Annotated in this window: 37 protein-coding genes and 2 pseudogenes; 9 read left to right on the forward strand and 30 right to left on the reverse strand. The window is 68.3% G+C overall.

Annotated elements, in window-relative coordinates; genetic code table 11:
* The first annotated feature begins 1094 nt into the window (after nt 1-1094).
* The 3 genes from CQY20_RS22425 (at nt 1095) to CQY20_RS35985 (ending at nt 4204) form a co-directional block, all read left to right on the forward strand.
* Nucleotides 1095-2123, forward strand: coding sequence for a hypothetical protein (locus CQY20_RS22425; protein WP_234816362.1), 1029 nt, complete (start codon nt 1095-1097; stop codon nt 2121-2123).
* A 3-nt stretch (nt 2124-2126) separates the two neighbouring features.
* Complete coding sequence (locus CQY20_RS22430; protein WP_097942285.1) at nt 2127-3905, forward strand: hypothetical protein; 1779 nt, start codon at nt 2127-2129, stop codon at nt 3903-3905.
* Nucleotides 3906-4078: 173 nt separating this feature from the next.
* Nucleotides 4079-4204, forward strand: a complete 126-nt coding sequence (locus CQY20_RS35985; protein WP_272938827.1) for a hypothetical protein — start codon at nt 4079-4081, stop codon at nt 4202-4204.
* A gap of 133 nt (nt 4205-4337) precedes the next feature.
* On the opposite strand, the gene CQY20_RS22435 is transcribed toward CQY20_RS35985, so the two are convergent.
* Entirely contained in the window at nt 4338-4790 is a 453-nt protein-coding gene (locus tag CQY20_RS22435; RefSeq protein WP_097942286.1) for a pyridoxamine 5'-phosphate oxidase family protein, read from the reverse strand.
* Between the two features lie 2 nt (nt 4791-4792).
* Nucleotides 4793-6202, reverse strand: coding sequence for a WS/DGAT/MGAT family O-acyltransferase (locus CQY20_RS22440; RefSeq protein WP_097942287.1), 1410 nt, complete (start codon nt 6200-6202; stop codon nt 4793-4795).
* Between the two features lie 190 nt (nt 6203-6392).
* On the opposite strand from CQY20_RS22440, the gene CQY20_RS22445 reads away from it, so the two are divergent.
* Nucleotides 6393-6971, forward strand: a complete 579-nt coding sequence (locus CQY20_RS22445) for a TMEM175 family protein (protein ID WP_163701044.1) — start codon at nt 6393-6395, stop codon at nt 6969-6971.
* 4 nt (nt 6972-6975) lie between these two features.
* On the opposite strand, the gene narI is transcribed toward CQY20_RS22445, so the two are convergent.
* The 5 genes from narI to CQY20_RS22470 are packed head-to-tail and all read right to left on the reverse strand — an operon-like array spanning nt 6976 to nt 14908.
* Entirely contained in the window at nt 6976-7701 is a 726-nt protein-coding gene (gene narI, locus CQY20_RS22450) for a respiratory nitrate reductase subunit gamma (RefSeq protein WP_097942288.1), read from the reverse strand.
* Nucleotide 7702: 1 nt separating this feature from the next.
* Nucleotides 7703-8344 (reverse strand): nitrate reductase molybdenum cofactor assembly chaperone, encoded by a 642-nt coding sequence (gene narJ / locus CQY20_RS22455; RefSeq protein ID WP_097942289.1) that lies wholly within the window; start codon nt 8342-8344, stop codon nt 7703-7705.
* Nucleotides 8341-9993, reverse strand: coding sequence for a nitrate reductase subunit beta (gene narH, locus CQY20_RS22460; RefSeq protein ID WP_097942290.1), 1653 nt, complete (start codon nt 9991-9993; stop codon nt 8341-8343). The genes narJ and narH overlap by 4 nt, the downstream gene beginning before the upstream one ends.
* Complete coding sequence (locus CQY20_RS22465) at nt 9990-13691, reverse strand: nitrate reductase subunit alpha (RefSeq protein WP_097942291.1); 3702 nt, start codon at nt 13689-13691, stop codon at nt 9990-9992. Before CQY20_RS22465 ends, narH begins: the two co-directional genes overlap by 4 nt.
* Complete coding sequence (locus tag CQY20_RS22470; protein ID WP_097942292.1) at nt 13688-14908, reverse strand: nitrate/nitrite transporter; 1221 nt, start codon at nt 14906-14908, stop codon at nt 13688-13690. The genes CQY20_RS22465 and CQY20_RS22470 overlap by 4 nt, the downstream gene beginning before the upstream one ends.
* Here CQY20_RS22470 and CQY20_RS35605 point away from each other — a divergent pair.
* Entirely contained in the window at nt 14847-15299 is a 453-nt protein-coding gene (locus CQY20_RS35605) for a hypothetical protein (RefSeq protein ID WP_234816363.1), read from the forward strand. The two genes, CQY20_RS22470 and CQY20_RS35605, sit on opposite strands and share 62 nt — an antisense overlap.
* Nucleotides 15300-15379: 80 nt before the next feature.
* Here CQY20_RS35605 and CQY20_RS22480 read toward each other — a convergent pair whose 3' ends face one another.
* Both CQY20_RS22480 and CQY20_RS22485 read right to left on the reverse strand, forming a co-directional pair.
* On the reverse strand, nt 15380-16225 hold the full coding sequence (locus CQY20_RS22480) for a hypothetical protein (protein ID WP_097942294.1): 846 nt from the start codon (nt 16223-16225) through the stop codon (nt 15380-15382).
* A gap of 24 nt (nt 16226-16249) precedes the next feature.
* Complete coding sequence (locus tag CQY20_RS22485) at nt 16250-16834, reverse strand: TetR/AcrR family transcriptional regulator (protein ID WP_097942295.1); 585 nt, start codon at nt 16832-16834, stop codon at nt 16250-16252.
* A gap of 63 nt (nt 16835-16897) precedes the next feature.
* On the opposite strand from CQY20_RS22485, the gene CQY20_RS22490 reads away from it, so the two are divergent.
* From CQY20_RS22490 to CQY20_RS22500, 3 genes are read left to right on the forward strand one after another with little or no spacing between them, the layout of a single operon-like run.
* Complete coding sequence (locus CQY20_RS22490) at nt 16898-19231, forward strand: molybdopterin-dependent oxidoreductase (RefSeq protein WP_097942296.1); 2334 nt, start codon at nt 16898-16900, stop codon at nt 19229-19231.
* Nucleotides 19232-19244: 13 nt separating this feature from the next.
* Nucleotides 19245-19745, forward strand: coding sequence for a pyridoxamine 5'-phosphate oxidase family protein (locus CQY20_RS22495; RefSeq protein WP_097942297.1), 501 nt, complete (start codon nt 19245-19247; stop codon nt 19743-19745).
* Between the two features lie 4 nt (nt 19746-19749).
* Complete coding sequence (locus CQY20_RS22500; protein WP_097942298.1) at nt 19750-20229, forward strand: nitroreductase family deazaflavin-dependent oxidoreductase; 480 nt, start codon at nt 19750-19752, stop codon at nt 20227-20229.
* A gap of 4 nt (nt 20230-20233) precedes the next feature.
* On the opposite strand, the gene CQY20_RS22505 is transcribed toward CQY20_RS22500, so the two are convergent.
* The 6 genes and pseudogenes from CQY20_RS22505 to CQY20_RS22530 form a co-directional block, all read right to left on the reverse strand.
* Complete coding sequence (locus tag CQY20_RS22505; protein WP_097942299.1) at nt 20234-21049, reverse strand: thioesterase family protein; 816 nt, start codon at nt 21047-21049, stop codon at nt 20234-20236.
* Between the two features lie 27 nt (nt 21050-21076).
* Complete coding sequence (locus CQY20_RS22510) at nt 21077-21379, reverse strand: GNAT family N-acetyltransferase (RefSeq protein WP_097942300.1); 303 nt, start codon at nt 21377-21379, stop codon at nt 21077-21079.
* The gene (locus tag CQY20_RS22515) at nt 21376-22347 is read right to left on the reverse strand and encodes a pirin family protein (RefSeq protein ID WP_097942301.1); all 972 of its coding nucleotides are present in this window, start codon (nt 22345-22347) and stop codon (nt 21376-21378) included. Before CQY20_RS22515 ends, CQY20_RS22510 begins: the two co-directional genes overlap by 4 nt.
* A 16-nt stretch (nt 22348-22363) precedes the next feature.
* Nucleotides 22364-22777, reverse strand: coding sequence for an EVE domain-containing protein (locus CQY20_RS22520; protein WP_097942302.1), 414 nt, complete (start codon nt 22775-22777; stop codon nt 22364-22366).
* Nucleotides 22778-22840: 63 nt separating this feature from the next.
* Nucleotides 22841-23281: a DUF5313 domain-containing protein gene (locus tag CQY20_RS22525; protein ID WP_097942303.1), complete on the reverse strand. Its 441-nt coding sequence runs from the start codon at nt 23279-23281 to the stop codon at nt 22841-22843.
* Nucleotides 23278-23774, reverse strand: a pseudogene (locus CQY20_RS22530) (MarR family winged helix-turn-helix transcriptional regulator). The gene CQY20_RS22525 and the pseudogene CQY20_RS22530 overlap by 4 nt, the downstream one beginning before the upstream one ends.
* 79 nt (nt 23775-23853) lie before the next feature.
* On the opposite strand from CQY20_RS22530, the gene CQY20_RS22535 reads away from it, so the two are divergent.
* Nucleotides 23854-25422 (forward strand): acyl-CoA carboxylase subunit beta, encoded by a 1569-nt coding sequence (locus CQY20_RS22535; protein WP_097942304.1) that lies wholly within the window; start codon nt 23854-23856, stop codon nt 25420-25422.
* Nucleotides 25423-25699: 277 nt separating this feature from the next.
* Here CQY20_RS22535 and eccA read toward each other — a convergent pair whose 3' ends face one another.
* The 15 genes and pseudogenes from eccA to CQY20_RS22605 form a co-directional block, all read right to left on the reverse strand.
* Nucleotides 25700-27451: a type VII secretion AAA-ATPase EccA gene (gene eccA, locus CQY20_RS22540; RefSeq protein WP_097942305.1), complete on the reverse strand. Its 1752-nt coding sequence runs from the start codon at nt 27449-27451 to the stop codon at nt 25700-25702.
* A gap of 16 nt (nt 27452-27467) precedes the next feature.
* A complete protein-coding gene (gene eccE / locus CQY20_RS22545) occupies nt 27468-29111 on the reverse strand; it encodes a type VII secretion protein EccE (RefSeq protein WP_097942306.1) in 1644 nt (547 codons plus the stop codon).
* Nucleotides 29108-30751 carry a type VII secretion-associated serine protease mycosin gene (gene mycP, locus CQY20_RS22550; RefSeq protein ID WP_097942307.1) on the reverse strand — a complete coding sequence of 548 codons (1644 nt, stop codon included), beginning with the start codon at nt 30749-30751 and terminating at the stop codon, nt 29108-29110. The genes eccE and mycP overlap by 4 nt, the downstream gene beginning before the upstream one ends.
* Nucleotides 30751-32274: a type VII secretion integral membrane protein EccD gene (gene eccD, locus CQY20_RS22555; protein ID WP_097942308.1), complete on the reverse strand. Its 1524-nt coding sequence runs from the start codon at nt 32272-32274 to the stop codon at nt 30751-30753. Before eccD ends, mycP begins: the two co-directional genes overlap by 1 nt.
* Nucleotides 32271-33785, reverse strand: a complete 1515-nt coding sequence (locus CQY20_RS22560) for a MinD/ParA family ATP-binding protein (RefSeq protein WP_097942309.1) — start codon at nt 33783-33785, stop codon at nt 32271-32273. The genes eccD and CQY20_RS22560 overlap by 4 nt, the downstream gene beginning before the upstream one ends.
* Before the next feature lie 28 nt (nt 33786-33813).
* A complete protein-coding gene (gene eccB / locus CQY20_RS22565) occupies nt 33814-35301 on the reverse strand; it encodes a type VII secretion protein EccB (protein ID WP_097942310.1) in 1488 nt (495 codons plus the stop codon).
* Between the two features lie 105 nt (nt 35302-35406).
* A complete protein-coding gene (locus CQY20_RS22570) occupies nt 35407-36288 on the reverse strand; it encodes an ESX secretion-associated protein EspG (RefSeq protein WP_097942311.1) in 882 nt (293 codons plus the stop codon).
* Nucleotides 36289-36372: 84 nt separating this feature from the next.
* Nucleotides 36373-36669 (reverse strand): WXG100 family type VII secretion target, encoded by a 297-nt coding sequence (locus CQY20_RS22575; protein WP_097942312.1) that lies wholly within the window; start codon nt 36667-36669, stop codon nt 36373-36375.
* A gap of 18 nt (nt 36670-36687) precedes the next feature.
* Entirely contained in the window at nt 36688-37002 is a 315-nt protein-coding gene (locus CQY20_RS22580) for a WXG100 family type VII secretion target (RefSeq protein WP_097942313.1), read from the reverse strand.
* A gap of 89 nt (nt 37003-37091) precedes the next feature.
* The gene (locus tag CQY20_RS22585) at nt 37092-38330 is read right to left on the reverse strand and encodes a PPE domain-containing protein (protein ID WP_097942314.1); all 1239 of its coding nucleotides are present in this window, start codon (nt 38328-38330) and stop codon (nt 37092-37094) included.
* 6 nt (nt 38331-38336) lie between these two features.
* Nucleotides 38337-38645: a PE domain-containing protein gene (locus tag CQY20_RS22590; RefSeq protein ID WP_133119113.1), complete on the reverse strand. Its 309-nt coding sequence runs from the start codon at nt 38643-38645 to the stop codon at nt 38337-38339.
* Nucleotides 38646-38738: 93 nt separating this feature from the next.
* Complete coding sequence (gene eccCb, locus CQY20_RS22595) at nt 38739-41705, reverse strand: type VII secretion protein EccCb (protein WP_234816364.1); 2967 nt, start codon at nt 41703-41705, stop codon at nt 38739-38741.
* Nucleotides 41702-42922: a hypothetical protein gene (locus CQY20_RS35610; protein ID WP_234816365.1), complete on the reverse strand. Its 1221-nt coding sequence runs from the start codon at nt 42920-42922 to the stop codon at nt 41702-41704. The genes eccCb and CQY20_RS35610 overlap by 4 nt, the downstream gene beginning before the upstream one ends.
* Nucleotides 42923-42978: 56 nt before the next feature.
* A complete protein-coding gene (locus tag CQY20_RS22600; protein ID WP_097942316.1) occupies nt 42979-43278 on the reverse strand; it encodes a hypothetical protein in 300 nt (99 codons plus the stop codon).
* A pseudogene (locus CQY20_RS22605) lies at nt 43275-43577 on the reverse strand (PPE domain-containing protein); the annotation flags it as partial. The pseudogene CQY20_RS22605 and the gene CQY20_RS22600, both read right to left, overlap by 4 nt.

Here is a 43577-nt window from a genome sequence, read left to right on the forward strand (position 1 = left end):
GGGCAATGCTCCGCGACCACGCCGTCTACCAGCCCACAACTACTGCTGCGGCCGCTTGACAACGTCATTGAGAATCTCCTTGACCCTTCGAGCTCAGTGTTGCGACGTGCCGCCAGGACGACTCTGCCTTTTCGACGATTTTGTTTCGCCGACGGGGTCACGGACACGCTCCTTGGTCCCGTTGGTTAATCTTGAGCCGCCGGTGTCGATGTGAATGTGAATCCGACCAGGTCTCCGTCCAACGGTATAGCCGGGTGCGCCGCGGTTTTCCGCGGAAAACCAATGTCGCACAATCTGACTGACCGAAAGTGTGATCTGCGACACAGTTTGATGACATCGATGGGATCTGAAGTTCCAAGTCCCGCTTGTGTTGTGGTGGCCGGTGTTGCATTTCGTAACTGACACCTTCCGGCTCCACTGCACGTCAGGCTGCTGCGGGCTTTCCTGTGATGGGAACCTTTCCACCAGAGGGAAATTGGCGCGTGCCACGGCTGCTCCGGACTGGATAGATGCCTAGACACGCGCAGATCCCGGCTACCGCAACTGCCTCAAGTAACGGTTTAGCTTCAGGCCATGCCGGTGCTCTACCGGCAATTGACCGGAGGCGGGCAATGGATAGACCTCAAACCAGGTTGCGGGAGCGGATCCGGGTCGAGCTGCGACTGCCACCTCATGTCGCCGAGATGATCTACGAGAGTGCCCAGCACTGGGATGTCTCTTTGTCCGAGGCCGGTTCACGCCTAATCCAGATTGGCCACGATGGCCGCGGTATCGACGCTACGGACCTGCCCAGCTAGACCGCGCGTGGCCTGACTAGCGCCTGCCATCCAGCTGAGCACCCACAAAGTGAGGAGGAAGAACTACCCGAAACTGTTGATATAAGGCACTTTTCGTCGGAGATCCCTCAAGAAACGGGAAAAGCCGGGCGGCAACCCGGCTCTCCGTCCGCCGCAAATCGCGGCGACCTCGTTCTCTCGGAACCTCGGCAGATCCCTTTAAGGAGGAACTTTGTTCATTTCATCGTGTTCGCATACGCATGTCAACGGGTGTACCGGTGTGTCGCGGAGCGTGTGCTGATGGGCCGCCACGGAGCCATGGCCTCCTCCGCCGAAGACCCGAAGCCGGCGAAGCCAGCCGGCACCGCCCGCCATGGAGCTGACAGTCAACGTCATGTGCTTGCGCCGTTTCACCACGACGTCGACGAAGAGCGTTATCGAGTTTTGACGGACCTCGCGATTAGGGGCGTTGATCCGCGCTACGTTGGACCCGCACTGGAATCGGCCAAACGCCTGTGGTGTCGTCTCCGCGGTTTTGCGCTGTCCACCGACCGAATTTCGGCTGCGCATCTCGCGCGGTATCTGGCATTTGAGGCCGAACGGGTCGGCACTTTCGATTACCGAACTGCGTTGCGCCGGGCCAACGTCGACCGGTATCTCATGGATGTTGCGATGAGGCGGACCAACCGGTCCATGCGCACCATCAGATGGATCCTGTATGACGCCGGCCGACTTGTGCACCCCCGGGAGTACCCCGAGGCACGCACCCTGCCGGCCCCGCGGACAAAGAGAATCGCCGCGGCATCGGCACAGGACATTCGTGATTGGTACGCCCTGGCTCCGACGCTGCCTCAATGGCTTCGACGACGCCTTATGCTCCTGCTGGACCTCTGTTACGGGGCCGGCGCGCGCCCGCCCGACTTCAAAGTCCTGCGGGGCACCTCCATCACAAGTGAGACCATCGACGGCCGAGAACTCGCCATCGTGCGACTGCGCAACACAGCTGGCGGAACCAGGCTCGTCCCGGTCACCGATTCAGACATTTCCCGCCGCCTCTTGGATCTTGCGCACAGCAAAGGATCTGACTACCTGTTGCCGGCGGCGAAGGGACAAGTGGAACGCAACGCGACCGACCGCATCGGTGAGCAACTCCGCGCTCGCAGTCACGGAAACATCAACGCCGCCGCGCTGCGCAACCGGTGGATCCTCGATCTCGCCGAACGCGTCCCAGCAGCACTGCTTCTGCAACTCGCCGACGTGGTCGACGTCCAAGTCCTCGCAGACCAACGGGATCAACTACCCACCTACGGCCTTCATCGTGCGATCGCGCTCATGACGGAAAGCTGAACCGTGATCACCGACTTCGAGAACTCATACCGACTGTCAGACAACCTCTTTCGTGAAGCGAAAGTCATCATCGAACGATCGAAGGCGGCCGAGATGATCGACGACTTCCATGACCAGCACCGCGGCACCGGCGGACAGAACTGCAACGGCATTGCTTACACCATCTCCGCCGTCCTGGTCGCCGCCCTGGGACTGCTGATGCTCGGGCGAACCCCGACCTACAAAGCCATCCAGCAAGCCATCGGCGACCTCACCTCGCGACAACTCGCCGAAGTCGGCATGGCTGGACAAGACACCTCCCGCATCTTCGCCGACCGCGCCGAGCAACGCCGCGAGCGAACACGCTTCGTCGCCTGGCTCAACCGCCGCCTCGCCCCACTCGATCCCAGCCCCGACCAACCCGCACGACGAATCACCAACGCCGAACACCGACGCATCATCGCCCACCGCAGCACCGAACAACGCGCAGCCAGCCTGGAAGCCGCCGAACGCTTGCGCACGGTCATTAACCGCATCGTCTTCGGGTCCATCATCGATCCGAAGCCTCAAGACGCCGTCGGTGACATCGTGGCCGAGGAGACGATCTTCGATCTCGCCGGTCCCTCAGCAGGGCTGGGGATCAGATCCGACAAACACCGCGCGGCCGCATACTTCGGCAGCTACTACTCCCGCGACAAACACTCCACCACTGTGCACCAAGACGCCAGCGGCGGCGGAAAGCGAGGCTTCGGCATCGGACTGACCGCCGTCATACGCATCGGACCACCCGACCAACTTCATGCCGTGGCCCCCGTCATCATCGGGATGGACGTCCATCCACCCACCTCTGGCAGCACCGACGGGCTCGCCGTCGCCATCACTCACGCCAAACGAAACGGCCTCGACACTCGACGAGCGGGACGAGCACGCCTGCCCCGCCTCACAGTCGACATGGGCTACAACCCGAAGAAGGGCTTCGCACGCCTCATGCTCGACCAGCAGTACACCGCCGTCGTGCGGTACCCCCAGCACTGGACACTCACCGACACCTCGGCCAACCCACCCGGCACCACCGCAGACACGCCGCCGGGACCCATCCAGTTCGCCGGCTCGTTCTACTGCCCGGCCGCCGCCGAACTGCTTGCCCAGCACCACATGCCCAAGACCCGAGACCTGCTCAAAGATGATGGGTGGGAGGCCCACGACCGCCGCCTGGCCGGTGTCCTGCCCTTCCTGATGGGGCTGAACTCCCGACCGAGACTTAGCCGACCACGCGGACGCCCACCCCTGGGGGTCGAACCACGGTTCGACGTCAAGGTGGAGCAAGTCTGCCCGGCGGTGCAGCTGCGGGTCCGATGCCCACTCAAACCGGCTTCAATGACGCGTGCAGCCTTCGGCGCCCCGACGGCGACGCCGACTTGGCACGCAGGCGACCGGCAATGCTGCGCCCAGTCGATCGTCACCGTCACCCTGACACCCAGTCAGCTCAGCAAGGCGCAATGGGGACCGGTCGGCGGGAGTTGGGAACACACGCTGTACTTCGAGGCAGCCCGCGCTCGAACGGAGCAGACCTTTAGCATCCTGAAGTCGGCCCACGTCACCAAGCTGGTCGATCTCAAGTGGGGGCCCCGACGCGAACCCATGGTCAAGCTTCTGTTGGCGCTCGCCGTGGCCAGCACCAATCACCGCATCCAGAAGACCTACCGGTCACGCCGGGCCCGCGAAGAATCCATCGACGTCCGTTGGCGCCAACTTCGCCACCACCTCGGACACGAACCCGCAAAGACACCGCCCCTGACCTGACGAGATTCAACCGAAGCGGGCCGTGCGAACATCGCGTCGGCCCGCTGCGGCATGTCCGAGGCGCCAGATAAATCCCGGCCAAAAATTACCTGTCAAGGGAAGGTCGCCGACAGCGCCGTCTCCCGCGGCAGATCCGCGACCCTGCATCGGCGCGGAACTCGCACAAGGAGCCGGTGGCTGGCCTCATCAGCCCGCACCGCAGTGTCATCCAGTACGCGCTGCGTGCGCCGGATAAATCGCTGGAGATTCCGCAGAAAACCGCTGGAACCGATTTCGCAAAGGGCACTCTGAACAGCTGAAACGTACCGCACACCAATGAGCGTCCTTTAGCGCTCTGTACTGGCGCTGTAGTGCGCCAACCCGTTGACTTTGCGCCTACGGCGCACACCTCTCGTTCTTCTTCGCCAAGGGCGCAATGTCAATCCCGGGCGGTCAGGACTGCACGGTGCTGTCCGCGACGCCGTGATACTGCGGGACTCCGCGCTCCCGGAAGCGGCGGCCGGTGATCCTCTCGGTGCGGATCCGCACGAAGTGGTCGCGACGCCCTTCGACCCACGGCTCGACGAACGTTCCGGCCACTTCGACCAGGTGGTCGATGTCGGTGACCGGCTCGGCATGCCCGATGACCACGACACTCCAGCCGTTACGCAGGTCGGGGTCGAGCTCGTCGGCCTCGAACGCCACCACCTGATTGCGCGTCGCGGCGGCCAGCTTCGGTCCACCGGCCACGCGGATCACCACGTCGTCGTGCCACAGTCGGAAGTTCACCGGCTGCACGGCGGGCAGCGCGTCTTCGGTGAAGACCAGGCGACCGACCCGCACCGTGGCCAGCAGATCGAGGCACTGTCGGCGATTGAGCTCGTCGAGCGGTTGGCCTTTGGTCATCGTCATCCTCCCTGTACCAGTGCCAGAGTGCCGACCGGAGTAGAACGCCAATGGCCCGACGCCAATCCGGTCAAACGGGTGATTGCCCGGCGGATGCCGCCGGCTATTTCCTCGACGTCAGGTGCGGCGTCGTAGTCGCCGATGATGCCGAAAGCCAGGTGATCGGCGTAGCTCAGGATCGCGATGCCGGTCCGCAGTTGCAGCGCCAGCGGCGGAACCGGCAGCAGTCGCACGACCTCCCGCCCCGCGATGCGTATCCGCCTGCGGGGTCCGGGCACGTTCGTCGCCAGCGTGACGATTCCGCGCTGCGGCAGCCGGGTCAGCGCCCGCACGGTCCACGCGGTGAGGGGGAAGGGCAGAGCGTTGGCGGCCGCGAGCAGCACGTTGCCCGCCTGCCGCTGGCCGCTGCCTTTGGCCTTGGTGAGCCGGGCGTGCACCTTCTTCAACTGCTCGACCGGGTCGGCCTTGTCGACGGGGAGGTACGGCAGCATCACCGATACGCGGTTGTCGGTCTTCCCGGTCGCATCGCTCGACCGCACCGACACCGGCACCAGCGTCCGCAGTGAGTTCGGTGCCAGGCTCTCGCCGCGTTGCAATAGCATCGTTCGGTAGCTGTCCGTAATGGCCGCTAGCGCAACGTCATTGACGGTCACCCCGAATCGGGCGCCGATCCGTTCGACGTCGGACAACGAGACCTCGACGGCGGCGAAGCGCCGCATGTCGGTCACCGGGCCGGTCAACGACGACGCGGCAGCGGGACGCAGCAGGCCATCGACCAGTTCGAGTGCACCCTGGACGACTTGTGTCGCAGCCGACGTCACCCCCCGAGACGTCCGCCACGCCAAGCTCACCCAGTCGATCGGGTTGAGGGGGAGCGCCGGCAGCCGCGACGCAGAACGCCTCGGCCGGGCCGGGTGGATTCCGGTGCCGAATATCTCGCCGCCGCGGTCGTCGGCCAGCTGAGTGAGCAGCCTTGTCGCGGCGACCCCGTCGGCGATGCAGTGGTGGACTTTCATCAAGATCGCCCAACGGTGATGCACGAGCCCGTCGACGACCCAGCATTCCCAGAGCGGGCGTTCGCGATCCAGCCGGCGCTCCATCACCTCGGCAACCCAGCGGAACAGCGCCTCGTCGTCGCCTGGCCTCGGCAGGGCCGCGCGCCGCACATGATGAAAGACGTCGAACGCGTCGTCGTCCGCCCACCGTGGAGCACCGAGGTCGAGCGGCTGGGTGTGCAGCACCTGCCTGAACCGCGGCACCGCACGGATGCGGTCGGCCAGGTCGGCGGCCAGCGAGTCGAAGTCGGGCATCGGCCCGGCCAGCACCGCGACGGCACCGATGGCAAGGCTGACGTGCGGGTCGGAGTCTTCGGCCTCGAGGAATCCCGCATCCAGCGTCGTCAACTGCTCCATGTCTCCACTCTTCGTGGTCAATGACCGCCGCAGTAGAGACATAGGTCCCTTTTTCTTTGCGGGGTCCCTTTTTCTTTGTGTGGCCCGGCAGATTCGGCCTGCTCGTTCGGCGGCGGTGGAAAGATCGCGTGCGTGGCGGCGGCGAGGCCCGAGTCGGCACGGTCTTTCGGACTCCGGACGACCCGAATGGATGTTCAGCGACGGCGTATTCGCGATCGCTATCACGCTGCTGGTGCTCGACATCGGTGTGCCCGACGGGTCGGGCGACGATCTGCTGGGTGCGGTGGCCGACGAGTGGCCGTCGTATCTGGCCTACCTGGTGAGCTTCTCGACGATCGGCGCGGTGTGGCTGGTGCACTCGGTGATCACCGAGTGCCTCGACCGCGCGACGCCCGCCTTGATCCGGGTGAATCTGCTGCTGCTGATGGTCGTCTCGGCGCTGCCGTTCCCGACGCGGCTGCTGGCCGACTACATCGGCGACGTCGATTCGCGGCGGGTGGCGGCGACGATCTACGGCCTGAACCTGCTTCTGGTGGCGCTGGTGGTGTCGGTCTTGTGGCGATATGCCGTGCGGCAGAGGCTGATTCGGCCAGATGTGGCCGACGAGGATGTCCGCCTTATCACGAAGAGGCTGACGCCGGGGCTGGCCGGCTACCTGGTGTTGATCGCGACGGGGTTGTTCCTTCCGCTGGTGGCGGTGTTCGGCTACCTGGCGATCGCGGTGTATTTCATCGTGCCGTTCGGCGCGCTGAGGCGGGCGCGAACGTGACGCCTCACCAGCCGCGGCGGCGCGGGTGCGAGCCGACCAGTTCCTTGCTGTCGTCGCGGCTGCGGTAGACGATGTAGGGCCGGAACAGATAGGCCACCGGCGCGCTGAATACGTGCACGAGGCGGGTGAAGGGCCACAGGCAGAACAGCACGAGCGCGATCGTGACGTGGATGTGGAACCACGCCGGCGCCTGCGCCATCAGATCGCCGCGCGGCTGCAGTATCCAGATCGACCGGAACCACGGCGACACGGTCTGGCGGTAGTCGTGCTCCGCGCCCACCGGTGTGGCGCCGATCAGCGTGCACGCCAGGCCCGCGAGGATCGCCATCACAAGCACGGCGTACATCACCTTGTCGTTGAGCGTGGTCGCCATGAACACCGGCCCGGTGGTGCGGCGGCGGTACACCAGCAGCGCGATGCCTGCCAGTGTGGTGACTCCGGCGATCCCGCCGAGCACCAGCGCCTGAACGTGGTAGGCGTGTTCGCTCAAGCCCATTGCGTTGGTCCAGGATTCCGGGATCACCAGGCCGATGATGTGGCCGACGATGACGACCAGAATGCCGAAGTGGAACATCGGGCTGCCGATTCTCAGCAGCCGTGACTCGTACAGCTGCGACGACCGCGTCGTCCAGCCGAACTTGTCGTAGCGGTATCGCCACCAGGTGCCCAGCGCCAGCACGACCAGCGCCACGTAAGGCGCCACGTCCCAGTAGATCTCCAAGCCGGTCATCTCAACCTCCGTGTGCGCGCCGCGGCGGCACGGTCAGTGTGAACGGTTGTAAGCCGACGGCTTCGGCCGGCGGACCGCTGGCCAGCAGACGCCGTACGCGTGATGCGTCGGTGTCAGTGCCGGCAGGCAGCGTCGCCAGCACCGCGGCGACGGCATGCGCATACGGCGAATCCGCGTCGGCGAGTGCCTTGTGAAGCACGTCGATCGGTACCCGGTGCTCAACCAGCAGGCGACGACCGAGCGCCGGGTCGACGGTGGCGGCGAACTCCAGCACCACCGGCAGATGGTCGGGTGCTTCGCCGGCGGGAGGCGCGGTCCCGGCGGCGCGGTAGGCCCGGACGAACGCCAGCATCGCCGCCCCGCGGTTGCGGGTGTCGCCTGCGGTCCAGTACGTCAGATACATGGTGGTGGCTCGCCGCATGTCGAAGGTATCGACGTAGTTCTGCGTGGCTCGCAGCGGGTCCAGCCGGCGCACAGCGGCCAGCGTTGCTGAAAGGTCCTCGGCTGCTGGCGCTTTCACGTGCGACAGCAATTCCGCGGCGGTGTCCAGCCGGTCGGCGTGCGGATAACTCAGCAGCAGCGACGCGCACTGCCACACCAGCCTGTCCTGCAGGTCGGGCCGGGTGCGCGAGCGCAGCCTCATCGACCGTCTCCGTTCTGCGGGAACATGCCCGCGGGGGTGCCGCGGCCGTCCCAGTTGAGCAGGTTGACCCGCGACGGGTGCGATTCGTTGGCGGCCATCCCGCCGTGCGTCTGGCGTTGCCGCAGCGCATGGAAGGTCTCCACTGCCACCGGCACAGGGCCGCCGCTGGCCTCACCGAACGGTCCGGACTCGTACATGCCGGGGCCGCCGTCGAAATCCAACGAGCAACCGGGCTCCTCCACGTCGTGCGGGGCGACGTTGTAGGCCGTCGGAATGACATAGCGCTCTTCGTATTTCGCCAACGCCAGCAGCCGGTACATCTCGTAGATCTGCTCTTCGGTCATGCCGACCGCTTCCGGGATGTGCGGTTGGGTTTCGCGGCCCAGGTTGATGTCGCGCATGTAGGAGCGCATCGCGGCAAGCCGGCGCAGAACCGCTTCCACAACGGCGGTGTCGCCTGCGGTGAACAGTTCGGCGAGGTACTGGATCGGGATGCGCAGCGCCTCCAGCGCGCCGAACAGGTTGCTCAGGTCTTCGCCGTCGTGCCCGTCGCGGCTGACCGCGTCGACCACCGGGGACAGCGGCGGGATGTACCAGACCATCGGCACGGTGCGGAATTCCGGATGCAGCGGCAGCGCCACCCGGTAGGTGTTGATCAGCGCGTACACCGGGGAGCGCTGCGCGGCCTCGATCCACTCGTCGGAGATGCCTTCGGCGCGGGCACCCGCAATCACCTGCGGATCGGTCGGGTCGAGCAGGATCTGCCGGTGCGCCTCGTACAGGTCGGTGTCGTCCGGCACCGACGCGGCCTCGAGCACCCGGTCGACGTCGTAGAACACCAGGCCGAGGTAGCGCAGCCGCCCGACGCAGGTTTCCGAGCACACCGTCGGCATGCCCACCTCGATGCGCGGATAGCACAGCGTGCACTTCTCGGCCTTGCCGGTCTTGTGGTTGAAGTACACCTTCTTGTAGGGGCAGCCGGACACGCACATCCGCCAGCCGCGGCACCGGTCCTGGTCGACCAGCACGATGCCGTCCTCGGTGCGCTTGTACATCGCGCCCGACGGGCATGACGCCACGCACGACGGGTTGAGGCAGTGCTCGCAGATCCGCGGCAGGTAGAACATGAACGTCTGCTCGAGTTCCAGGCGGACCTGCTCGTTGACCTTCTTCAACACGGGGTCGCCGGGCACGATCTCCGGCGAGCCGCCCAGGTCGTCGTCCCAGTTCGCCGACCACGACACCTTCATCGGCTCGCCGCTGATCAGGCTGCGCGGCGGCGCCACCGGCATGTGCTCGCCGAGCGGGGCGGAGGTGAGGTTCTCGTAGTCGTAGGTCCACGGCTCGTAGTAGTCGTCGATGCTGGGCAGCATCGGGTTGGCGAAGATCCGCAGCAGCTTGTGCAGGCGACCGCCGTCGCGCAGCCGCAGCCGTCCCTTGCGATCGCGAATCCAGCCGCCGTGCCACCGCTCCTGGTCCTCGTAGGTGCGCGGATAGCCCTGCCCGGGACGGGTTTCCACGTTGTTGAACCACACGTACTCGGTGCCGGCCCGGTTGGTCCACGCCTGCTTGCAGGTCACCGAACAGGTGTGGCAGCCGATGCACTTGTCGAGGTTCATCACCATCGCCATCTGGGCCATGACCTTCACTGGTAGGTCACCTCCTGGCTGCGGCGGCGCACCACCGTCACCTCGTCGCGCTGATTGCCGGTCGGTCCGAGATAGTTGAAGGCGAACGCGTTCTGCGCGTATCCACCGGCCAGATGGCTGGGCTTGATCAACAGCCGGGTCAGCGTGTTGTGGATGCCGCCACGCAGGCCCGTGGTCTCCGACAGCGGCACGTCGATGGTGCGCTCCTGGACGTGGTAGACGAACACCACGCCCTCGGGCATCCGGTGCGACACGATCGCCCGGCACACCAGCACGCCGTTGCGGTTGACCGCCTCGACCCAATCATTGTCGCGGACATCGATTTTCGCCGCGTCGGCCGGACTCATCCACATCGTCGGGCCGCCCCGCGACAGCGACAGCATCAGCAGGTTGTCCTGATACTCGGAGTGAATCGACCACTTCGAGTGCGGCGTCAGGTAGCGCACCGTCAGCCCGATCCCGTCGCGGGCGTCACCGACCTGCGGTTCACCGAACAGCCGCTGCATGTCCAGCGGCGGACGGTACGTCGGCAGCTGCTCGCCGAGTTCCTCCAGCCAGTCGTGGTCGAGGTAGAAGTGCATGCGGCCGGTCAACGTGTGAAAAGGCTTGAGTTCCTCGATGTTCACTGTGAACGGCGCATAGCGGCGCCCGCCGGTCTCGCTGCCCGACCACTCCGGGCTGGTGATCACCGGCACGGGCCGGGCTGCGGCGTCGGCGTAGGTGATGCGGCGCTCCTCGCTGCCTTCGGCCAGGTGCACCAGGTGGCGGCCGGTGCGTTTCTCCAATTCCCGAAAGCCCTCGACGGCGAGGCGGCCGTTGGAGGTGCCCGACAGCGCCAGGATCACGTCGGCCATCCGCTCGTCGGTGGTGATGGCCGGGCGGCCTTGCGCCGGACCGGATTTCGCCACCCCGAATTTGGCGGCGAGCTCGCCCACCTCACGTTCAGGATGGGTGGTGACGGCCTTCGTCGTCACGCCGAGTTGCTCGACCAGCGGGCCGAGCGTTGCCCATTTGTCGGCGATCGCGGTGTAGTCGCGTTCGACCACCGCCACCGGGCCCATTGTCTTGCCCGGCACCGGGACCGCAGCCGAAGTACGCCAATCGTTCTCGCTGCCATGGGGATAGGCCATCGCCTGCGGCGTGTCGTGCTGCAGCGCGCCGACGACGATGTCGGTGCGAACGCCCAGGTGGTTCTTCGCCAGTGCGCTGAACGCGCGCGCTATCGCGCCGAAAGCCTCGAAGTCGGAATGGGTTTCCCACGGTGGGTCGATCGCGGGGGTGAACGCGTGCACGTAGGGGTGCATGTCGGTGCTGGACAGGTCCGCCTTCTCGTACCAGGTCGCGGCGGGCAGCACGACGTCCGACAGCAGCGTCGTCGACGTCATCCGGAAGTCGATCGACATCAGCAGATCGAGCTTGCCCTCGGGAATCTCGTCGCGCCAGGTCACGTCGTTGGGTCGCAGGCCCTCGGCAGTCGGCTTCGCCTGCAGGTTGCTGTCGGTGCCGAGCAGGTGGCGCAGGAAGTACTCGTTGCCCTTGCTCGACGAGCCCAGCAGGTTCGCCCGCCAGATGTTCAACACCCGCGGCCAGTTCGCCGGATCGTCGGGATCAGTGACGGCGAGCTTCAGCTTGCCGGACGCCAATTGCTCTGCGACGTAAGCTCCTATCTCCGACTTGTCGCGGCCCGCGGCGAGCGCCTCGTCGGCGACGTCGAGGCTGGAGCGGTCGAACTGCGGGTAGAACGGGCTCCAGCCCATCGCGGCCGCCGACGCGAGCACGTCCATCGTGTGCTTGTTGCGGAACCGGCCGCGGCCCAGCGGGCTGGCCAAGGCGTCGGCCCGGTAGCCGTCGTAGCGCCACTGGTCGGTGTGCGCATACCAGTACGAGGTGCCTGCCATCTGCCGCGGTGGACGTGACCAGTCGGTGGCCATCGCCATCGTCGCCCAGCCGGTGACCGGTCGGCACTTCTCCTGACCGACGTAATGGGCCCAGCCGCCGCCGTTTCGACCCATCGAGCCGGTCAACAGCAGCAGCGCCAGGACGGCGCGGTAGGTCGCGTCGCCGTGGAACCACTGGCAGATGCCTGCGCCCATGATGATCATCGAGCGGCCGCCGGATTCCTCTGCGTTGCGGGCGAATTCCTTGGCGATGCGTTCGGCCTGTGCGGCCGCCACCCCGGTGATCGGCTCCTGCCACGCCGGGGTGTAGGGGTGGGTGGCGTCGTCGTATCCGGTCGGCCAGTCGCCGGGCAGGCCGGGGCGGGCCACGCCGTAGTGCGCCAGCATCAGGTCGAACACCGTGCACACCAGGTGCTCGCCGACCCGCCGCACCGGCACACCGCGGGCGAGTACCTCGCCGTGACCGTCGGCGGTGTCGAAGCGCGGCAACTGGATCAGCGCCGTCTCGCCGCCGGCCTCGTGGCGCGCGACGGTCAACGCGGGGGTCAGCCCGCCGAGGTCCAGATTCCACTTGCCGACGCCGTCGTCACCGAAGCGGAACCCCAGCGATCCGTGCGGCACGGCCACGTCGTCGGTTTTGCCGTCGAGCAGAACCGGTTTGAAGGCGGCGTTCTCTGTCGTGTGGCCGAGATCGGCGGCGGTGAGGTTCTTGCCAGGCACCAACGCGCCGTCGCGCTGCTCCAGCTTCACCAGGAACGGCAGGTCGGTGTAACTGCGCACGTAGTCGACGAAGAACGGGACCCGTTGGTGCACAAAGCATTCAGAGAGGATGACGTGGCCCATCGCCATCGCCAGCGCGCCGTCGGCGCCTGCCGCGCACGGCATCCACTCGTCGGCGAACTTGGTGTTGTCGGCGTAGTCGGGGCTGACCGAGACGACCTTGGTGCCGCGGTAGCGGACCTCGACCATCCAATGCGCGTCGGGCGTGCGGGTGACCGGGACGTTGGAACCCCACATCATCAGATACGTGGCGTCCCACCAGTCGCCGGACTCGGGCACGTCGGTCTGGTCGCCGAACACCTGCGGCGAGGCCACCGGCAGGTCGGCGTACCAGTCGTAGAACGACGTCATCGCCCCGCCGATCAACTCCACGAACCGCGACCCGGCGGCGTGGCTGACCATCGACATGGCCGGAATCGGCGAGAAGCCTGCGACGCGGTCCGGCCCGTAGGTCTTGATCGTGTGCACGTGCGCGGCGGCGATCATCTCGGTGGCCTCGGCCCAGCTCACCCGCACCAGGCCACCCTTGCCGCGGGCGCGCTGATAGCGGCGGCGGCGCTCCGGACCGCTCTGAATGTCGGCCCACGCCAGCACCGGATCGCCAAGCCGGGCCTTGGCTTCCCGGTACATCTCGACCAGCAGGCCGCGGGCGTACGGGTAGCGAACCCGGGTGGGGGAGTAGGTGTACCAGGAGAACGCGGCGCCGCGGGGACAACCGCGGGGTTCGTACTCCGGGCGGTCCGGGCCGACGGACGGGTAGTCGGTCTCCTGCGTCTCCCAGGTGATGATGCCGTCCTTGACGTAGATCTTCCACGAGCACGACCCGGTGCAGTTCACCCCGTGCGTGGAGCGCACCACTTTGTCGTGGCTCCACCGGTCGCGGTAGAACACGTCGCCGTCGCGGCCGCCGCGGCGGGTGACGGTGCGGAGGTCGGCGGAGAACTCGCCGGGGGTGAAGAACCGTCCGCTGCGCTCGAGCAGCTCCTCGATCGGGCCGCCGATGCGCGCAGGACTGGTCACGTCGACGCCTCCTTCGGTTGGGGTTCGTGGGCATGCAGCCGTATCGCGGTGTAGAAGAACGCCAGCAGCGCCGTCGCCACCAGCAACAGCAGCCCGATCGTGTAGTTGTTGTCGGCGGCGTTGTACGTCGCGCCCATCACCAGCGGCGGGAAGTAGCCGCCCAATCCGCCTGCGGCGGCGACGATTCCGGTGACGGAGCCGACCGACTTGGCCGGGGCGCGGCGGGCCACCCACGCGAACACGCCGCCGGTGCCGACACCGAGGAAGACGGCCAGCGTGATGAACGTCGCCGCCGACCACACATCGGGCGGCGGCTGAAACACCGCGATGAACGCCATCAAGGCCGTGCCCGCGAACGATGCGAGCACCACATACTTCGGCGCGATGCGGTCCGACAGCGCGCCGCCGACCGGACGGGCCAACACGGCCGCCAACGCGAAAGCGGCCGTGCGGGCGCCGGCGTCGACGGGGGAGAAGCCGTAGATGTGCTTGATGTAGGTCGGCAGGTAGTTGCTGAACGCGACGAAGCCGCCGAACACGATCGCGTACAGCGCCGACATCTCCCACGTCACGCCGAGTTTGGCGGCGGCCTTGAGCTTCGGCACCACTGGATCGGTGTTCGGCGTGAACTCGGGGGAGTTGCGCATCACGACGATGCACAGCACCGCCGTCGCGGCCAGGGCCGCGGCCACGATGATGTGGGCGGGAAACAGGCCGAACCACCGCACGAAGCGCGGCGTGAAGAACGCCGACAGCGCGGTACCGACCATGCCCATGCCGAACACACCGGTGGCGAACCCGCGTCGGGCCGGCTCGTACCAGTTGTTGGCGAACGGGATGCCGACGGCGAAGATCGTGCCCGCGATGCCGAGGAAGAAGCCGAAGACCACCAGCATCGGGTAGGACCCTGCCGCGCCTGCGGCCCCGACGGCCAGCACCGGCGGGATCGATGCCAGCGAGATTGCGATGAACATGACGCGGCCGCCGTAGCGGTCGGTCAGCGCGCCGACGGCGACGCGGCCGATCGCGCCGACGAGGATGGGCGTCGCGACCAGGATCGAGGCCTCCGTGCTGGACAGCCTCAGATCGCCCGCATAGGTGGTCGACAGCGGCCCGATCATGTTCCAGGCCCAGAAGTTGATCGCCGAGACCCATGTGGCCAGCGCGAGATTCACGGGTCTGACCAAACCCGTGTCCGGCGCCGTCGCCGAGGTCACTTACCTAGACAAGCACTCGGTTGCGAGTGCGTCAGGAATTTCGGGAAAACCGCTGCTGCAGCGTGCTGTACGAGATCGCGGCCTGCGCAGTAGGCTCGCGGTCAACGACGACGAAAGCGTGACGACGATGGCCGTTTCGGTGCGCTCACTGCGGATCCTTCTCGCCGGCGCCTGCGGTGCGCTCTTTCTCGCCGCGCCTCTCGTCACCGCCGGTCAGGCGGCCGCATGCGTCAGCGGTCAGTTCGCCGATCCGTTCACCGGGCAGTGCAGCGGCGGCTACGGCAGCTATCCGAGTGTCAACGGCGTGCCGTGCATTCCGGGCAAACATCTCGGCACCTGCATCGGTTTCGTGCAGAACATGCCGCGCCCCGGTGCAACGCTCGGGCCGTAGCGTCCTAGGTTCACCGCCTTTGTGCATCTGGCGACGGTTTTCGGCGCATGTGCGTCGCGGGATTCACAAACGACCTTGATTCAGTAGCGGAAGACGTACGACGCCGCGGTGATCGCCTTGTCGCCGTTGCCCTCGTCGTGCAATGTGGCGCGCACGCCGACGGTGCCGTCGGCGCCGACGAGCGGTTGGGCCTCGACGCGGAACGGGCCGACCTTGCCGCGCGCCAGGAACATCACGTGCCCCGAGGTGCCCTGCAGGCGGTCGGTGCCGACGGCGTTGCCCGCAGCGTCGAGCGCGGTCGTCTCGAGGATGACGAACTGCGGGCCGATGTGCAGCGCCGCGTCGGGGGAGGCCACCTCCGCGGACAGCTCGGGCAGCGCCCAGTGGCCGTCGGGGCGACGGGAACCGCCGAACGCCTGCCACAAGGGCGGCAGTTCGGGGGAGTCGACGATCTCGAGCGGGACGTGGTCCATCTTCTGCAGCCCCTCGGGCGGCACGCCGATGCTGACGCCCTGCCCCTCGGTCAACGCCAGCACCCGTTCGGGGTGGTCGGCGTCGACGATGGTCGAGCGGCTGTAGGCCATCTGACTGCCCTGCTTGAGCACCTCGGTGTTGATCTCGATGCGCTGGACGTCGCGGCCGGGGTCGAGGATCTGCCCTGACCAGATGACCGGGTTGGGCACGGCTTCCAGGTCGGAGACGCCGCCGCTGTCGGGGGAGGCGATGCCCAGCACGGCCAGCAGCAGCCCGCCGGTCGGGTTGCGCATGTCACGGCGCAGCGTGACGGTTTCGTCGGGTTCGCCGTTGTCCATCGAGGCGTGGAACCGGCCGATGTAGCGGTAGCTCAACAGCCCACCCCAGCGGCGGCGGAGCTCGGCCGCGTACGCCTCGGGATCGTTGGTCAGCTCTCTGATGTCTCGCAGGATATTGGTGCTCCTCTCGTCCGCGAGCTACTTGCTCAGCACACCGTGTAAGACGAGATCGGTCAACTCCTTCGCCGCGCGGTCGGTGTTCTTCACGTGCCTCACGCATACCGCGTACCAGGCGCCGCCGGCGATCATGTCCATCAGTGTGTCGGCGGAGATGCCCCTGCGCGCCACGCCTCGTGCGGCGGCGTCGTCGACCTTGGCGGCCAGTTGACTGCGGGCCGCGGCTTCGAGCCGATCGCTGATCACCTGGCGCTGCTTGCGGTCGGCGCGCAGGTCGGCCAGGAGTCCCGGAATGGCTTCGCGCACAGCAGGATCGCGATACATGCGGATGGCGCCGGTGCAGAGCCGGGCGATCTCAGCTTCGAAATCGTCTTTCGGCGGCTCGGGGCCGAGGTCGGGGAACACCGCCTCGTGCACCAGTTGCGCCTTGCTGCTCCACCGCCGGTAGAGCGCGGGCCTGCTCACCCCCGCCGTCGCGGCGATCAGGTCGATCGTGGTCGCCGCATATCCGCGCTCGACGAGCAGCGTGCGCGTGGCCGCCAGCACCGCCGCGTCGATCGCGGGGTCGCGGCGCGAGCCCTGTCTGCGGTGTCGCGGAGTTGTCACGTCGCATTCCCTCGGTCCGGATTTGTCGTTACAGTGTGTCACGGCAATCGCGAGGAGGCGAGCATGACCGCGGGACTGTACAAGCCGCTGGCCGCCACAGGTCAGGATGGGCGTCACCTCTACACCTGTCCATTGTGTGAAGCCATGTGCGGCTTGGAGATTCAGGTCGAAGACGGCAAGGTCGCCAGCATCCGCGGCAACCGCGACGACACCTGGAGCCGCGGACACATCTGTCCGAAGGGCGCGACGCTCGGCGAATTGCACCACGACCCGGACCGAATCCGGCGCCCGATGATCAAGGTCGACGGACAGTGGCAGGAGGTCAGCTGGGACGCCGCGTTCCGGCGTTGCACCGAACTGCTGGCCCCCGTTATCGAGAGGTACGGCATCTGCGCGGTCACCTGCTACACGGGCAATCCGCTGGCGCACTCGTTCTCGCTGGGCCGCTACACCGGTGTGCTGCTCGGCATGTCGGGCATTCCGATCAGCTACTCGCCGGGCACCGTCGATCAGTGGCCGAAAAACCTGTCTTCGCATCTGATGTACGGCGGGTGGTGGACGTTCCCGGTGCCCGACATCGAACGCACCGACCTGCTCGTCGTGATGGGCGCGAACCCCGCGGCGTCGCAGGGGTCACTGCTGGCCGCGCCGGACGTGACGGGCATCATCGACGGAATCCGCAAGCGCGGCAAGGTGATTGTGATCGACCCGGTGCGCACCGCGACGGCCGCCCGCGCCGACGAATGGCTGCCGATCACTCCTGGCACCGACGCCGCGCTGCTGCTGGCGGTCGCGCACACCTTGTTCGCGGAGGATCTCGTCGACCTCGGCGCCGTCGGTCCGCACGTCGACGGGCTCGACCGGATGCGGGCGGTGGCCGCCGACTGGCCGCCGGAGCGCGTCGCGGGCGTCACCGGGATCGACGCCGGACGCATCCGCGGGTTGGCCCGCGAACTGGCCGGCACGGCGCGGGCGGTGGTCTACGGCCGGATCGGCACGTGTAACCAGGAATTCGGCAGCCTGGCCAGCTGGCTCGTCGACGTCGTCAACATCCTGTCCGGACATTTCGACGTCGAGGGCGGCGCCATGTTCCCGCGGGCCGCGGCGTGGTCGGTCACCGTGCAGCCGATCCCGGGACTGGAGGACGGCGCGCCGGAGTTCGGTCGGTTCCGCACCCGGGTGCGCGGTGCGAAGGAAGTGCTGGGCCAGGTGCCGGTGTCGTGTCTGGCCGAGGAGATCGCGACACCGGGCGAGGGCCAGATCAGGGCGCTGATCACCGTCGCGGGCAATCCGGTGCTGTCCACGCCCGCCGGGCACAAGCTCGACGAGGTGCTGCCGAGCCTCGACGCGATGATCGCCGTCGACCTGTGGCTCAACGAAACCACCCGCCACGCCGACGTGATCCTGCCCGGGCCATCACCGCTGGAGCAGCCGCACCACGACGACCTGATCCTCAACTTCGCGATCAACAGCATCGCCAACTACTCGCCGCCCGTGTTCGAACGGCCCGACCCGGATGCGCCGGAGGAGTGGGAGATCCTCATCCGGTTGACCGGGCTGTGCACCGGCACGCCGGCCGAGGACGTCGACGTCGCGGCGATCGACGACGGCTTCTTCGACTACATGGCGTTCACGAAGGGGTTCGACGGGGCCACGCTGCGCGCGCTCTACGATCGCGGCGGGCCGGAGCGGATTCTGGACTTCACCTTGCGCACAGGGCCTTTCGGCGACCGCTACGGGGAGAACCCCGACGGCCTGACGCTGGAGAAGCTCAAGGCCCAACCCAACGGCATCAACTTCGGGCCGATGATCCCGCAGGTGCCGTCGGTGCTGGGCACCTCCGACCGCAAGATCCGCCTGGCGCCGCAGTATCTGCTCGACGACCTGCCGCGGCTGGCGGCACGGCTGAACAGGGCGCCCGACGAGCTGGTGCTGGTGAGTCGGCGGCATCTGCGGTCGAACAACTCGTGGCTGCACAACGTGGCGGCGCTGATGAAGGGTACGGACAGTGCGCACGCGAGGAGCACAGGAAACAGTGCGCACGCGAGGAGCACAGGAAACAGTGCGCACGCGAGGAGCACAGGAAACAGGTGCACGTTGTTGATGCACATCGACGACGCGCAGCGCCGCGACGTGCGGACCGGTGATCTGGTCACGGTGACCTCAGCCGGAGGGCAGATCGAGGTGCCCGTCGAGGTGACCGATGCAATCAAGCCCGGCGTGGTGTCGATGCCGCACGGCTGGGGCCACGGCAAGGACGGCACCAGGCTGACCATCGCCAACGGGTCACCAGGGGTGAACACCAACGTGCTGTCGCCGCCCACGTTCATCGACGAGCCGTCGGGCAATGGGGCACTGAACGGGATACCGGTGGCGGTCGACCCGGTGCGGGCCTGAGAGTATTCGTCTCGTGGGCAAGAACGAGCGAGCGAAGATCGTCATGTCGGACGAGGAGATCGCCGAATTCGTCGAACGCAGCCGCACCGCGACCATGGCCACCGTGCTGCCGGACGGGCGACCACACCTGGTCGCGATGTGGTACGCCGTTCTCGACGGCGAGATCTGGTTCGAGACGAAGGCGAAGTCGCAGAAGGCGGTGAACCTGCGCCGCAACCCGATCATCACGGTGATGATCGAAGACGGACAGAGCTACGACACGCTGCGCGGGGTGTCCATCGACGGGCACGCCGAGATATACGACGACCCGGAAACCTCTCTGCGCGTTGGCAAAAGCGTGTGGGAGCGCTACACGGGGCCCTACACCGACGAGATGCGCCCGTTCGTCGAACAGATGATGCACAAGCGCATCTGCGTGCGGGTGGTGCCGAGCCGCACCCGCAGCTGGGATCACCGCAAACTCGGCATGGACCCGATGCCGGTCGCGGGAAGCACCGCCCAATACCTAGGTTGACCGCGTGGACGTCAACAAGAAGCCCAAGCAACTCAACGCGCGGTACGTCAAGACGATGATGCGGTACGCGGGCCGCGCGCACGCCTGGCTGTACCGGCGCAGCGGCGGCAAGATCGGCGCGAACTGGCGCATCGGCGCGGGCGCGAAGAAGCCGGTGCCGACGCTTCTGCTCGAACACCGCGGCCGCAAGTCCGGCAAGCTGTTCACCTCGCCGCTGGTGTACATCACCGAGGGCGACAACGTCGTCATCGTGGCGTCGATGGGCGGCCGTGACGAGAACCCGCAGTGGTACTACAACCTGCTCGCCGACCCTGACGTGCACATCGAGATCGGCCGCGAGCGGCGGCCGGTGCGTGCGGCGCTGGCCAGCAAGGAAGAGAAGCAGCGGTTGTGGCCGAAGCTCGTCGAGGCCTACGCCGACTTCGACACCTACCAGTCCTGGACCGACCGCGACATTCCGGTGTTCATCCTGCAGCCGCGCTAGCGAGCTAGCGTCTCGGTGGACGAAAGCCGGGATTCGCCAAGGCCGTCGCGACCCCGGTGCCGATCGGCCCTTGGTGGTCGAACAGCGTCGCGGTTCCGGTCGCGACTCCGGCGTGGCTGTAGTGCGTCAGCGCGGCCAGGCCGATGTGCTCACCGTCGGGCAGCCTGCTCAGCGTCACGGTGTAGTCGGCGTTGATGTAGTTCAGACCGCCTGCGCTGAAATGGGTTAACGAGCTGGTGACGTCCCCGGCCATGGCGACGCGGACGAACGGGGTGAGAGGTTCACCGTCGACGAGGGCTTTCATGTCGCGAACCCATGCGTACTTCTGGCCGCCGTTGCGCCATTCGCTGAGGTCCGTACTCGGCGCGGTCGTCCCCGAATTGGCGCTGTAGGCCCACATTTCCATGGTGAAGTCACCGCTCGGCTGCTGCGCCTCGGCCGGAAGCGGCGGCATCTCGATCGGCAGCGTCCACGCCGCGTCGGTGGGTTGCTCGCCGCGGCGCAGGTACAGACCGCTGGCGCGGGCGACGACGACGTCGTTCTGCCACATGCGGGCATCCACCAAGCGGATCCGCTTGCCGTCTCGCTCGACGGCGGCGTCGACGCGCACCGGGGCGGCGATCGACACCGGCCGCAGCAGGTCGACGGTCAGGCGTGCGGGCTGCAGGTCGGAGTCGCCGCCGCACTGTTCGACCGCGCGGCCCAGCAGGCCGCCGACCATCATGCCGCTGATGGTGTCGCCCCAGGGGCCGCGCGCGATCGGGGTGGGTATGAGCGCGTCGCCGTCGTGTGTAAAGAACGCCTGGTCAGCTATCGTCATCGAGAAGGACGATAGCTGACCTAATGATCAGGCCTTGTCGACGACGTCGGCGAACTCGTCGTGCTTGCCGACGTAGTTGGCCACCATCGGGCACTGCGCGACGATCCGCAGGCCCGCGTCGCGCGTCTGCGCCAGCGCCTCGGCGATGAGAATCGTTGCCAGCCCGCGGCCTTCGTAGTCGGAGTCCACCTCGGTGTGGGTGAAGACCCGCTGGCCGTCGCGGTCGGAGAATTCGGCCTTGCCGACCTCTTTGCCTTCCACCGAGATGGTGTAGTGGCCGTCCTCGGCCTGCACGGTGGTGGGTGCGCCGGTCTTGTCGGCTTGGGTCATGACAGTCCCTTCGGGTTGGGTCGCGGTCGCAGCGTGGCGTTCGGCAGCGGGGGTGCGGGCAACCGGTCGACGGCGCCTCGGTAACCGTCGACGGCGCCGAAGCGGCCATCGTGCGCCTCCCACAATCGGCGGTAGGTGGCGATGTCGTCATGACTGCGCCCGACGAAGTTCCACCACATCACCAACTGCTCCTCGAACGGCGGGCCGCCGAGCAGTATCGCGCGGGCCGGTTGGGCGCCGGGATTGCGCAGCGTCAGGGTGACGCCGCCGGTGCCCTGATAGGCCAGGTCAGCGACGTCGATGGCGCTGCCCGCCACCTCGAGGTGGCCCTGGTCGAGCAGCACCCCGTGCTCGAACGTCGGATCCACGCCGAGGTCCACCTGTGCACCCGGGTCGATATCGACCTGGGCGCCCAGCAGCGGCGTGAACGTGTGCACGGGGGATCGGCTACCCGCAAGTTGGCCGAGGAACACCCGCAGCGTCGCGCCGGGCACCGAAACGGGTTCGGGCGTGTAGTGCGCGAAGTCGCGGCCGGTGTCGCGGTCGGCGTCGGGCAGGGCGACCCAGAGTTGCACGCCGTGCAGCACCGTCGTCGCCGCGGTGGACACCTCGGAGTGGCAGATGCCGGCGCCGGCCGTCATCAGGTTCAGCTCGCCGGGCCGGACGTAGGCGTGGACACCCGCGCTGTCGCGGTGCTCGACCTCACCGTCGAAGAGCCAGCTGACGGTCTGCAGGCCGGTGTGCGGGTGCGGCGGCACGTCCATGCCGACGCCGTCGTGCACGTCGTGCGGGCCGTAGTGGTCGGCGAAGCACCACGCCCCGATCAGCGACCGGTCCCGCTGGGGTAGCGTGCGGCGCACCCGGATGGCGCGCGGGCCGCCCAGCGGCACTTCGCGTGGGTGCAGCACGCCGGTGAATGCCGATGCCGCGCAGTCCACTTCGGCGGGCGCGATATCGGTATTGCTCACCAGCTCACAGTAACCGCTATTCCGTCATCGCCTTGCGGATCACCTCAAGGTCGTGATCGTCGATCCGGAACACCCCGAACCGAAACTTGTAGCCCCACCGCTGTTTGTCCTCGATGAAGTCGAGCTCCTCGAGCAGCGGTTTGATCGGCGTCTCGGTGCAGGGCAGGAAGTCGACGCTGCGCCGCCACGGCTGAAGATCCGGCGACGTCTCGTCCTGGTAGGGCTCGTCGTCGACGATCTGACCGATGGCGGTGAACGCCTGCAGCGGCTCACCTTTCGGGTATTCGGTGCGCGGCGAGTAGAACACAATCCAGTCGCCGCGGGCCATCTTGCGCAACATGTGTGGCTTGCCGTGATTGGCTTGCGTGAAGCGGCCGCGAACCGCACGTTCGACGTGGTCGCGGCTAACGGTGTTGATCCAGTTAGTCATGTCCGCACGCTAAGCCCGCCGCCCGACACTTTTGCCCCTGCGCGAGGGGCCTGTGGATAACTCCTAGAACGGGCTGCTGTTGGCCTGCCAGCGCGCCTCTTCCGGACGCGGCCCGTACTTGGCGATATAGGCCGCGTGCATGCGGGCGTTCTTCCGGCGAGCGAGTTCGTCGGCCACGTTCGGGTCTAGACCGTGTTGCGCGAGCCGGTGCCGACGCCACACCTTGTTCAGCGCCAGCGAGATCAGCAGAGCCCAGATGTAGATCGGCGCCGTCATCTCGAGATGCACATACAGCGATGCGGGCAGCAGCCAGAACGGCGCCAACACGAGAAGCGGCGGGATGGCGTAGCGGAACATGTGCCGCCGGACGGCGCCCTCGCCCGCGAGGTCGTTGCGTACCCAGTCGCGGTACTCGTCGGGCAGCCTGCGCCCGAAGACGTAGCCGATGTACTGCAGGGCCGGGGGCCTCTTCGGCTTGGCTGGCTTGGTCGCGCGCTTTGTCACGAGGAATCCTTTCCGTTGTCGAGTGCCCCTGCGGCCAGCGCGGCGGCGTTGATCCGCGTCAGCACCGCGTGCAGGTGCTCAAGTTCGTCCAGGTCGACGCCGAGCCGCTCGATCACTGCGGGCGGGATCTTCAGCGCGCGGCGCCGCAGCTGGATACCGGCCCGGGTCAGCTGCACGTCGGTGGCGCGTTCGTCGGTCGCGGATCTGGTGCGGGTGATGTACCCGAGCGCTTCCAGCCGCTTGAGCATCGGCGACAGGGTGGCCGAATCGAGCTGCAGCGAGGCGGCGATCTGTTTGACCGTCAACGCCGTTCATGGCCCGCGCGGTGGTGGTCCCACAGCGCGAGCATCACCAGGTACTGGGGGTGGGTCAGCTGCAGCGGTTCGAGCAGCGGCCGGTAGATGGCAAGCACGGCGCGGTTGGTGATGGCAAGCGCGAAACACACCTGACGCTCGAGCGCGAGCGGATCAACTTCCTGGTCAACGACGGCCACAAAGTCAATCGTAGGCTAATAGTTAGGGCGCAAACTAAATGGTGAGGCAGCTCACGCGGCGTTGTTAGCATCGGCGTCCATGAGCGACGACGCGATTCGCGACGACCATGCCGAGCTGCTGCGTCGGCGCGCCCTGACCGAGGACGCCGCCAGGCCCGACGCCGTCTCGCGCAGGCATGCGGCGAACGGGCGCACCGCGCGAGAGAACATCGACGACCTCGTCGACCCGGGCTCGTTCGTCGAGTACGGCCGATTCACGATCGCTGCCCAGCGATTCCGCCGAGACCTCGACGACCTCATCGCGCGCACGCCCGCCGACGGACTGGTCGCGGGCACCGCGCGCATCAACGGCGCACTGTTCGGTCCCGCGCGCAGCGCTTGCGCGGTGCTGTCCTACGACTACACCGTGCTGGCGGGCACCCAGGGCTATCTCGGGCACCGCAAGAAGGACCGGCTATTCGACCTGATCGAGCGGATGCGGCTGCCGACGGTGTTCTTCGCCGAGGGCGGCGGCGGTCGGCCAGGCGATACCGATTTCCCGACGGTGTCGTCGCTGGAGACGCGCGCCTTCAAGCTGTGGGCGCAGCTGTCGGGTGTCGTGCCGCGGATTGCGATCGTCAAGGGGCGTTGTTTTGCGGGCAATGCCGTGATCGCCGGCGCGTCGGACCTGATCGTGGCCACGCAGGAAACGTCGATCGGCATGGGCGGGCCCGCGATGATCGCCGGCGGCGGGCTCGGCGACGTGCACCCCGATGAGGTCGGACCGATCTCGATGCAGGACGCGAACGGCGTCGTCGACGTAGTCGTTGCCGACGAGCCCGAGGCCGTCGCCGTCACAAAGCGGCTGTTGAGCTACTTCCAGGGTTCGACGCCGCCGGGCGAAGGCGGCGACCAAACCTCGTTGCGCACAATGATTCCCGAACGTGACCGGCGCGCCTATGACGTCGGCCCCGTCATCAGAACGCTGGCCGACGACGATTCGGTGACAATACTGCGGCCGCGGTTCGCCCGCGAGATGGTCACTGCGTTCGCCCGCATCGAGGGGCGTGCTGTAGGCATCATCGCCAACGACACCCGATACATGGCGGGCGCGATCACCGCACCGGCCGCCGACAAGGCGGCGCGCTTCCTGCAACTGTGCGACTGCTACGGGATTCCCGTCGTCTCGTTGATCGACTGCCCTGGCTACATGGTCGGCCCGACGGCGGAGGCCGAAGCATTGGTGCGACGCGCATCACGGATGCTGGTCGCCGGCGCCGCCATGCGTGTGCCGCTGGTCGCCGTCATACTGCGGCGCGGCTATGGCCTTGGCGCACAGGCGATGACCGGCGGCAGCCTGCACGAGCCCGTGCTGACCGTCGCGTGGCCTGGCGCACACCTCGGGCCGATGGGCCTCGAGGGCGCGGTGCGGCTCGGGCTGCGCAGGGAACTGGAAGCGATCGCCGACGAGAACGAGCGCGAGGAACGCGTGCGGCAGGCCACCGCCGCGGCGCAGGAAAACGCCAAGGCGCTCAACGCCGCCGCGTTGTTCGAGATCGACGACGTGATCGATCCCGCCGATACGCGACGCATCATCGCCGAGACGTTGACGACAGCGACCGCGCACGTCGACTGCGGGCCGTCAGGCCGCTTCGTCGACACGTGGTGACGCCTTTACCGCTCGCGAGGGAACCCGCGCGAGTACTCGCGAGCGGACTTGCAAGGAAGAGGGGACGGTGCCGCCATAGCGCCTCTCGGCAAGTGGTCGCTCGAAGCGACGGTTCTGGGTGGGGCCCGGGGCATGCCCGGCACCGTCGGAAGGTTTAACGGGCATCATCGGCCCGCTATTCCGACGCGCCCGCTGTTCCGGTTGCGAGCGTGCGTGTTGTAGGGGATTTACACGGCGTGTCGCCTGCAGACACGCCCGCTCGCCGTTATGGGGGGAATTAGTTGGTGGCCAGGGCCGCCGCGATTGCGCGGCGCATATCGTCGTCGTTGACCACCAGATCCGTATCGGGGGCCTGCGCCAGCAGTTGCGGCGGCGTGCTGCTCAACCGGCGGGCCCGCTCGTGCTTGCAGTGCACGATGACCTTGCGCGCGAAGCGGCCGTTGCCCGCAGTGTCCAGCGCGGTGCCCTGCTCGATCGGGGTGTCGCGCAGCCGCGCGGCCTCCGCGTGCAGCAGCGGCCATGCCGTCTCGGCGATCGCGATCTTCTCCTTGCGTGCGATCAACTGGCCGATCTCGACGATCTCGTCGGGGGTGTAGCTGGTGAACGTCAGCGTCAGGTGAAAGCGCGACGCCAGCCCCGGGTTGGCCTGCATGAAGCGGCGCATCTCCTTCGGATAGCCCGCCACGATGACCACCAGCCGGTCGCGGTAATCCTCCATGTACTTCAGAAGCGTGTTGATCGCGTCCTTGCCGAACGAGTGCCCTTCGTGCTCGGGTGCCAACCGATAGGCCTCGTCGATGAAAAGCACGCCGCCGAGCGCTGATTCGCAGACTTCCTTCATGCGCGCCGCGGTCTGCGAGATGTAGCCGACAACCAGATCTTCCTCGGTGACCTCGACGACGGAGGGGCGCTCGATCTTGCCGAGGCCGAACAGGAACTCCGCGGCGATACGGGCGAACGACGTCTTCGCGGTGCCCGGCGGGCCCTCCAGCACCATGTGGTTCTCGTTGGTCATCGACGTCTCTTCGCCGCGCGCGGCGAGAATCTGGTCGATTTGAATCTCGGTGCGCCACACCGTGATCTGCTCCTTAGGCCCGGAAAGGCCGATGAGTTCGTCGAGCTTGCGCTGCGCCTCGGCCAGCACCGCGTCCTTCTGCTCCTCCAACGCCGCGGCGGCGCGCTGCTCCCTGGAGGTCTCGGTGCTCGGATCCCACGGATCGGTGCGGGTGGCGATGGTCTCGGCGTCGGTGACGATCAGCCGGTAGCCCGGATTGCCCAGCGCCTGCGCCGCGGCCTCCAGCAACACACCGTTGTTGGTGGCCTGCTCGAACGACGCCCGCGCCGCCTCTTCCTGGCCGAGCTCGCGCAGGCACCAGCCCTTCGTCAGCGCCGCGTCGGCGGCGATGTACTGATTCTTCGTCTTGACCGTGCTGGCGCGGTCCAGCGCGGTCTGGAACTGCCCGATGCTGGCGGCGGCCGCCGCGGCCAGCGTGTCGACGGCTGCGGTCAGGTCGTCGACGACGTGAGTGGCATGCGCGGGAGGCGATTTCGCGGTGAGCCGCAACACATCCGGCCACCGCTGCGCCAAATGGTAGGTGGCCGCAGCGATGAACTGCGTCCACTGCGCGGCCATGGCGTCGCCCGACACGATCGGGTCCTCGAGCACGTCGACGGCCTCGGCGAACCGACGCTCGGAGATCAGCGCGGTCGCATACGCCAGCGCGATCGTCGCGCGCGACCACACCGGCATCGTGACGTACAGCGGGGCGTCGACGCGGGCGTGCAGATCGCCGTCGACCAAACCGATGCGGCGGGTCTCTCGATACAGCGATCGCGAATTTCGGTGCGCCGCTTCGAGCACATCGATCGCGTGATCACCGCACGCGATCCGGCCCAGCCACGCGTCCGACATCGTCGGCTGCGCGGACGTGATCGCGACGAAACCCGCCAATGCGGTGCGGGTGTCCCCAGCCCTGAAGCTGTCCGTCGCGGCGTCGAACGCGCGGCGCTGGTCGGTTGCGGTGGTCAACCTGTCTCCTGTCTCCTTACGCGATCTGGCCCGCCGCCCCCAGGAACGGCTGCTCGGCCTTGAACGTAGCGATCTGTACGTCGGTCGTGAACGCCGCCGTGGCGATCCGGACCGTCGACGGCGAGATCTGAGTGAACGACATATCGGGCGTCGGCGCGTCCCCGGTATCGCCGATCGTCACCACCGTCGACGCCAATCCGGCCGGCGGCGGCCCGCCGACGCGGTCGCTGACGATGATCGACGGCACGAACTCCGGGGGATGCCTGCGGTCGACCACCGCGATCAACGGCTGCTCCAGTTGGCGCCAGCGCGCCGGCTTGTCGGTGTAGATCGCGATGCGTTCGCCGACCGCCGCCGCGCGTACCAACAGTTGGCAGGCATACGACATCCCGGTATGCAGCGCGATCCGGGTGGCCTGGTCGGGATCGGTCAGCGACAGCAGCAACAGGTCGCCGCGCTGTGTCGTGCCGATCAGCACACCCGACGAGCCGACCGGCACCTCCAGCGGCGCGGCGTCCAACGGCCGGGCCGGCATCGCGTCGAAGCGGCGTGGCAGCGGCGCCGAACGCGTCGCCGCCGGGCCCTGGTAACCGGGCAGCGGATTGAGGTACAGCGTCGGCGGCCGGGTCGGCGCCTGCGGGTCGTTCACCCGCACCAGCGCCGACACCCACGTCCGGCCATCGGTCGGGCTGCGCTTCTTGAACAGCGAAATCGTCTGCACCACAGCGTCGGACCGCAACGCCCACATCTGGTTGAGCGTGTTGGTGGTGATGTCCTCCGGCGAGAAGTAGTACGACGTGAGGTAGCCCGGATGGGCCTCGATCGACTTCCATGACTCGGTGGGCGCCAGCGGCTTCGGGGTTCGCGGAATACCGGCGGGGACGTCGTCGACGGGAGCATCGTCCGGCACCTCCGCGAGGCCGCCGCTCAATTCGGCCAGCGCGGCGTCGAGTTCCTTGGCGGTCAGCGCATTCGCCCGCACACCACGCTGCAGCAAGGCGTTGACGATCCGCTCCGTCGCCGCCGCGGCCGCAGCACCCACTGTCGACCGGTAAACCAGTCCCGCAACGGATTTCGCGATATCGAGCCGGATGATCATATAGGTGCGGCGCTGACCGGCTGCGGGACGGTCGGCCAGCAGGGTGGAATACAGCGGCGGGTAGCCGGTGCCGCGGCGCACCCGCAGGCCGCTGGACACGATGTCGATGCCGGCCAGCCGGATGCCGCCGGGTTGGTCCAGCAGCTCGGTCACCGCGTCCAGCGGCAACCGATTGGGCGTCAGCGCGGTCGCCGAACCCGTCAGCAGCGTCGGCGAATACGCCTGTCCGGTGACCTCGACCATCGTGATGGCCTCGCCGTCGAACCGGTCCGACACCCGTACCCCGTACAGCGCCGCGCCGTGGGGGATGTCGACCGCCGCACCGGCGGAACCCGTGCGGCGCCTGCGTCGCCGCCAGCGGAACCGGTCGACCAGCCAACGAATCGCGTTGCGCCGGTAGATCGTCAGCATCAGCGCGAGGGCTGCGACCACGCCCACCGCCACCGTCGGCCACCACGACATGCGGCCGGGCGGGAAGATCAGCAGCGCGGCCAGCACCGCGACCTCGACGCCCACCACGGCGGGAATCGTCGCGTTGACCCCGACGGTGCGCGCCTTCACGGTCGCCTCCTTCGGATCGCCGCGGTCGCCGCCACCGCACCCGCCAGCGCCACCACAACGGCCGCGCCGATCAGCGCGGTGTTGCGCGGACGCAAGTCCGGTGGCGGGGGCGGCTCGGGCACGTGCAGCAGCGTCGTCAGATGCTCGGGCGGCAGCCGATCGCCCGGCGGCACATCGAATGTCAGCGCGGCGACCGGGTCGACGACGCCGTAGCCCACCTTGTTGTCGACGCCGCGCGGCGGGTTGTGCGCGGTCTCGGTGATACGCCGGATCACCTGGTGCGCGGACAACTCCGGGTATTTGGCACGCACCAGGGCGGCCACCCCGGACACGTAGGCGGTGGCAAAGCTGGTGCCCGACAACGGAACCGCCTTGCCCGGCTCGCGACCGGGAAGCGCGTTGATCGGTGCGCCGTTCACGCTGGACAGGCCCATCACCTCGAGGCCGGGCGCTGCGACGCCCACCCACGGTCCCGCGATGCTCTGCGGCAGCGGCTGCCCGTCGGGCGACACCGCCCCGACCGCGAGGACGTAGTCCGAATACCACGCGGGCGTCACGATGGTGGACACGTCCTGCCAGTCGCGCGGGTCGTCGGGCCGCAACGGGTTGAACACCGGGTTCTGCCCGCAGGCGGACTCTTCACCCTCGTTGCCCGCCGCGGCCACCACCACGATGTCCTTGTCGACGGCGGCGTAGCGGATCGCCGCACCCAGCGCGGCCTGGTCGATGGGCTGCGCGGCGTTGATGCACGCCGTCACCGAAATGTTCATCACCTTGACGCCGAGGTTCGCCAGGTGCACAACAGCGCGGGCCAAGGTCGCGATATCGCCTGCCTTGCGGCGGATTTCGTCGTTGTCGCCTGGCTGCGGCCGGGCCGGACCGAACGCCGACGACGACTGCCGCACCGAGATCAGCGACGCGTCGGGCGCGACGCCGACGATGCCGTCGGGCGTGCCGGGCGGGGGCGGCGGCACGGGCGCCACCTCTCCATCGCCTGGCCCGGCGGCAGGCGCTACGGGTTCCTCGGGTGGCGGTGGTTCGGGCGGCGGTGGCGGTGGCGCGGTGACCGTCACCGTGCTCGGTTTCGGCGGCGGCGGTGGCGGTGTGGTGGGAAACGGCGATGCGGGCACGCCGGGCGGCGGTGGCGGCGCCGCGACACCTGGCGGCATCGGCGGCGGCTTGGCGGCCGGGTCGGACGGCTGCGCGGCGATGATCGACGCCACGACGGTCCCGTGCGAATCGCAGTCGAACAGGCCGCCGTTCGCGTCGCCCATCACGTAGTCGCCGCCGGCGTAGAGCGCGGGGAAGCGGGGATTGGGCGTGACGCCGGTGTCGATGAGGCCGACCGTCACGCCCGCGCCGGTGGAGTATTTCCACGCCCTGCTGACGTCGAGCATGACGTTGCCCGGCGCCGGTTGCGTCACGTCGGGGTTGGCCACGGTGACCGGGTCGGCGCAGGTGTTCTGCTGCTTCATCTCCTGGTCCGGCCCGGGAGTGTCGTCCGGCGGCAGCGCGGCGGGGTCGACGCCGGGAGGTTGGATGGCGACCGCGGCCCCCGGCAGCATCACGTTGACGCCGAACAGCAGGACGGCCGCCGCCGCCGCAGATGTGGTCCGCGCCCCGCGCGTCAGCCGCGACATCAGTGGTAGCGGACGTATGCGAGGATGCCGAGCGCCCACGCGGCGAACGGAATCACCAAGGCCAACAGGATGTATTCGGTGTACTCGACGACTTTGCGGACCGGCGGCGAGAACACCCGCGGCGGAACGATGGTGGCCGCGAGCAGTCCGAGCAGTGCGATGCCGACGGCGATGCCACCGGTGATCAACGCGGAGGCGGTGTCGGTCGCTGGGGCGTGCAAGCCGTATTTGGCGGCGGCGCCGATCATCCCGGCGACGGCCGTGCCGACCAGGATGATCGCGTGGCGTCGATCGCGAAATGCTCTGGCGCGCAATATGAGTATGGCGGCGACGGCGCCGAGCACCACCAGCTGCGCCCACTCGCGCTCGCCGTCGGGGCTGACAGCCACCCAGGACGCGGGTATCGCGACGGCGGCGACGCCGAGCAGCACACCGGTCAGCACGGTGTTGGACTTGCGCGCCGCGGCGGCGACCTGTTCACCGGTCAGCGTGACGTCCGACGGCGGGCCGTCCTCGACCGGCGACACGGTGTCCTCGGGTTGGCCCGGCGCACGGGCGAAGATGTCGCGGCCGGTGATGGAACCGAACGTCTGCCGCGGCACGTTCGCCATCCGCAGCGCCACCGCGGGGGCCGCGGAGACGGCGACCAGCACGCCGATCAACACGGCCACCGCGACGCGCGGCCCTGGCACGTCCCAGAACATGCGGACCAGCGCGACCGCGGCCGCGCCGAAGCCCGCGCTGATGATGGCAGCCGCGGCCGACCAGTAGCGGCCGGTGAAGCGCACCATCAGCCACGCCCCCGCCAGCGCGGTGGCCGCGGCCAGGAACGCGTGCGGCGCTCCCGGCGAACCGCCCGGCGGAACGGTGGCGGCAGCCAGCACGGCGGCGGCCAACGCAGCCCACGCCGCGCCCTCGGTGATGACGCGACCCGCGCGCAGACGTGCGCCGACCGCGACGGTTCCGATCAAACAGATTGCGGTGGCGGCGAACAGGATCGGTACCAGCAGCGCGCTCTCGTGGGCCCAGCGCAGCCGCCACAGCAGCATGCCCGCCACGCCGAGCGCACCGCCGATGATCACCGCGGCGACCGCCAGCGCGGTTTCGGCGGTCACCCTGACGAAGTGCTCGGAGGCGTACTGCGCCAGCGCGGTCGAGACGTTTTCGACCACTGGGCCGTAGCGTTCGGCCTTACCCACGGGCACCAGCGCCAGCACGTCGCCGTCGACGATGTTGTGACCGGACAGCGAGACGTCGGCCGCCAACGCCGTCATGCCCGCTGCGCGCGCGAATTCATAAGGTACCGAGGGTAATTCGGGAGCACCGCGACCGCGTAGCACTTTGTTGATCGCGGTGACGGTCGGGTCGACCAACGTGTTCAGCGGCACCGCGGCGGGCAACACGAGATCGATCTGGTGGGATTCGCCGGCAAGGATCGACACCCGGCACGACGGTGGCACCTCGACCGGAGTCGCGGTGCGGGTGGTCGGCGCGGCGGGGGCCGGTTCGCGGACGGTCGTCACCGGCGGTCCCTCGGCCCGTCGGTGGTGGACGCGAAGTGCTCGGCGATCGCGGCGGTGATCTCGATGAACCGCCGCCGCGTCACCGGCGACATCTCCGATTGCACGTCGATGACGCCACCGGGCCGCAGGTGCGAGTCGAACGGCACCTCGACGACCACCTGGCCGCGACTTGCGAACTGCTGCACCAGAATCGACCGGGTGCGTTTGTCGGCGTGGCCGTCGGAGTCGTTGAGCACCACGACAGTGCGGTGCAGCAGACCGGTGTAACCGCGGTTGGCCAGCCACTCCATCGTCTGACCCGCCGCCGAGGCACCGTCCACCCACGGCGAGGACACCACGATCAGCGCGTCCAGGTCGCGCAGCACCTCCTGCGCGATCGGCGAGTCCATCGTCGAACCGCAGTCAACGATGGAGATCGTGAAGTGCCGGTCCAGCCGCGACGTCGCCTCGCGGTAGATGGCCGGGTCGAGCACCCGCCGCCGGGCGGTGCTGGCCTCACCCGCGAGCACGAACAGGCCCGCCGAGTTGTTGCCCACCCGGCTGCGCACGTCGGCGAACGTGTCGAGATGTTCGTCGGCGGCCAACTCCCAGTACGAGCCGGCGGCGTTCGGGTCGATGCGGCTGCCCAGCTTCCCGAACGCGGTGTCGGCGTCGATGGCCACCACGCGGTCGTCCTGGCGGTACTCGGCGAAGATCGAGCCGACGCTGGCCGCGACGGTCGTCTTGCCGACGCCGCCCTTGCCGAACACGCCGATCTTGTAATGGCCGCGCAGCAGCGAGCGGATCTTGTTCTCCAGTTCGGCCAGCCGCTGCTCGTCGGGCGACGGGCCCAGGTTGATCAGGCTGAAAGTGCTGCGGTAGATGACCTTTCGCCAACCTTTGCGGGGCGGCACCTTCTTGGTGGGCACCAGCTCGCTGGTGCGGATGCTGTCCACATAGGAGTAGCCGGTGGCCGGCGGCGCGGCCGCGGGCGCGGCGGCCCAGTTCGGCGCCGACGCCGGTTGCGGTGCCCAGTCCTGGCCTGCCGGGCGCGGCCCCCGTTCGCGCGGCGGTTCCTGCTGCCAACCCGGCGCGCCCGGTCGTGAGGCGGTCGGCGGCATCACCCGCGCCGAGTCGGCGGCATCGCGCGGCCTGGCGTCGGGGCGCGCGGGCACGATCGGGTCGGTCTGTCGACCGGGGGCAGCCGCGTCGGTGGGGCGCACCGGCGGCGGGCCCTGCCGGAAGCCGCTCGGCGGGATGCGTTGCGGTCCGGTGTTGGCGCGGTCCGACGGCCACTGCGGCCGGTCCGGGGTTGGCGGCCGAGCGGGCTCCTCCGGCGATCGTGGGACGCCGTCGTCGGCCGGTCGGCCTTCGTCGGGCACCCCTGAACCGGGGACCCGCCCGTTCTCGGCTATGTTCCGCGGCGCCACGTCGTGCTGCGGCGGCGTCGCCTCGGCCGACCTCCCCGCGGGTTCGTCGGCGTCTGCAGGCGGCGAAAGGTGTTCCCGCAGAAAGTCATCGCGTTCGGTCACGGCGTCAATCCTTCGATCATCGGAGTCCTCATTGCTGCGGTTGGGTCAGCGGGGCCGCTTCCGCGGGACTCGCCAAGGTGTCGTGCTGCGTCATCGCGTCGGTGCGACTGAGCGCAGGTCCAGGGGCGAACACTCGGATCAGCGGCCATGGCGCCTGCCGCGCCATGGGCGGAGAAATGCCGAGCGCCCGCAACGTCTCGTTGTCCAGGGAGATTCCGTACCGCACGCCCTGGTCGCTGATCCACCACATGGATTCGCGGCTGGTGGCGTCCGGCGCCGCTCCGGTAGTCATCACCAGGTTGGTTGCGCCCGCAGACATATATACCTGGTCGGCCTCGATACTCTCCGGCGTACGGTCGTTCTTCACCAACCGAAGCAGCCGGTCGTCGGAGCCGATCGGGATGGGCAGGCCCTTGCCGGACAGCACCACGGATTCCGCGGACCGGTCGGTCGACCCCTTGGACCAGCTCAGGCAGGTCACCGGGTTGGCCTTGGTGTCGACGAGGTCGAGCCGGGTGGTGGGGTAGTAGTCGACCGGGAGGGTGTCGACGACGGGCACGCTGGCCAGCCGGTCGGGCGCGACCACGATGGGAACCTCGTCGCCGAACGAGTTCGCCGACCGCAGCAGCGTCGCCACGAACGGCGAGATGGGCTGCACCCCATTGCGCAGCAGCACATAGAACTTGTTGGCGTCGGTCTGCAGGTCGCGCACGGACAGGACGGAGCCGACGACGGCGTCGGGCGCCACGTTGAACTGCGACGGCCCACCCGCACCCGGGATGACGGGGGTGTTCAACGGTTCGGTCGCGGGCAGCGCGTCGAACAGCGGCGTGGAGATCTTCACTGGCGGCGGGGCGTCGGTGTCGACGCCGAGCGCCAGCGCCACCGCCTTGTTCGACAGGTCGATCTGCGAGCGCTGGCCGTTCCAGATGACGAAGGTCTTGTCGTCGTGCTGGGCCAGCACCGCTTTCGGCGGCTGCAGTGGCTGCGTGCGCGGCCCGACCGACAGTGGCCCGCCGATCGCTGTGACCAGCGGCGCCGCGTTGGGGTTGTCGGGGGCGGTGTCGCAGACGGCCCACTGCGAGCTGTCGGAGGTGCGCACCGGCATGGTCGTCGGTGCGCCCGCGATGCCGACCGACGGGCCCTGCGGGTACTTGGCCAGCTCGTTGGCCTTCACGAAGGTCGGGTTGTTTGCCTGCCCGGCGATCAGCCTGGCGCTGACCAGATTCACGGCGGGATGCAGCCTGCCGTCGACGAGGACGAAGATCGCGCCGGTGTCGCGGTCCGCCAGGATCGTCGACTGACCCACCTGGCCCGCAGGCTTGAACCAGGACAGCACGAACATCAACGCGACGGCGAGCAAAGCGAAGACGAAACCGAGAATCAGCGATGCGCGCTGGCGCTGCACCGGGTCGAATTCCATCCGCACACCGTGGTGCGACAGCGCCGCGGCGTTTCGCCGGTTCCAGAAGAAGTGCGCCGACACCTGAAGTCCGCTGGCCAGGTTCAAAGCCATGACTCAATACCTTACTTGCGGGTCGGGACCCGTCGAGGTGCGGTTTCGGGGCGGGGAGAAGTCGTTCATCGGCGTGTGGTGGGTGTTTGCTGCCGGTGCGCAGCGCTACGCGGGCGCTTTCGCGGCGTTGAGCAAGTTGGACAGGTCGTGCCGCAGAGCTTCGGGCGAGGTGGGCCAGACGCTCGTCCATCGAGTGCCGTCCGGACCGGTCGTGTAGCTAATCGTGATGCGGCCGAGTTCGGAGTCGATCACCGAGATCACGTCGGGGTGCACGGCCATCTTGATGCCGTGGTCGATCACCGCCACCACGGCCATCGCCGACTCGTCCAACCGGGCGGCCGCCGCCATCACCGCGACCTGATCGGGGGACAGGCCCAGCCGCGTCAGCGCCGACGCGACGACGGCACGGTCCTCGCCGACGGTGTCCACCAACGCCCTCTCCAGCGCGGCGCTGGGCAGGTTGAAGCCGGCGATCGGCGCTGGCGAGCCGGCGGAGAACGCGTGAAGCACTGTGTCACAAATCAATTCGACCTGAGCGTCGGCGCGGGCGGCCTCACCGACGGGGGCCAGCACGATCTCGTCGCCGCTGCGCGCGATCATCGCCAGCCAGCGCTCCCGCTGACAGATCGACAACGCGCGCTCCTCGACCAACTGAGGTGCTTCTTGGTTCTCTCCGACGGCGGTGTCGAGTGGTTTGGGCCTGCGGATCACCACGGTGACCTCGCGCTGCGGGCGGCCCACCACGGCCATCCAGTCGCGCACCGCTTCGGCGACCTGGCCGCGCTCGTCGATGACGCCTGCCGCGACGAGCGAGGCGTATTCGGCGGTCTGCGACAACGGGACCTGGCCGTGTGTGGTGGCGACCGTTCCGTCACCGTCCACCGACGGCACAAAGGGCCGCAACCGCAGCACGGTGGGCATCTGCTCGACGCCGAGAAGGGCCTGCAGCACCCAGATGCCCGACGGAGTCGTCGTCAGGTCCGCCATCACTACCTTCCTACGTGGGCTTGCATGGAGCAGGGGAGGCCAACACAGCGGTCGGCCTCCCCTGCCTACGCGGTACGGCCGTGTTCAGCCGCCGAACCCGAACGACTTCGCTGCTGCGGCGTCGGTGCCGATCATGTCGGTCAGCGCGGTGTCGACTGCGCTGGAGTGCCGCATGATGACCTCCTTGCCGGCGTCGATGCCGGAGTTGATGAGCATCTGCGCCTGCTCGAACGACATACCGCCGCCGCCCTGGAACTCCTCCCGGACACTGGCCAGCGCGTTCTGGGCCTGCGCGCGGACGTCCTCGAGCTGGGCGCTGGCGGTGGCAACGGTCTGCACGTAGTCCGGAATCGCCGCCGGGTTGTATTCGAACATGTCCATGTCTCAAGTCCTTTCAGATCACATCGATTGGGCGACGTTCTGGACCGCGGCCCGTGCCGACTCTTCCTGAGTCTGGTAGTGATCGGCTGCGGCGCGCAGCGCCTGAATCAGTTCTCCCCATTGGGTATTGAGCTTCATCTGCGCGTTGTGAATCTCTTCGGCGGTGTTGACGTTGGCCATGGCCGCCATACCCTGCCAGCCGCCGCCACCGTGAATGTCGTGGGAAGCCCCGAGATAGTTCTGCAGCGTCCCCTGCGCCTGCTCGCGAAGATGATCGAGTTGCGTTGCGACGGCGCGCAATTTGTCTGCGCCGACAAGAATGTTGTCTGCCACGAATTTCTCTTTCTTCTAGTTCTGCCGGCTCGGCCGATTGCTTCGAGCCTATGCAGCTGCGGACGGTGGTCTTTGCACCAATTTCTGGGCTAAACCTCCCTCCCGGTCCGGGGACCAACGGTCAACTGCATGGTCCGGCCCTCTGCAGGGCCCTCCTTGGACCGGTCGTCTCGCGCCATGTGCGGTGGCGGCGCACCGTACAGGCCGCCGGTGCCGCCGGTGCTGCTGGGCCGCGCCGACGTCGCCGCCTCGGGCACCTCGGCGGCAGGTGCCCACCCCGTAGGCAGTTTGGGCGGTCCCGGGGCGTTGAAGCTTCCCGTAGGTCGGGTGTAGCTGGACATGACGCCGTGGGCGCCGGCGATGCCGCCGCCGTAACCACCTCCGCCGCCACCGCCGCGGACGGCGTCGGTGCTGGTCGTGGCCGCCAGGGCGGCCGGATCGCCCGCCGCCTTCTCCAATCCGGCCAGCCCGCCGGAGTTCATGCCGCTGGTCAGCGGCCCGAGCATGCCCATCGCCATCTGCGGGAACTGGCCGAGCATTTGGGGGAACTGGCCCAGCGGCTGCATCAGGATCTGCGGCAGCTGGCCGAGTTGCCCCAACGCCTGGGGGCCGAACGACGCCAGCGACTGGCTGGCGCTCGCCGGTGCGGCCGCGGCGGTCTGGGCGGTCGGTTGCACGGCGCCCGCGGCCTCGTTGACGCCGTTGAGGCTCTGCGACATCGCGGCGCTGACCCCGCCGTGGGCGGCGGCCTCGGCGATCGCGGCGGCCTGGCCTGCCGGGCCTGCGGGGTTGGCGGTCAGCGGGGCGGGTGGCGGCGGAATGCCGAGTGAGACCAGGATCGGCGTGACGATCGCCTCGTAGCCGCCCATGTGGGCGGCGTTGTTGGTCCAGAAGTGGGCGAAGTACTCGGTGTCGAGTCCGATGATCGCGGGGGTGTTCTGGCCGATGATGTTCGTCGCGACCAGCCCGGCCTGGGTGGTGCGATTGGTGGTGCACGCCGGCACCGGGATCATCGCGGCCTTGGCCGTCATGTAGGCCTGCTCGATGCCCGCCGCAGCGGCCGCGGACTGCTGCACCCAGCCGGCGAGCGCTTCGAGCGCGGCGACATACGGAATCGCGGTCGCCATCATCGCCGCACCGCCCGCGCCGATGAAGCCGGTGGCCGCGGTGGTGCCCGCAGTGGCTCCCATCTGTGCCGCTTCGGCCATCAGCGCCGCGGCGAGCGCCTCGTACGCGGCGGCTGCGGTGGCGAGGCTGGCGCCCTGGTCACCAGCCATCAACTGACCGGCGTTCACCTCTGGGGGGAACGCGCTCCATTGGCCAGCCATCGACGGCTAGGCCCCTCCGATGGTGGTCGCCGCGGCGTTGATGCCCTCCACCGCGGAGTAGGTCACGCCGCTGGTGCCGATCGCGCCAGCGAACAATTGCCGCATCGCGACGTACTCGGCGAGGATGCCCGTGGTGGCGGCGCCCCGCGCGACGAGCGCGGCCGCGGCGCGCACCGAAACGTCGTCGGCGCCTGGTGGCACGACCGCCGAGATCGGGCCCGCTGCTGCGGCCTGTGCGCCGGCCATCATCGCGGCGCCGCCCGTTTCGGAACTGGCCGCCGCGGCCAGGATCGCCGGATCGACGTTAATCAGCATGTTCACTCCCGACTGACGTAGCTGCTGTTTGCAGTCTAAGGCTGATTCGGACTACTCCCTGACACCAATTTGCAGATCGCCCCCACTGTACGCCTATGTTTGCGGACCTGCCGGGGACGGCGGTGCCGGGGGATCGCTCCAGCCGATCAATGCGCCTGTTGTGGCTGATCTTGTGTAGTAAATCGCTTTGCCAGGCCGCTGAGGCTCGGCGTAAATATCAGCGGCGATCTTGCCGGCGTCGCGTCGGCCGTCCAAGATCAGGATCGGCGAAAGCGACCCGCGGAGTTTGCCAAGTACCGAGCTGCCGATCGCCACCTGGTTCCAGTTCGCCACCGCGGTGGCCGCAAAGACGTGCAGCCCGGTGTCCCGCGCGCCTTCGATGTGCGGGGCCAGACCCATGAGCGGGTTGTCCATTGTCGGCCACACGCCTGCGTCGTCGATGACGACGAAGATCTGCGGCCCCGACCAGAACGTCTTCGTCATCATCTCCTCCTGCGTGGTGCCAGGAGGAGGCTGCCGCGTCTCGAGTTCAGCAACGAGAACGCGGATCGCTTCCCGGATCGCGCTCTGGGTGTAGGCGTAGTCGCGCAGGTGCGGGCCCTGCACCACGCCGAGCAGCGTGCGGCGCGGATCGAGCACCAGGATCTGGGCCTCCTCCGGCCGGTAGAGCGAGGTGATCGCCCGGCACAGCACCCGCAGGAAGTTCGTCCGACCCGACCGCGGCGCGCCGACGGCGACCGCATGTGGGTGGTCGGCGATGTCGAGATAGGCCGGGCCCAAGTCGGTTTCCGACAGCCCGAACGGGACAAGGCTGCGACGGTCGACCGGCTGCGCCAGCCGCAGCACCTCCTCGAACGGCACCGACTCGGGCAGCCGACTCACCGTGGCCGCCTTCTGGATGCCCGACACCTGCGCGATCAGCGGGCCGATGTCGCGGGTGGCGACGCGGCCGGCCGGGGTCGTCGCATCGGTGGCCGCGGACGCGGGTCGTTCGGCCAGTTCGGGCACGCCGATCAGCAGGTGCATGCCCGCCTTCGTCAGGCCGCGGCCCGGCGCGTTGCGCGGCACCTTCTTGGCGAGCTGGCGGTCCATCTCCGAGTCGCCCGGGTCGGTCAGCCGCAACTCGATGCGCTCGGTCGCCAGCGGCTTGAGCGCCTGCTTGAAGCCCTGCAGGTAGCTGGTGTGCGAAATCACCACGTGCACGCCATAACTCAGGCTGCGCGCCAGCGCGACGATGTGATCGACGTATTGCGGGTACTCGGCGGCGAAGGTCGCCCAGCCGTCGATGACGAGGATGACGTCACCGCCGGCGACCGGGACCGGCTCGGGCTTGTCGCTGAACTTGCGCCGCCGCACCTCGTCCATGTCAAGGCCAGTCTTGGCGAACACGGCCTCGCGCTCGGCGACGATGCCCTGCACCGACGCGATGATGCGGCCGACGCCTTCGCGGTCCACCGCCGGCGCCAGACCCGCCACGTGCGGCAACCCGTTGACCGCCGCGAGGCTCGGGCCACCGGCGGCCACGCAGTAGAACTGCACCCGCTCGGGCCGGTACATCAGCGCTGCGGTGGTCATCATCGTCGCCAGCGTGGTGGTCACCCCCGACTGGGGTGCGCCGATCACTAAACCGTTGGCGCCCAACAGATTCAGGAAGTGCACGTCTTGACGGTGCTGGCGGGGCCGGTCCTCGATGCCGACCGGGAACGCCAGCCCGGGGTTCTTGCCGTAGTCGACGGCCCACGGCTTGCCGCGCGCCAGCCGGACCAGCTCGTCGGCCGTGGCGGACTGCTCGAGCGGTGGCAGCCACAGTTGCCGCGGCGGGCGGGCGCCCGTGGCCTGCAACGAGTCGACGATGGTGTCGACCAGTGTCGGCGGCAATTCGCCCGGCGCCAACGGCGTCGGCGCCTGCTCAGGGACGGGCACGGGTTCCTGCCCGTTGGTCTCCGGCGGCGCGAGAAGGCCGTCCTCGTCGGGCATTTCGGTCGCGGTGAAGGTGCGCGGCGTGAACCAGGTGCCCGCGGCGGCCACGGGAGCCGGTCCGCCGTCCTCGGGCGGCGGCACGAACGGCGGCGACGAGTAGAAGGCGCGGAACTCACGCGGCGGGCGCATGCCTTCGCGCAGATATCCCGTGCCCTCCTTGCCCTTTTCGGGTAGATGCGCGGCGATCGGCGAGCCGATGGCCTCGCGCGAGTCCTCCTCGGTGCCGGTGCGCAGCGCCATGAAGAACCCGATCAGGCTGCGGATCTTCATCAATCGGTGGCTGTCGACGGTCTGGCCGGCCAGCTGCAGGAAGACGTGTAGCGACCGGCCCTGCCGGACGATCCGCCAGCACAGGTCGACGAATTGGCTGCCCAACTCGCTGCGGAACAACTCCTGGTACTCGTCGATGATCACCACCAGGCCGGGCACCGGCTCCAGCGACGGGTCGACCATCCGCTTCTCGTTGTAGACGTTGAGGTCTTTGCAGTTGGTCGCCGCGCACAGCGCGCCGCGCCGGTCGAGTTCGCCCTCCAGCGCCTCGAGCATGCGCTCGACCAGATGCATCTCGTCGCCGAGGTTGCTGACGCTTGCCACCACGTGCGGAAAGCGTTCCAGCACAATGCCTGCCGACTTCATCTTCCAGTCCAGGAACGCGACGTTGACCGTCTCGGGTGAATGAGTCAGCGCCAGCGAGGTGACCTCGGTGATGATCGTCTCGGACTTACCGGAGCCGGAGAACCCGATCAGCACCGAGTGCATGCCCATGCCGTACTGCGAGGTCTCCTTGAGGTCCAACTCGACGACCTCGCCCGTCGGGTCCAAGCCGATCGGGAACCGCATCCACAACCGGTTCTGGGTGCGCCGTGCCGACCACAGCCGATCCACGTCCAACTTGCGGGCATCGCGAATGCCCAAGATTTCCAACAGGTCTCGAGCCGGACCACCGTCGTTGCTGACGGTGGTGGCCGAGCCGACCGGCCGCCACGGCGCCATCGCGCGCGCGAAACGTTCGGCCTCGGCGATGCTCATCGTGTCGGCGACGGCGTAGAACGCATCGTCGAGTTCGTCAGGCAGCGTCACCGATATCCCGCCCCCACGCGCTTGCGCAGCACGCCGCCCTCCAGCCGATAGGTCGTCTCGGGATCGAAGCCGACCCCGCGATGCGACGCCGCCGCCGCTTCCGCGCCGCCGCTCAGTTGCGGCGCCAGCCGCACAAAGCACACCCGGCCGACGCCGCGCTTGCCGGTCACACCCGCCCAGTCCTCGGCGGAGCCGCAGTTGTCGTCGAAGATGACCCACAGCGGCGGCGCCGACGGGTCGGGTCCGCCGTGCAGGCCGCTGGCCGGCGGCGTCCACTCCTTGCGGTCGAGCAGCTCATCGCCGGCGAACGCCTCGAGGTCGGCCGGCGAGCTGAACACCAGGCGACGTTCGCCGCAGCCGTCGCGAGCCTCGGTGTGCTGGCAGTGCGGCAGCCACTTCGCCCAGTCCCAGCGGTCCGGTGCCGACGTCACGATCATGATCTGCAGATCGGCCGGGCTGTGGAAGGCGGCCAGCTGGCAGATCATCGACCTGGCGACGCCGCGCACGGTGGCCGTCGGCTCCTCGCGCGAGCGCTCATCGCAATCGATCTCGCCGACCAGCGCAATTCCGGGGTTTCGCTCCAGCCACACCACCCTGGCCATGCCGCGCACGTGGCGCTGTTGGAGCAGGAACTTGCGCAGCGCGTGCCCGGTCGCGGGTTCGATCTTGGAGGCGGCCGCGATCTGCGGCTTGTCGATCGTCATCGCAAGCTCGACGCGGCCGGTGCCGAGCCGGACCACGCCGAACTCGGGATCGCCCGGCCGCCGCTCCCACATCCGCGGCGAGCCAGCGACGCTGACGAGTTCCGACGGCGCCCAGTGACTGTGCCTGCGATGCTCCCACTGCTTGCGGGCGGCTTCCTGGACCTCCTCGCGGACCTCGTCGAGGCGAGCGAAGTATTCGCGGCGGTACTGCTCGAGCTGGCTCCACGGCATCTTCTGGGCGGCGCCGCGGCCGCGGAACAGCATGCCGCCCATGCTCATCAGCATGATCAGCGGGAAGATAGCAAAGCCGGTAGCCAGCGAGCGCTGGCCGGATACGTACATCGCGATGATGAAGCCGACGACGCCGACGATGAGGCCGATCGGCAGCACGATGCCCCAGATGCTGCGGGGCGGCGGAACCGGCGCGGCGATCGGCGGCTCAACCGCGATCTTGCCCCCACCGGCCTCGGGAGGTGGCACGCGCGGTGGCGGCACGAACGGGCGGGTGGTCACTGGCTAACCCTAACCGAGAATTTCAGACCCGCAGGACGCCAAGTTTCCCCCGGCATTCAGCGGTTGGCCTTCCAGGACTCGCGAGCAACCACATTGGCCCTGGCGAGCAAATCGTTGAGCTTTTCTTCCAGCGCAAGGTGGGTGAGCCGGCCAGGCACCGACTCGTCGATGTACAGGCTGAGCAGACGGCCGTCGGGCCCCAGCTGGATGCGGATGTCGCCGTCGGGGTCGGTGGCGTCGGTGCGCAGCGCCGCCAGCCGGTCCAGGATGGCCGTCAGTTGGTCGTAGGTGGCGGCCAGTTCGGCCTGGCTGTACTTGACCTTCGCGGCGTCGTCCAGCTCGTCGAACCCGGTCACGGCCGGTCATCCTGTAACGGCGCCAACGTGATTCGCCGCAAAACCGGCCCGCGCGGCGACGAGTCGTCGGTGTCGTCGGACTCCGCGCGGGTGCGCGCCGCCTCGGCCGCCGCGGCCGTCCGGTCGGTGACCCTGCCGGTGACTGGCTCGGTGTGCGGCTCCGGCGGCGTCACGACCCGTTTGTCCGCGGCCACCTTGTCGCCTTGGTTCTCGCCCTGCCCGCCGCGCATCATGCCGGCCAGCGGCGCCATGCCCATCGGCATCGCACCCATCGCGCTGCCACCTGTGGGGGTGGGCGC

Origin of the sequence: Mycolicibacterium agri, from assembly GCF_002553505.1 — a bacterium.
In the GTDB taxonomy this organism is placed as follows: domain Bacteria; phylum Actinomycetota; class Actinomycetes; order Mycobacteriales; family Mycobacteriaceae; genus Mycobacterium; species Mycobacterium agri.

Bases quoted from the DNA above. Each gene is read 5' to 3' on its own strand.
- CQY20_RS22425 (WP_234816362.1), top strand. From the start codon at position 1,095: ATGGCCTCCTCCGCCGAAGACCCGAAGCCGGCGAAGCCAGCCGGCACC.
- CQY20_RS22435 (WP_097942286.1), bottom strand. From the start codon at position 4,790: ATGACCAAAGGCCAACCGCTCGACGAGCTCAATCGCCGACAGTGCCTC.
- CQY20_RS22440 (WP_097942287.1), bottom strand. From the start codon at position 6,202: ATGGAGCAGTTGACGACGCTGGATGCGGGATTCCTCGAGGCCGAAGAC.
- CQY20_RS22445 (WP_163701044.1), top strand. From the start codon at position 6,393: ATGTTCAGCGACGGCGTATTCGCGATCGCTATCACGCTGCTGGTGCTC.
- narI (WP_097942288.1), bottom strand. From the start codon at position 7,701: ATGACCGGCTTGGAGATCTACTGGGACGTGGCGCCTTACGTGGCGCTG.
- narJ (WP_097942289.1), bottom strand. From the start codon at position 8,344: ATGAGGCTGCGCTCGCGCACCCGGCCCGACCTGCAGGACAGGCTGGTG.
- CQY20_RS22490 (WP_097942296.1), top strand. From the start codon at position 16,898: ATGACCGCGGGACTGTACAAGCCGCTGGCCGCCACAGGTCAGGATGGG.
- CQY20_RS22505 (WP_097942299.1), bottom strand. From the start codon at position 21,049: ATGACGATAGCTGACCAGGCGTTCTTTACACACGACGGCGACGCGCTC.
- CQY20_RS22510 (WP_097942300.1), bottom strand. From the start codon at position 21,379: ATGACCCAAGCCGACAAGACCGGCGCACCCACCACCGTGCAGGCCGAG.
- CQY20_RS22520 (WP_097942302.1), bottom strand. From the start codon at position 22,777: ATGACTAACTGGATCAACACCGTTAGCCGCGACCACGTCGAACGTGCG.
- CQY20_RS22535 (WP_097942304.1), top strand. From the start codon at position 23,854: ATGAGCGACGACGCGATTCGCGACGACCATGCCGAGCTGCTGCGTCGG.
- mycP (WP_097942307.1), bottom strand. From the start codon at position 30,751: ATGTCGCGGCTGACGCGCGGGGCGCGGACCACATCTGCGGCGGCGGCG.
- eccB (WP_097942310.1), bottom strand. From the start codon at position 35,301: ATGGCTTTGAACCTGGCCAGCGGACTTCAGGTGTCGGCGCACTTCTTC.
- CQY20_RS22570 (WP_097942311.1), bottom strand. From the start codon at position 36,288: ATGGCGGACCTGACGACGACTCCGTCGGGCATCTGGGTGCTGCAGGCC.
- CQY20_RS22575 (WP_097942312.1), bottom strand. From the start codon at position 36,669: ATGGACATGTTCGAATACAACCCGGCGGCGATTCCGGACTACGTGCAG.
- CQY20_RS22585 (WP_097942314.1), bottom strand. From the start codon at position 38,330: ATGGCTGGCCAATGGAGCGCGTTCCCCCCAGAGGTGAACGCCGGTCAG.
- CQY20_RS22590 (WP_133119113.1), bottom strand. From the start codon at position 38,645: ATGCTGATTAACGTCGATCCGGCGATCCTGGCCGCGGCGGCCAGTTCC.